Origin of the sequence: Anaeromassilibacillus senegalensis (genome assembly GCF_001261775.1) — a bacterium.
Lineage (GTDB): Bacteria > Bacillota > Clostridia > Oscillospirales > Acutalibacteraceae > Anaeromassilibacillus > Anaeromassilibacillus senegalensis.
This window is the reverse complement of sequence record NZ_LN868538.1, coordinates 803,551-861,221: the sequence shown is the minus strand read 5'-3', so window position 1 is coordinate 861,221 and position 57,671 is coordinate 803,551. Positions and strand designations below refer to the sequence as shown.

General features: G+C 54.3%; 41 protein-coding genes, 1 tRNA gene and 1 pseudogene (2 of these 43 only partly in view). 23 read left to right on the top strand and 20 right to left on the bottom strand.

Annotated features, from left to right (window positions below; translation table 11 throughout):
• On the top strand, window positions 1-484 hold the end of the coding sequence (locus BN2106_RS14095) for a family 43 glycosylhydrolase (protein WP_050699196.1). It extends 3,818 nt beyond the left edge of the window; 484 of the gene's 4,302 nt are visible here — the last part of the coding sequence; the start codon falls outside the window, past its left edge; it ends in the stop codon at window positions 482-484.
• A gap of 332 nt (window positions 485-816) precedes the next feature.
• Here the strand turns inward: BN2106_RS14095 and BN2106_RS14090 are convergent, their stop codons facing one another.
• The gene (locus BN2106_RS14090) at window positions 817-1,047 is read right to left on the bottom strand and encodes a DUF6514 family protein (protein ID WP_050699195.1); all 231 of its coding nucleotides are present in this window, start codon (window positions 1,045-1,047) and stop codon (window positions 817-819) included.
• Window positions 1,048-1,323: 276 nt separating this feature from the next.
• Here BN2106_RS14090 and BN2106_RS14085 point away from each other — a divergent pair, with 276 nt between their 5' ends.
• The 9 genes from BN2106_RS14085 (at window position 1,324) to BN2106_RS14045 (ending at window position 22,262) form a co-directional block, all read left to right on the top strand.
• Window positions 1,324-8,568, top strand: a complete 7,245-nt coding sequence (locus tag BN2106_RS14085) for a glycoside hydrolase family 2 TIM barrel-domain containing protein (protein ID WP_050699194.1) — start codon at window positions 1,324-1,326, stop codon at window positions 8,566-8,568.
• A 250-nt stretch (window positions 8,569-8,818) separates the two neighbouring features.
• Entirely contained in the window at window positions 8,819-9,595 is a 777-nt protein-coding gene (locus tag BN2106_RS14080) for a hypothetical protein (RefSeq protein ID WP_050699193.1), read from the top strand.
• Complete coding sequence (locus BN2106_RS14075; RefSeq protein ID WP_050699192.1) at window positions 9,574-11,277, top strand: vWA domain-containing protein; 1,704 nt, start codon at window positions 9,574-9,576, stop codon at window positions 11,275-11,277. Before BN2106_RS14080 ends, BN2106_RS14075 begins: the two co-directional genes overlap by 22 nt.
• 678 nt (window positions 11,278-11,955) lie before the next feature.
• On the top strand, window positions 11,956-12,747 hold the full coding sequence (locus BN2106_RS14070) for a class I SAM-dependent methyltransferase (RefSeq protein WP_050699191.1): 792 nt from the start codon (window positions 11,956-11,958) through the stop codon (window positions 12,745-12,747).
• A 258-nt stretch (window positions 12,748-13,005) separates the two neighbouring features.
• Entirely contained in the window at window positions 13,006-13,986 is a 981-nt protein-coding gene (locus BN2106_RS14065) for a DUF4397 domain-containing protein (RefSeq protein WP_242846336.1), read from the top strand.
• Between the two features lie 236 nt (window positions 13,987-14,222).
• Window positions 14,223-14,408 (top strand): hypothetical protein, encoded by a 186-nt coding sequence (locus tag BN2106_RS14060; protein ID WP_050699189.1) that lies wholly within the window; start codon window positions 14,223-14,225, stop codon window positions 14,406-14,408.
• A complete protein-coding gene (locus BN2106_RS14055; protein WP_050699188.1) occupies window positions 14,386-19,728 on the top strand; it encodes an NPCBM/NEW2 domain-containing protein in 5,343 nt (1,780 codons plus the stop codon). Before BN2106_RS14060 ends, BN2106_RS14055 begins: the two co-directional genes overlap by 23 nt.
• 626 nt (window positions 19,729-20,354) lie before the next feature.
• Entirely contained in the window at window positions 20,355-20,909 is a 555-nt protein-coding gene (locus BN2106_RS14050) for a cysteine hydrolase family protein (protein WP_050699187.1), read from the top strand.
• 90 nt (window positions 20,910-20,999) lie between these two features.
• Window positions 21,000-22,262: a cation:proton antiporter gene (locus tag BN2106_RS14045; RefSeq protein ID WP_050699186.1), complete on the top strand. Its 1,263-nt coding sequence runs from the start codon at window positions 21,000-21,002 to the stop codon at window positions 22,260-22,262.
• A 509-nt stretch (window positions 22,263-22,771) separates the two neighbouring features.
• Here the strand turns inward: BN2106_RS14045 and BN2106_RS14040 are convergent.
• Window positions 22,772-23,158, bottom strand: a complete 387-nt coding sequence (locus tag BN2106_RS14040) for a hypothetical protein (protein ID WP_050699185.1) — start codon at window positions 23,156-23,158, stop codon at window positions 22,772-22,774.
• A 69-nt stretch (window positions 23,159-23,227) separates the two neighbouring features.
• Between BN2106_RS14040 and BN2106_RS14035 the strand changes: the two genes are divergently transcribed.
• From BN2106_RS14035 to BN2106_RS14015, 4 genes are all read left to right on the top strand, one after another.
• Window positions 23,228-24,598 (top strand): NCS2 family permease, encoded by a 1,371-nt coding sequence (locus tag BN2106_RS14035; RefSeq protein ID WP_050699184.1) that lies wholly within the window; start codon window positions 23,228-23,230, stop codon window positions 24,596-24,598.
• Window positions 24,599-25,206: 608 nt separating this feature from the next.
• Window positions 25,207-25,578 (top strand): iron chaperone, encoded by a 372-nt coding sequence (locus BN2106_RS14025; protein ID WP_050699182.1) that lies wholly within the window; start codon window positions 25,207-25,209, stop codon window positions 25,576-25,578.
• A 281-nt stretch (window positions 25,579-25,859) separates the two neighbouring features.
• Window positions 25,860-26,633: a formate/nitrite transporter family protein gene (locus BN2106_RS14020; RefSeq protein WP_050699181.1), complete on the top strand. Its 774-nt coding sequence runs from the start codon at window positions 25,860-25,862 to the stop codon at window positions 26,631-26,633.
• Window positions 26,634-26,782: 149 nt separating this feature from the next.
• Entirely contained in the window at window positions 26,783-27,037 is a 255-nt protein-coding gene (locus BN2106_RS14015) for a TfoX/Sxy family DNA transformation protein (protein ID WP_242846335.1), read from the top strand.
• Window positions 27,038-27,052: 15 nt separating this feature from the next.
• Here BN2106_RS14015 and BN2106_RS14010 read toward each other — a convergent pair whose 3' ends face one another.
• From BN2106_RS14010 to BN2106_RS14000, 3 genes are all read right to left on the bottom strand, one after another.
• On the bottom strand, window positions 27,053-28,249 hold the full coding sequence (locus BN2106_RS14010; RefSeq protein WP_050699179.1) for a S8 family peptidase: 1,197 nt from the start codon (window positions 28,247-28,249) through the stop codon (window positions 27,053-27,055).
• Between the two features lie 170 nt (window positions 28,250-28,419).
• Window positions 28,420-29,589 carry an iron-containing alcohol dehydrogenase gene (locus tag BN2106_RS14005; RefSeq protein ID WP_050699178.1) on the bottom strand — a complete coding sequence of 390 codons (1,170 nt, stop codon included), beginning with the start codon at window positions 29,587-29,589 and terminating at the stop codon, window positions 28,420-28,422.
• Window positions 29,590-29,668: 79 nt separating this feature from the next.
• Window positions 29,669-30,250 (bottom strand): VanZ family protein, encoded by a 582-nt coding sequence (locus BN2106_RS14000; protein WP_050699177.1) that lies wholly within the window; start codon window positions 30,248-30,250, stop codon window positions 29,669-29,671.
• Between the two features lie 175 nt (window positions 30,251-30,425).
• Between BN2106_RS14000 and BN2106_RS13995 the strand changes: the two genes are divergently transcribed.
• A complete protein-coding gene (locus BN2106_RS13995; protein WP_050699176.1) occupies window positions 30,426-30,860 on the top strand; it encodes a GtrA family protein in 435 nt (144 codons plus the stop codon).
• A gap of 41 nt (window positions 30,861-30,901) precedes the next feature.
• Complete coding sequence (locus BN2106_RS13990) at window positions 30,902-32,284, top strand: glycine--tRNA ligase (protein ID WP_050699175.1); 1,383 nt, start codon at window positions 30,902-30,904, stop codon at window positions 32,282-32,284.
• A gap of 365 nt (window positions 32,285-32,649) precedes the next feature.
• Here the strand turns inward: BN2106_RS13990 and BN2106_RS13985 are convergent, their stop codons facing one another.
• From BN2106_RS13985 to BN2106_RS13975, 3 genes are all read right to left on the bottom strand, one after another.
• A complete protein-coding gene (locus BN2106_RS13985) occupies window positions 32,650-33,750 on the bottom strand; it encodes a DUF3298 and DUF4163 domain-containing protein (RefSeq protein ID WP_050699174.1) in 1,101 nt (366 codons plus the stop codon).
• Between the two features lie 111 nt (window positions 33,751-33,861).
• On the bottom strand, window positions 33,862-34,584 hold the full coding sequence (gene ymfI, locus BN2106_RS13980) for an elongation factor P 5-aminopentanone reductase (protein ID WP_050699173.1): 723 nt from the start codon (window positions 34,582-34,584) through the stop codon (window positions 33,862-33,864).
• A 13-nt stretch (window positions 34,585-34,597) separates the two neighbouring features.
• Window positions 34,598-35,320, bottom strand: coding sequence for a 16S rRNA (uracil(1498)-N(3))-methyltransferase (locus BN2106_RS13975; protein WP_050699172.1), 723 nt, complete (start codon window positions 35,318-35,320; stop codon window positions 34,598-34,600).
• 538 nt (window positions 35,321-35,858) lie between these two features.
• Here BN2106_RS13975 and BN2106_RS13970 point away from each other — a divergent pair.
• Window positions 35,859-35,934 (top strand) — tRNA-Pro (locus tag BN2106_RS13970).
• A 147-nt stretch (window positions 35,935-36,081) separates the two neighbouring features.
• Here BN2106_RS13970 and BN2106_RS13965 read toward each other — a convergent pair.
• Entirely contained in the window at window positions 36,082-36,522 is a 441-nt protein-coding gene (locus BN2106_RS13965; protein WP_154666543.1) for a hypothetical protein, read from the bottom strand.
• A 544-nt stretch (window positions 36,523-37,066) separates the two neighbouring features.
• Here BN2106_RS13965 and BN2106_RS13960 point away from each other — a divergent pair.
• Window positions 37,067-37,735 (top strand): hypothetical protein, encoded by a 669-nt coding sequence (locus tag BN2106_RS13960; protein WP_050699170.1) that lies wholly within the window; start codon window positions 37,067-37,069, stop codon window positions 37,733-37,735.
• A 135-nt stretch (window positions 37,736-37,870) separates the two neighbouring features.
• Here BN2106_RS13960 and BN2106_RS13955 read toward each other — a convergent pair.
• Both BN2106_RS13955 and BN2106_RS13950 read right to left on the bottom strand, forming a co-directional pair.
• Window positions 37,871-39,226, bottom strand: a pseudogene (locus tag BN2106_RS13955) (tyrosine-type recombinase/integrase); the annotation flags it as partial.
• On the bottom strand, window positions 39,190-40,392 hold the full coding sequence (locus BN2106_RS13950) for a tyrosine-type recombinase/integrase (RefSeq protein ID WP_050699169.1): 1,203 nt from the start codon (window positions 40,390-40,392) through the stop codon (window positions 39,190-39,192). The pseudogene BN2106_RS13955 and the gene BN2106_RS13950, both read right to left, overlap by 37 nt.
• 205 nt (window positions 40,393-40,597) lie before the next feature.
• Here BN2106_RS13950 and BN2106_RS13945 point away from each other — a divergent pair, with 205 nt between their 5' ends.
• Window positions 40,598-41,350 (top strand): metallophosphoesterase, encoded by a 753-nt coding sequence (locus BN2106_RS13945; RefSeq protein WP_050699168.1) that lies wholly within the window; start codon window positions 40,598-40,600, stop codon window positions 41,348-41,350.
• Window positions 41,351-41,368: 18 nt separating this feature from the next.
• On the opposite strand, the gene mobP3 is transcribed toward BN2106_RS13945, so the two are convergent.
• The 4 genes from mobP3 to BN2106_RS13925 all read right to left on the bottom strand — a co-directional run bounded on the left by mobP3 (window position 41,369) and on the right by BN2106_RS13925 (window position 44,659).
• Window positions 41,369-43,330 (bottom strand): MobP3 family relaxase, encoded by a 1,962-nt coding sequence (mobP3, locus tag BN2106_RS13940; protein ID WP_050699167.1) that lies wholly within the window; start codon window positions 43,328-43,330, stop codon window positions 41,369-41,371.
• On the bottom strand, window positions 43,330-43,731 hold the full coding sequence (locus BN2106_RS13935) for a hypothetical protein (RefSeq protein WP_050699166.1): 402 nt from the start codon (window positions 43,729-43,731) through the stop codon (window positions 43,330-43,332). Before BN2106_RS13935 ends, mobP3 begins: the two co-directional genes overlap by 1 nt.
• A gap of 176 nt (window positions 43,732-43,907) precedes the next feature.
• Window positions 43,908-44,453, bottom strand: a complete 546-nt coding sequence (locus tag BN2106_RS13930; protein ID WP_050699165.1) for a helix-turn-helix domain-containing protein — start codon at window positions 44,451-44,453, stop codon at window positions 43,908-43,910.
• A complete protein-coding gene (locus BN2106_RS13925; protein ID WP_050699164.1) occupies window positions 44,450-44,659 on the bottom strand; it encodes a helix-turn-helix domain-containing protein in 210 nt (69 codons plus the stop codon). Before BN2106_RS13925 ends, BN2106_RS13930 begins: the two co-directional genes overlap by 4 nt.
• Before the next feature lie 115 nt (window positions 44,660-44,774).
• Here BN2106_RS13925 and BN2106_RS16845 point away from each other — a divergent pair, with 115 nt between their 5' ends.
• Genes BN2106_RS16845 through BN2106_RS13905 form a run of 4 tightly spaced genes read left to right on the top strand, consistent with a single transcriptional unit; the run spans window position 44,775 to window position 48,676 of the window.
• The gene (locus tag BN2106_RS16845) at window positions 44,775-46,481 is read left to right on the top strand and encodes a hypothetical protein (protein WP_050699163.1); all 1,707 of its coding nucleotides are present in this window, start codon (window positions 44,775-44,777) and stop codon (window positions 46,479-46,481) included.
• Window positions 46,482-46,492: 11 nt separating this feature from the next.
• A complete protein-coding gene (locus BN2106_RS16840; protein WP_050699162.1) occupies window positions 46,493-47,839 on the top strand; it encodes a hypothetical protein in 1,347 nt (448 codons plus the stop codon).
• Window positions 47,829-48,485, top strand: coding sequence for a hypothetical protein (locus BN2106_RS13910; RefSeq protein ID WP_050699161.1), 657 nt, complete (start codon window positions 47,829-47,831; stop codon window positions 48,483-48,485). Before BN2106_RS16840 ends, BN2106_RS13910 begins: the two co-directional genes overlap by 11 nt.
• The gene (locus BN2106_RS13905; RefSeq protein ID WP_050699160.1) at window positions 48,470-48,676 is read left to right on the top strand and encodes a hypothetical protein; all 207 of its coding nucleotides are present in this window, start codon (window positions 48,470-48,472) and stop codon (window positions 48,674-48,676) included. The genes BN2106_RS13910 and BN2106_RS13905 overlap by 16 nt, the downstream gene beginning before the upstream one ends.
• A gap of 297 nt (window positions 48,677-48,973) precedes the next feature.
• On the opposite strand, the gene BN2106_RS13900 is transcribed toward BN2106_RS13905, so the two are convergent.
• The 5 genes from BN2106_RS13900 to BN2106_RS13880 form a co-directional block, all read right to left on the bottom strand.
• Window positions 48,974-50,896: a hypothetical protein gene (locus BN2106_RS13900; protein ID WP_050699159.1), complete on the bottom strand. Its 1,923-nt coding sequence runs from the start codon at window positions 50,894-50,896 to the stop codon at window positions 48,974-48,976.
• Window positions 50,897-51,005: 109 nt separating this feature from the next.
• The gene (locus BN2106_RS13895; RefSeq protein ID WP_207641729.1) at window positions 51,006-51,830 is read right to left on the bottom strand and encodes a hypothetical protein; all 825 of its coding nucleotides are present in this window, start codon (window positions 51,828-51,830) and stop codon (window positions 51,006-51,008) included.
• A complete protein-coding gene (locus BN2106_RS13890; protein ID WP_050699157.1) occupies window positions 51,758-52,969 on the bottom strand; it encodes a M61 metallopeptidase family protein in 1,212 nt (403 codons plus the stop codon). Before BN2106_RS13890 ends, BN2106_RS13895 begins: the two co-directional genes overlap by 73 nt.
• Window positions 52,970-52,984: 15 nt before the next feature.
• Window positions 52,985-53,818 (bottom strand): hypothetical protein, encoded by an 834-nt coding sequence (locus BN2106_RS13885; RefSeq protein WP_050699156.1) that lies wholly within the window; start codon window positions 53,816-53,818, stop codon window positions 52,985-52,987.
• Window positions 53,811-57,671 carry the 3' portion of an ATP-binding protein gene (locus tag BN2106_RS13880; protein WP_050699155.1) on the bottom strand. The gene runs 1,737 nt beyond the window's last position, so only the last 3,861 of its 5,598 coding nucleotides appear in the window; its start codon lies off the right edge, out of view; its stop codon occupies window positions 53,811-53,813. Before BN2106_RS13880 ends, BN2106_RS13885 begins: the two co-directional genes overlap by 8 nt.

Genomic DNA, 57,671 nt, shown 5'->3' with positions numbered 1-57,671 from the left:
CGATCCGCAGGCGACCGAAGCGATGGTCAAAGCGGCGGAGAGCACTCTCAGCCAGGCCGTTGAAGGGCTGGTAGAGAAAAACAATGATAACGACAATCACAACAATGGCAATACCGGCGGAAGCAAGGGCGGCTCCTCCAGCAGGACCCCGGTTTCCAATGATACCTACGGTACAGCCGGCATCGCAGCGGTCGGCGCGAGCGTCGCACAGGCGGCCTCCGTCGTATCCGATACCACCGTGGACTTTGTCCTCAGAAGAGGACAGGCATACTGCTTTAAGATGAGTGTCGTCAACGGCAACGGACAGGCTCCGGCCTTTACCGTCGGCAACGGCGGCGTGCTCAAGACGCAGTTTGTCGCACAGATTGGCAGCGATTATTTCTACAGAGTCTGGGCAGTCGGCGCACCGGGCGTGAGCACGGGCGTTTACACCACACTGCCTGGCGCAGCCCCTGTAAAGCACTGTACGGTAACTGTTGGCTGATTGCCGGCACGGAAAATCGCATCTTTTTAAAACCGCAGAAAACGATTTGCGGGATTCGCCGGCGGTACGGCCCGACCGGCGGCCCGCGCTATCAACGGTCCGTTCAGATGGATCAAACCCTTCTTTCCTTCCTAATCTTTATATGTTTATAAGCTACACCGGCGGACGTGTGCAGGCACGTCCGCCCCAATCCCCGGAAAGCTGCCGCAAGGCGGCGACCTCCTCACCGGGGAGCAAGAGATAATGCAGCAGCAACAAAAAGCCGGTCCCCGTTTGCGCGGGGACCGGCTTTTTGCCGTGTGCAAAAAAATGCTGCTTTGCCAAGGCCCCGATCAGGGGCTGTCCTGCGCAAGAAAGTCCTCCACAACATCCCGAAGGTGCAGGGGGGACAGTTCCAGCCGATTGCACTGTTCCGCCAGCCGTTCCACGGAGGATCCGGAGAGCGAGAGGTCCGCAATTTGAAGGACCGGTGCGCCGTCCCGATAGCAGCAGAGACAATAGCTTTCATACGGGGCCGCGTTTTCAGGGTTGAATTGGTGTTTTTCCGTCCGGTACTGTACCATAAAAATGCTCCTTTCGATTATATTTCCTTCATTTATTATGTAGAAACAGAAAAGATAAGTGTCGTTATTATAAAAATATGCAAGGCGATAAGAAAATATGTCATAAATGTGAAAGTAAAACACGCGCTTTATCGCTTTATTCAATTAATGTACTATATTACATACAAAAATATGAAATTTAAGTTATATTTTCGTAAAAGATGCATGCAAAATATGAAATGTGATATTATGATAAAGCTTTCAAAGCAATATTTTTAAATAGGGAGGAAAAGAGAAGTGAAGTTTGCAGCGAAGAAACCACGAACACGGCTGCTTGCAGCATGCCTGGCATTGACGATGCTGACGGGTACGTTCAGCGGAACCGTCTTTGCCATGGATGAGCCGCAGGGCCAGAGTCCCGTGTGGAGCGAAACGGCTCCGCAACTGTACGATTCGCAGGGGGGCCTGCTAACCCCCAAAGGACCGGACAGCAAGCCGGAAGACAAAAAATTTACCCACTACGAGTACACTGGTAAGAACTACACCGATCTGAACGGTGAACAGGTGCGTGCGAGTGACGTTTTTGAGGTCAACCGCGAAGCACCCCACACCACAGCCACCACCGCCTACGATTCGGAGGAGAAGGCGGTCCTTGGCGCAGTCAACTTTGAGAAAGAAAAATCCGATTATGTACAGCTGCTTTCATCCGACGACTGGGAGCTGACCGTCAAGCGCAACGATATGGAGGGCGCAAAGTTCCTGGACGGCAAATTCTATGAGAGCGGCTACGTGCAGGACCCGGCCGACGGCTGGAAAACCGTTAAGGTCCCGCAGAGCTGGACCACCTACGAGGGAGTGGACTGGGATACGCCGCTTTACGGCGACACCGTCATGCCCTGGCAGCTCAAGTACGACGCGAATGTAAAGGTGCCGGAAATTCCGGTCAATTACAGCCCGGTCGGCTTCTACCGCAAGACGTTTACCGTGGACGAATCCCTCTACGGGAACGACAACCGCATTTTTATCAACTTCCAGGGCGTTGAAACCGCATATTATGTGTGGGTCAATGGCAAGGAAGTCGGCTACAGCGAGGACAGCTTCCGTCCGCACGAATTCGATATCACCGAGTATCTGAATCCTGCGGGCGAGGAAAACACGCTGGCTGTGGAGGTCCACAAGTTTGCGGACGCGACCTGGATGGAAAAACAGGATATGATCCGCGACGGCGGCATTTTCCGCGACGTTTATCTGTTTGCGGCTCCGCTGGTACATATCAACGATTACCAGCTGGAAACCGATCTGGACGACAACTTCCAGAACGCCACGCTGAAGCTGAATGCAAACGTCAAGAACTTCAGCGCGCAGGCCGTGGACAACTACGCCGTGGAAGTCAAGCTTTTTGATGCGGAACAGCAGCCGGTTCCGGCAGATATGTTCACGACGAAGACCTTCGACGTGGGCGAGATCGCTTCCGGCGCGCAGTCCAGCAACGACCATGCATGGGCCGTCAACAACCCGCACCTGTGGTCCGCGGAGGATCCGTACCTTTATACGCTGGTGCTGAACCTCTATGACAAGAACACCATGACCTATGTGGAGAGCATTTCCCAGCAGCTCGGCTTCCGGGAGATTTCCTTCACCCGCACGCAGCTCGACGATTCCTACCACAACATTACGGAGGAATACGAGCCGATGACGGTCAACGGCAAGCCGTTCCTGGTAAAGGGCGTCAACCGCTGCGAATCCGACCCGTTCTACGGCAAATATGTGCCGCGCGACGTGGCGGAAGAGGACGTCAAGCTGATGAAGCAGTATAACATCAACTCCGTGCGTACCTCTCACTACGGCGACGACGAGTATTTCTATTACCTCTGCGACAAGTACGGCCTGTATATGATGGCAGAGGCGAACATTGAGGCGCATTCCCTGATCAACCAGATCAACACCATGGCGAATTATTTCACTAAGGTTGCGCTGGAAGACCGGACGGCGACCTCCTTCCACACGCTGAAGAACCAGACGTCCGTGATCATGTGGTCCATCGCCAATGAGACCGGCTACCCGACGCTGGAGGATTCCGGCAGCCGCCCGGCCATGAGCGAGGGCGACTACTTCTTCCCGAAGCTGGTAAAATACTACCGCGACCACGACGCAACCCGCCCGGTCCACAGCGAAGGCATGCGCTACCAGGGCGGCGTCGATATGGACAGCCGCATGTATCCCACGCTCGCCAGAGTGCAGGAAGCGGCGGACGCGGCAACGAAGATGCCGTACATCATCTGCGAGTACGACCATGCGATGGGCAACGGCGTCGGCAACCTGAAGGAATACTGGGACATCATCCGCAGCAAGCCCCATATGCTGGGCGGCTATATCTGGGACTGGGTGGACACTGTCCGCGCCCTGGATATTGAGGACTGCGCGCGCCAGTACAATGTGACGGAGCTCAGCAACCTGGGCGTCACCATGCAGGTGCAGGGCGACGACAAGCAGCAGCCCGCGGACCCGGCACAGGCCGTTGTGGATAAGTCCTTCGGCGGATTCCTCGTATTCCCCAAGGATAAGAACGCGATTTACGACCAGTATCTCTCCGGCGAGAACATCAACTTCACACTGGAAACCGTCGTGAAGCCGCAGGCCGATATTGCGGACAATATCCTGATCGCGAAGGGCGACTATCAGCTCGCGCTCAAGACCTCCTCCGACGGCAAGCAGCTGGAATTCTCCCTCTGTGCAAATACCAACGGCAGCTACAGCTGGCCCGCCATCTTCTGGGACCTCCCGGACAACTGGGCAGACAACTGGCACCAGGTCGCCGCAACCTATGACGGCAAAGTCATGAAGCTCTATGTGGACGGCGAAGAAGTCGGCAGCCACGAGGGCTCCTACCTGGTTCCCAACTGGGAAGGCATCGACGCGCTGGGCGTCGGCTATGACTACAAGAACCCCGAGCACACCCTCAAAGGCCAGATGACGCTGGCGCGCATCTACGGCAGAGCGCTGACGAAGGAAGAGATTGTCGCGCAGCGCAGCGCGAACCCGCCGATCGGCCCGAAGAGCGATGAAGTGCTGGTCTGGGTGGATTATTCCCAGCCGTTTACATCGGACGTGCCCGGCGATTACGATTATTACACCGAAGACTTCGCACACAACCGCTTGTACAACAACGGCGAGATGGCCGGCAAATTCTATGCGTACGGCGGCGACTGGGGCGACTATCCCACCGATTACGACTTCTGCGCGAACGGCCTTGTGTCCGCGGACCGCGACCCGCAGCCGGAGCTGTATGAAGTCAAGTACCAGTACCAGGATTTCTGGATTACGGCCAGCGAAGAGCAGGTCAAAAACCGCCAGTTCTCCTTCTATAACGAGACCAGCTTCACCAATCTGGACGCTTACGACGTCACCTGGAAGCTGATGGAGGACGGTGTGGAAATCCAGAGCGGCAAGCTCAACGAGAGCCTTGCCCCGCGCGAGACGAAGACCTTTACCGTGCCGTACCAGTTTCCGGCGGAACTGAAAACCGGTGCGGAATACTACGTCAACTTTACAATCACCCTCAAAGACGGTACGCTTTGGGCGGATGCAGGACACGAAATTGCGCATGAGCAGTTCCAGATTCCGGCGGACGCACCCGCAGCGGCGCCTGTGATTTCCGATCAGGAAGTCGTCATCGACCAGGACAGCGATGCGGACGTCATCCAAGTCACCGGCGAGGACTTCAGCTTTGAGCTGGACAAAACGACCGGCGCGATGCAGAATTACGTTTACAAGGGCAGCCTGCTGATCGAAAAAGGCCCGGTGCCGGACTTCTGGCGTGCAAGAAACAGCAACGACGTCGGCAGCCTGGACGGCGACTGGCAGAAGGCAAACAAGAATATCACTGTGGCGGAGAACGGCGTCAGCGTTTCCCAGAAGCGCGACGGACGCAAGGTCATCACCACAAACCTGATTCTGAACGACGCGAAGGGCGCGAAAGAAACCGTGGTCTATACCATCGACGGCTCCGGTGTTGTAACCGTTACCCTTTCCCTCGATGCGAGAGGCACCGGACTGGGTTCCATCATGAAGGTGGGCTCCACGATGACACTGCCCGCGGGCTTCAATGACATCCGCTGGTACGGCGACGGCCCGTCCGAATCCTACACGGACCGCAGAAGCTATGCGAAGGTCGGCCTGTATGACTACACCGTTGACGAGAGCTTCTATCCGTTTGTCGATCCGCAGACCTCCGGCAACTACAGCGGCGTCAAGTGGATGGCGCTGACCGGCGCGGAGCAGGAGAACGGCGTTCTGGTCGCTTCCTATGAGGACGTGGAGGCAAGCGCACTGCGCTTCACCATGGACGAGCTGGACGAGGCCCGCCATCCGTTTGAGCTGCCCGATCCGGACGGAAGAACTTATTTCCATGTAGACCTGATCTCCCGCGGCATCGGCAACGCGAGCTGCGGCCCGGACAACCTGCCGCAGTACACCATCCCGAACGACAAGGAGTATTCCTATCAGTATTCCATCATCCCGTTTGCCAAGGGCGCGGACCTGATGGAGCTGAGCAAACCGTGGAGACTGCCGGACAATGAAGAGATCGACCGGCAGGCGGCCAAGGTGGTTGAAGACGCAATCGCGGACATTTATGTCTATTCTTACAACCAGCTTGCAGAGCTGAGAGAGATTGAAAAGCAATATAACGCACTGACCGAGTCCCAGAAGGAACTGGTCGCCAATTACGACGTGCTGGTCAAGGCGCTGGCGGACGTCCGCGCCATGAAGGGCACCGTGACGGTTGTCAAGGACCTGAGCAGCAACCAGATGGACCCGGAAATTCCCACCAGCGGGCAGATCCGTCCGGAAGGAACCTTCGGCACCGTGCTCAAGGGCAATATGCCGGTTCCGAATACAAAGGGCTCCGAGGGCGGCGACCTCTTCAACGAGGTCTTTAAGGGCAAGAACCCCTTCACTGTAGAGGCGTGGTTCAAGCCGCTGGAGTCCAACATGGGCAACAAATACAACGTGATCGTCGGCAAGGGCGACAACTGCTTCGGCCTGCGCGCGACGCTTCAGGGCGATAAGACCTACTATGAGCTGTATATGCAGGCGACAAACGGCAACTGGTACTCCGTGGAGGATACGCTCAGCGACAAGGTTCTCACGGCGAACGAGTGGCACCAGATCGCGGGCATCTACACGGGCGATACCATGAAGATTTACCTGGATGGGGAAGTCATCCTGGAGGACAGAGACAGAAGCACGGGCGGACTGAAGTCCAACGACGTCAACTTCTGGATCGGCTATGACCCGGTCGGCGGATTTGTTGGCAAGAATGAATACGCCATCGTCCGCGTGTACAACCGTGCGCTGACCGGCGAAGAGCTGGCGGGACAGGGCCTGTACGACCAGGGCAAAGCATCCGCACCGGCTGTTGCGCCGAACAATGAGAACGTCATGCTTTGGCTGAACTTTGCAAACCTGGAGCAGAAGGCGGTTTCCAAGACGCTGGCCCTCACGCCGGAAAAAGCGGAGATCCCCGCCGGCGGCAGCAAAACCTTCTCCATTGTCAAAGCGGCGCCTTCCGCTGCGGAAAACGAAGCGGCGAAGGTAGAGGACCTGCAAAAGCTTCTGGCACAGGCGCAGGCGCTCAACGCGGCGGACTTCACCGATTCCAGTGCGGCGATCCTGAGCGCGGCAATCAACGTCGCGACCATCGTTGCGGGCACGCAGGATGTACCGGACAGCGTGGTGCAGGCAGCTTACGACATGCTGGCTGCGGCCATCGAAGGCCTCGTATGGCAGAATGCCTATGAGGTGACCTCCGCGGAGTGGTCTGTCACGGACGAGTGGGGCGACGCCGTGGAAGGTGCATCCGTTGCTCCGGATGCGGAAAACCCGGGCAAGGCGGCCGTTTCGCTGAAGACCAGCGTCCCGGCGGGAACCGAGCTCTATGTGAAGGCTTCCAACGTCAACGGCGACGAGAGCCTGACCGCGGAGAGCGTTGTGACCGTCACAGAGGCGATCCTCGCGGAACACGACCTGCGCGTGGAGTACGGCCCGAAGATTGCGCTGACAGTGGACGGCGTATCCCAAGAGGTGGCTGACAAGACCGGCGTTTACACCCAGGAAGACATTATGGCGGACGATACCGTCAGCCTGACCTTTACCCATATGGACGACGAGAGAGAGTTCGTCAAAGCGACACTGACCGTCAACGGTGTGGAGCAGGAAGCGGCCTTTAAGGACGGCGACCGCACGGTTGCGTACTACGACCTGGCCATGCCGAATGAGGACACGACGGTGGCATTCTCCTATGTTGTGGTCTGGAAGACTCTGCTGCGCGACGCGATTGCAAGCGCGGAAGAGGCCATGGAGACCCAAGCGTATGCGGACATGATCCCGGACGCAAAAGAACAGTTCGACGCGGCGTATGAAGCGGCCGTGGAGATGGAAGCGGATGTGACCGCCCTGCAGGCGGACGTAGACGCCGCGACAATCGCAATGTCGAATGCAATGAACCTCCTGTCCTTTGCCAAGGGCGACAAAACCAAGCTGGAACTGCTCTTCAAGTCCTATGAAGCCTTGAGAGAAGAAGATTTCACCGCGGCAAGCTGGGCGAAGTATGAAGAAGTCCTGGCGGCAGCACAGGAGGTCTACGAGGACGAAAACGCGTTGGTCAAAGAAGTCGACGACGCGGCAGCAGCCCTGACGGCGGCGGTTGAGGCGCTGGAGCGCCCGGCGGATAAAGACGAGCTCGCCGCACAGCTTGCACTGGCGGAAAGCTATGACCTGTCCCTGTATACCCCGGACAGTCAGGTTGGTTTCAAAGACCTGATCGCAGAGGCGAAGGCGCTTCTGGCAAAGGAAGAGCCGGCGCAGAGCGAGCTGAACGCAATGGTTGGCCGTCTGGTCGACGCGATCATGAAGCTGCGGCTGATTCCGGATAAGAGCTATCTGGAAGATATGATCAACGATACCAAGGACATCCAGCCGGACGGCTATACCAAGGAGAGCTATGAAGCGCTCCGCGACGCGTACGACTACGCGCTGGGCGTTTACAATGATCCGAACGCGACCGAAGAGCAGGTGAAAGACGCCGCCGACAAGCTGGCTTTGCGAAAGGCCGGTCTTGAGGCAGAAACACCGTCCGGAAACAACAGTAAGCCTTCCGGCGGCAACTCTTCTGGAAACCGGAGACCGTCCGGCGGCAAGACTGCCGGGACCGGCACAGCGACCGCCGTTACCAATCCGGTTGTTTCCGCGGCACAGGGCGTGATGGGCCAGAAATCCGTCCGCTCCGATACAACGATGAATTTCACCCTGAAGAAAGGCAGCGCCTACTGCTTCAAGATGACGGTTGTCAACGGCAGCAGCGCGGCTCCGAACTTCACCGTGGGCAACGGCAGTGTGCTGAAGACCCAGTTTGTGGCGAAGATCGGCAACGACTACTATTACAGAGTCTGGGCCGTCGGCGCACCGGGCCAGAGCACCGGCGTGTATACCCAAATGCCCAATGAAGGACCGCAGCAGCACTGTATGGTAACCATCGGCTGATTAAGGCATGCTTTAATCAAGGAAAGTGTCAACCAAATGGAACCGGTACGGGTCATTTGACCCGTACCGGTTCTCTTTTTTGGGATGCATATTGCCGTAATGGAATAGAATGGTAGCAGCCCACTCCGTCAGAGAAAAATATTCACCCGGTGAGACGCGTCGCTTTCTGTCATTGTAATTTCCGTAGAGATGAGATATAATAAATTATAACAAAAATACCAAATTCCACCGGGAAGAAGGGGGAATCCATGTGAAAAAAATAGTCGCGTTGGTTGGGGCCAACCTTGCGGCGGCGCTGGCACTGATCTACCTGCTGTCCCCCGGCCTGTTCGACGTATTCAGCCAGCCGCCGGTCTGGATGCTTTTGGGGCTGGTAGTCGGGTTCAGCCTGACGATCGGAGCGCTTTGGCTGGACTATAAGCTGCTGTTTGCCAAACAGGAGATACACCCGGTTGCGCTCAAAACCGATGTACAGAACCGCCCGGAGGAATATACGCAGTTGCTCCGGCAATGCCTGAACAAACCGTTTTTCCGGAAAGATCTGGAGGCGGGCATTGACCAGATCGCGCGGTTTGAAAAAAAGCAGAAAACCATTCAACTGCTGCTGAAAACCGGAAGCAAGATCAACGCGGACAAATGCCTGACCATTTTAACCCGCGTATCCGATGTGTTCTATGAGAACGTGCGCGCGCTTGCGACGCGCGCCATCGTCTTTGATGAGGATGAATACGCGCTGTTCCGCGCCGGGAAGCTGGAGCTTGCAACGGAGCAGGCCCGGCGGCAGAAGGAGGACTTCTATACGTCGGTGGCGCAATACACGGATGAGATTACCAACCAGAACGAGGAGATCATTCTCCGGATCGACCAGCTGAGCCTGGAGCTGACCCGCGCGAATACGGCGAACAAGTGGGATACGGACTCCATCCTGGCAATGCAGCATCTGGATGAATATATCCGCAGTACGGAACTGACACAGAATCTGGAACGAGAGGTAGGGGAGGAAGTATGTTCGAAAATAAGAAGGTAAAGAACGGCGTAATCTTTGGCGCCATTGTGGTGGTGCTTGCCATCGTGGTCACGGTGGGTGTTTCCGTCACCAAGAACCTGGGCAAGACGAACAGCGCCATTTCCGCGGATGAAGCGAAGTCCTCCATTGCGAAAATGCTGGGCCACATCCAGGTGGAGGACCTGCCGCTGCGCTCGGAGGCGCTAAATGTCAATGAGTCCCTCTCCACCGCGGAGGAGCTGCCGGACATCGATACGGTGTACCCCATCGGTGTGCAGGGCAGCGGCCAGATTGATATTGAAGTCTTTACGTCGCCGGAAAAGGGCGGCCCAGGAATGGACCGCTGGCTGCTCGACGTGGCGGAAGCCTTTAACAAGGCGAACCATACCACATCGTCGGGCGCAACGGCGTCCGTAACGGTCCGGTCTGTCGACTCCGGCACGGCAGTTGAGTACATCTCCTCCGGGAAATACGTGCCGGATGCGTTTACGCCCTCCAGTACGCTGTGGGGCGCGATGCTGGAGACCGGCGGCGTCAGCGTGCAGCTAAAATCCGACCGTCTGGCCGGCAATGTGGCCGGGGTCCTGCTGACGGAGGAAATGGAAAGCCATCTGATCGAACAATACGGCAGTGCGGATTTCAGCACCGTTGTGCAGGCAACCGCCGACGGTGAGATGATGATGGGCTACACCAATCCTTATGCCAGTTCCACCGGCCTGAACTTCCTGCTGAATACCCTCTACACCGGCGACCCGGAAAACCCGTTGAGCAGTAAGGCGGTCGGCCAGTTCAACAAATTTCAGGCGAACGTGCCGCTGGTGGCGTTTACTACCATGCAGATGCGCACCGCGGCGGAAAGCAACGTGCTCGATGGGCTGATTCTGGAATACCAGTCCTATATCAACGACAGCACACTGGCGCGCGAATACAAATTTATTCCCTTTGGCGTGCGGCATGACAATCCCATGTACGCGGTGGGGAACCTCTCCGCGGAAAAAGAAGAGGTCCTGGACCAATTCATCGCGGAATGCGGTTCCCAGCAGTCGCAGGAACTGGCAACCAAGTACGGCTTTAACAGCAATGAGGAGTATCAATCGGCACTGCCGCAGCCCGGCGGGCAGACAATCACGCAGGCGCAGTCCATCTGGAAGGAAAACAAGGACGGCGATATGCCAATTGTCGCACTGTTTATCGTGGATATCTCCGGCAGCATGTCCGGCGAGCCGATCAACAACCTGCGCACGGCATTGCTCAATTCCATGCAGTATATCAACGACGACAACTACATCGGCCTGATTTCTTTCAGTTCCGACGTATACCGCGACCTGCCGATTGAGAAATTCAACCTCAAGCAGAAGACCTGCTTCAAGGGCGCGGTCAACAACCTGACGGTCGGCGGGCAGACCGCCATGTACGACGCCCTGACCGTGGGCATGGACATGGTGGAAAAGAAGCTCGACGAGGTGGGCAACGCCAAGCCGATGATCTTTGTCCTGACGGACGGCGAGAGCAATAACGGCTACCGTTACCGCGACGTCGGCGGCATCGTCGCCGGGCTGAAAATCCCCGTCTATACCATCAGCTACAACTACTCCAACGAACAACTGGACGAACTGGCGGCGATCAACGAAGCAGCCAGTATCTCCGGCACCAGCGAGGATATTGTCTACAAGCTGCGCAATCTTTTCAACGCACAGATTTAACACAGGGGAACGGCTGTCTCACAATGCGGGTTTTGCGCAAAAGAATAGCAGGATAAAAGAAGCATGTGTACGTTGCAAAACAGTCCCTGTTTTGATTGTAAAGTAGAGCGAAATGTGTTTTTCCGCTTTTCTAAAAAGCGGCGGTTTCCAAAGGCAGGGGACGTGCAACGTCTTTCGCGGACCTCCGGTCGGACGCGGACTTCCAGTCGGGACGCGCTTCCGGCGAGGAACATTTTTACCTTGCAAATCATGCTTAAAATAGGTCTTTCTACGTTTCTAAAACCGGCGGGAACCATTTTTACCTTGCAGACAATTCTTAAAATATATTCTTCTACGTTTCTAAAAAGCGGCGATGGTCGTTTAGAGCGTCGAGCGAGGCTTTAGCCTCAAGCGAGCGTCCCGACCGGAGGTCAAGAGCGAGTGGGAACGAGTGATATTGCCGTTTATGAGGCAGGGTGCCGTCTCTGGGGCTTTTCCTGCTTCCCCAGCGAAAGCTGGGGAAGCAGACCCGTTGCAAAATAGCTTTTTATGAAAAATCACCCTTGAATCTGGTTGTGAAAATCCATTTTTAAAGATATTTTCTTAATTCGATTTACGATCACAATTTCATTTTGCAACGGGTCTTCGTCAAATGCAGCTGGTTACGAGACACCCCCTCTTTAATACAGGAGGAAAAGAATGAAAAACGAAAAAATTGATTCCGGCCGGGCATTCGACTGGGGAAAAGCTTCCGCCGATTACGCGCGTTACCGGGATATCTATCCGGCGGAATTTTATCAGAAAATCCTGGATTTGGGCCTGTGCACAGAGGGGCAGGCCGTCCTTGACCTGGGAACCGGGACGGGCGTGCTGCCGCGCAACCTGTACCGGTACGGCGCAAAATTTACAGGGACGGACATTGCTCCGGAGCAGATTGAGCAGGCAAAGCGCCTTGCCGCGGAGCAGGATATGGACATTGCGTTTTTTGCCGCACCGGCGGAGGCGGTGGATTTTCCGGACCATACCTTTGACGTTGTGACCGCCTGCCAGTGCTTCTTCTATTTTGACCACGCGGTCCTGTTGCCCAAGCTGGCAAAGATGCTGAAGCCGGGCGGCAGGCTGGCGGTGCTCTATATGGCATGGCTGCCGGAGGAGGACCCCATTGCAGGGGCCAGCGAATCGCTGGTATTGCAGTACAGCCCACAGTGGTCCGGTAAAGGGGAGACCCGCCACCCGATCGCAATCCCGCCCATCGCAGAGAACTGGTTTACCGTGCAGGATTCCGTTGTATATGATCTGCGGGTGCCTTTTACGCGGGAAAGCTGGAACGGACGGATGAAAGCCTGCCGCGGCGTGGGGGCGTCCCTGCCGGAGGAGCAGGTGCGCGCGTTTGAGCGCGAGCATTTGGCGCTGCTGGAAAAAATTGCGCCGGAGCAGTTTGAGGTGCTGCATTATGCCGCGATGACGGTATTACAGGTAAAAGAATCTTAAAAACGCATGCCTGGATTCATTTGGGAAAGACCGGATGCGGCTGTGTGATTATGCACGTTTTGCATAGAAAGTGAATCAGAAAAGGGTGAATCCCCCCGCCGAAGGCGGGGGGATTCGTCGATTTAACCGGCTTTTGTGTATCCTGTCAAAGATGAACCAGCTTCGCCTGGTTCCCTTTTCATGCCCGGGCGGCGCATATTCTTATCACAAGAAAATACGGCGTTTCATATATTGAAACAAAAGAGAAAGGAGATGAACATGATGGCTTCATCTGATGATAGAGTCAGCAGAGGGTTTGCGACAACGCCCCTGCCCAACCCGGGCGAAGGCGGTCCGGTCGCCGGAGGCGGCGGCACCCCGGTCATTCCTCTGCCCAATCCGGGCGAGGGCGGCCCGATTATTCCTGAAAACAATATCCCGGTGATCCCGCTGCCCAACCCGGGCGAAGGGGGCTCCGTAGGAGGCTCCGGAAGCAATCTGCCAATGATCCCTCTGCCCAATCCGGGCGAGGGTGGCCCTGTCTATCCGGGCCGTCCCGGACAAACAATCCCGATCCTGCCGCTTCCCAATCCGCCGTGTTTCTTCTGCAATACGGATTCCCGGTTCGGCAAGGTGCGTTTTTTGAACGCGGCATTCGGCTATCAGCCGTTCCGTGTGTTTATCAACCGCCGTTTTATCGTTAACGGACTGGGCTTTGCCAGCTTGACCCCTTATGGAAGGGTTTCCGACGGGTTCCAGACGGTAACGGTGACCGGTACGAACGGATATGTGTACATTCAGAAATCCATGCCGTTCCGTGCGGGCGATACCGTGACCATCGCGATTATCAATACCGCCAGCGGCCTTGACCTGATGCAGATTTCCGACGAGCCCTGCACCCGTCCGCGGAATATGTCCTGCTTCCGCGCCTGCAATCTGGCGTATTACAGCAACCCGATCGACGTAATTCTGGAGGACGGCCGCGTGGTGTACAGCGATGTGCGCTACAAAGAGGTCACAACCTTCAAGCGTATCCGCCCCGGCGAGTATATGTTCTATCTGGCGGAAACGAATCTGCGCCCCATGCCGCGCTATCAGGATATCGAGACGGTGGGCTCCGGCGTAACGGACTTCGACCTGCCGGAGGCGCTGGTATCCGTCTATGTAGACGTCAAACCGAACAACATGTATACCCTCTTCATCCTCAGCCGTGGGAACACCCCGGATGCGATCCAGACAATGGTGGTCGAAGACAGCTGAGCCGGTTTTTAAAAGAATTTCCGATCCCTCCTTCTTTTCCTTTGGAGCCCGCCGGTTGGCGGGCTCCATTCTTTTACATAATTCATTTATAAATTGTATATGATTTTTTATCTGAAATTCTACGAGATAGTAGATTTTAATTGGTTGACATGCTACTGTATAGGTGAAAACCGGAGAAGGGGGGACAGGGGAGAAAAATCCATTGGCATAAAGTTGTATTGAACAGGAGGATAAGGATGAAAAAGCGATTACTATCGTTGCTGCTCTCCATGGCGCTGGTAGGGACAAGCCTCGGGCTGACCCCGGCGGCGGGCGCGGCGGAAACGGCGGGCGGGGCGCGGGCTGACCCCGGCGGCGGGCGCGGCGGAAACGGCGGGCGGGGCGCCTGCCGATGCCCTTGTGACGGAAGCACCGGCGGCTGATTTACAGATCAGCTTCTGGATGAACGAGGGCGTACCCTATTACAATGTGGTTCTGGACGGAACCGCGCTGTTGGAGGATGCGCCCCTGGGACTGGAAACCACGGTGGGCAGCTTCCAAAGCGATTTGTCGGTTGTTTCCAAGGAGACCTCCAGCGGGGACTCCACCTGGAATACCGTGGTGGGCGACAAGGCGGTGATCGAGGACCGCTATAACCAGACGGCGGTGACGCTCTCCAACGCGGAGGGAAAGACGGTCACCGTGGAGCTGCGCGCCTACGATACCGGCGCGGCGCTCCGCTATATCCTGCCGGAGCAGGAGACGGACTACCGCATCACGGGCGAATACACGCAGTTTGCGTTCCCGGCCGGCGCGGTGGCGCAGATTCATGAGGACCGCAACCAGACGGTCCCGCAAACCGTCCCGGTCGAGAGCTTCGCGGGCAAGCACTATTGCCGCCCGATGACGGTCGAATATGAACACGGTGCGGTGGTCTCCATCTGTGAGGCGAATCTGGATGACTACGCTGTGATGTACATGACAAAGAGCGCGGACCGCACCCTGCGCGCCATGTACGACGGAGGAAGCGTCGGTGTGGCTGCCAATGTACAGAAGAGCAGCCCGTGGCGCGTGTTTGTCGTTGCGGAAGAGCTGGCCAGCCTGCCGGGAAACGAAGACATCATCCTCAACCTGAACGAACCGGCGGACGAGGACATGTACAAATTCTCCGAGTGGGTCAAACCCGGCCGCAACCTGATGCTGGGCGCGGGCAGCGAGACGACGGAGAGCCTGAAGAGCTGGATCGATACCGCCAAGGCGGAGAATTTTGAATATGTGCTGCTGGATTACGGCTGGTACGGCCCGGAGCTGGACGACCGCTGCGATCCCCGCCTTGACCCGTCCAAGCTGGAGCCGGAGAAAGGCGATTCCGAGGAGCTGGTGGCGGTCAAGGAGACGATGAAACAGTTCATCACCGCGGATAGCTATTTCGACGCGGGCGAGGGGTTCCCGCCGTACGGACTGATCACCGGCGAGCCGGTTCCCGGCTGGCCCACCGGCGGCAAGTTCGCGCCGAAGCTGAACATGCGGGAGATCTGTGCATACGCCAATTCGCAGGGCGTCGGCATGATCCTGTATGTCAACAACCGCCATATGTTTGACAAATACGGGCGCTATACGGTGGACGAGCTCTTTGCGCGCTTTGAGGATTGGGGCGCGGCGGGTGTAAAGCCCGGCTTCATGAATGAGGGCGAACAGGCGTATGAGAAGCGGAACGAGGAAATGATTCAGGCGGCGGCGCGCCACCACCTGGTCATGACCATCCACGACGAATACGTCACCTCCGGCATCGAGCGGACCTATCCGAACATGCTCTCCACCGAGGGGATCCTGGGCGACGAAGGCATCAAGGGCGACCAGATCGCGCAGGATATTTCCACCCTGTTTACCCGCGCGATTCAGGGCCCGACCGACCATACCTTCTGCTATCCGGGCAAGGCGACAAAGGGGTATGCGCTTGCGTCGTCCCTGCTGTTCCGCTCCTACATGCACTCGCTGTACTGGTACGGCAATCCGTCCAGCGTCGGCGGCCTGCCGGAGAATGAAAAGCAATTCTGGAAGGACCTGCCCAGCAATTGGGACGATTTGAAGGTGCTGGAAGCGGGCATGTCCGAATACGCGACCTTCGCGCGCAAGACGCGCGGCTTGGACGAGTGGTTTGTAGGGAGCATCTCGGCGATCGACCGGGAAGCGCGGATCCCGCTTTCCTTCCTCACGCCGGGCCAGACCTACGTGGCGGAACTCTACGCCGACGCGGTGGGCCTGACCGGAACGTCCTCCAATAAAAACAGCAGCCCGCTGGAGTGCGTCAGCTACCGCATCGACAGCACGGAGACGATGTACCGCCCGATGGCGTACGGCACCGGCTATGCGGTCCGTCTGCGCCCGGCGACGGCGGACGACGCGGAACTGCCTGTTTACAAGGGCGGTCTGGAGCGCCTACGCAACACATTGAAAAGCATCGAAGGGCTGAAGGAATCCGATTATACCGCGGCGACCTGGCAGAAGCTGGCGGATGCGATCGCCGCCGCCAACGCCCTGCTGGAAGAGGGCAATCCTACGGATGCGCAGGTACAGGCAGCTGTGGAGGCACTGCTTCAGGCGGAGGACGGCCTGCGGTCCGTCAACGTACTGTCCGAGCAGCTCAACCAGGCGAAATGCCTGCCGGAAGGCCACTATACCCCGGAGAGCTGGGCGCCGCTGGCCGAGGCGGTTGCAACCGCGAAAGAGCTGCTTGCCAGCTTGGAAGAAGTGACGCAGGCGCAGCTCGACGAGGCGGCGGAGCTTGTGAAGAATGCGCTGGCGGGTCTGGTAAAGCGCCCGGTGGAGCTGGCGTCAACCGTCTACCTGAGTGACTTGGATTACGAGCCGAACTCCAGCAGCTCCTGGGGACCGATCCAGAAGGACCGTTCCCATGAGAATCCGAAGCTGGAGCTGATCGTCAACGGTGCGCGCACCGTCTTCCCCAAGGGATTGGGCGTGCACGCCAACGCGGACGTCTATTACAATCTGGAAGGCACGGATTATGAGATATTTGAGGCCTATGTGGGCGTCGACGCGCTCAAAGACAATATGGGCGACGTCATCTTCCGCGTGTACTCCGACGATGTGCTGATCTATGAGAGCCAGCCGTCCGGGACGGGCGCGCGCGAGGCGCAGAAGATTTCCGTTCCGGTTGCGAATACCAAGATCCTGCATTTGCAGGCGGATACAAACGGTCCGGACAACGGCGACCACGCCGACTGGGCGGACGCAAAACTCCTGACCATGAAGGAGATCGACCCGGCAAGCACCATCACCGGCATCGCCGTCGACGGAAAGGTCCTGCAGGAGTTCGATCCGGGCGTATATGTTTACCAGTATCCCATCCAGGCGGGCGATCCCGTCCCGGAAGTGACCGTGCAGAGCGACAACGACGCGGTTTCCTATCAGGTTTACCGCGCGGCGAGTGTGCCCGGCATCACGATGATTCCAGTGACGCGTCCGGATGGCTCTGAGGTCGTCTATCAGGTTCGTTTCAGTACGACGTCGCCGGTTTATGTGAGCGATCTGGACTGGACCAGCATGGACAATCAGGGTGGTTACGGCCATGCCGTCAAGGACAGCGGCGTGGAAGGTTTGGGAATGCAGGTCACCGGCCCGGATGGTGAAGCGCTGGCTCTGCCGGAGGTCAACGGCAAGCGCAAGGGCATCGGCATGCATGCCTACTGCATGATCACGTACGACATTGCAGGCAAGGGATACGGCCGGTTTGAAAGCTGGGTCGGCGCAAGCCATCTCAAAGAGTATTTCAACTCCATGATCTTTAAAGTATATTGCGATCAGGAGGAGGAACCGCGCTTTACCAGCGCCGCCATGACCTACGGCATGCCTGCCGAGTTTGTCAGTGTGGACCTGACCGGCGTGCGCACCCTGAAGCTGATGCTGGACCCGAACGGCTCCATCAACGGTGACCACGGCAACTGGGCGGACGCCAAATTCCTCTGCTATGACGAGGTTCAAACGGAGTTCGCGATTGACGCGGAAGTGACCGGCGGCACAGCAGATGTTTCTGTTGCAGAAACGGGTACAGCCGGCGAGCGCATGATAGTTTCTGTTGCGAATGTGGAGGCGGGCAAGATTCTTGAATCCATCACCGTGACGGATACAGCCGGAAATGCAATTGATACAAAGGAAATTACGGCAGGCGGGGAATACAGCTTCCTGATGCCGGCAAACGACGCAACGGTGCAGGTGGCGCTGCGGGATGCAAAATCCTATCTGTTAAACGTGCAGTACGGTTCAAATGCGGTGCTTTCCGCGGAGGGGACCGGGGACGTTATTCTCGACGGCAACGGCCTGTATGCGGCAAAAGCACTGGAGAACGGGGAAATCACGCTGACCTTCACCCCGGCGAACGGCCCGTTTGCAAGCGCAAAGCTGAACGGTGAAAACATCCCGTTTGAAACGGACGGCTGCACCTATACTTTCACCATGCCGGATGAAAACACCGTCCTGCGTTTTGCGTTTACCTATGTAAATAAGGATATTCTCGAAACCCTGCTGGAAAAGGCAAATGAAGTGACCGACGAGCAGCTTGCCGGTCTGGTCGAGTCCGTAAGCAAACGCTTCATCGCGGCGCGCAACAATGCGAAGGCCGTCTATGAAGACGACAGTGCCACCCAGGAAGAAGTAAATGAAGCCTGGAAGGAACTGCTCGACGCAATGCATTACCTCTCCTTCGAGGCGGGCACCAAGGAACAGCTGGAATATTGGCTCGACTACGCCGCCATGCTCGACCTGAACAACTTCACCCCGAAGAGCCTGGAAGGCTACGCGGAAGCACTCGCCTACGCGGAAGAAATCTACAACGACGAGGGCGAAACGCTGAAGGCGGAAGTTGAGAAGGCGGCCAACAACCTGCACGACGCGATCATGCGCCTGGAATTCAAGGCGGATACCGAGACGCTGGCGCTGTTTGTAAAGCAGGCACAGGAAATCGATTTAGATGAATATCTGGACGGCCCGGAGAAGGACGCCTTTGAGGAAGTCCTTCCGCAGGCGGAAGCCCTTCTGGCAGACGGCAACGCGACCCAGAAGCAGGTCGATGCAATGACAGACAAATTGTTTGACGCACTGGCTGGCCTGCGTGTCACGCCGGACAGAGAAGCGCTGAAAGACCTGCTGGAGGAATCCGAAGCGCTCGACCCGGCGGACTACACCGAGGCAAGCTACGCGATCCTCCGCGCGGCATTGAATCTCGCATGGGATACCTGCAACGACGAGAATGCCACCCCGAAGGACATCGCCGTGCGGTATGCGACCGTGGAGAAGGCCCGCGCGGGACTGGCGCTGGCAGACAAGCCGGAGGAGCCGGAGAAACCCGACAACAAGCCGAGCCATAAACCGTCCAACAGCGGCGGCAAGAAGCCGGTTGGCAACACCTCCGGTACAGGAACGGCAGTTGCTGTGCCCAACCCGTTAATCAACGCGGTACAGAACGTGATGGGCCAGAAGTCCGTCCGTTCCGATACCACAGTGGCCTTCACCCTGAAGAGGGGCAATGCCTACTGCTTCAAGATGACGGTTGTCAACGGCAGCAGCGCGGCCCCGAACTTCACCGTGGGCAACGGCAGTGTGCTGAAGACCCAGTTTGTGGCGAAGATCGGCAATGACTACTATTACAGAGTCTGGGCGACTGGCACACCGGGCCAGAGCACCGGCGTGTATACCACAATGGTGGGTGAAGCACCGCAACAGCACTGTGTGGTAACCATCGGCTGAGGAATACAATAATCAACTCAACTGCCGCGGTCCATTTGGGCTGCGGCAGATTGCTTTTGTTTCAATCTGTTTTTACTCTCACGCTGCAGCCGGGAGCGGAACGTTCGACGGTGAAAAAACATGGTAGCGTTGTGATGGGGGCTGTTGCAGAATACAAACTGCAACGGCCCCGATAGTCCACCCGGTCGCACAAAAGGTCTATAAATGACCATATCACTCGTTCCCACTCGCACTTGACCTCCGGTCGGGACGCTCGCTAGAGGCTAAAGCCTCGCTCGACGCTCTAAACGACCATCGCCGCTTTTTAGAAACGTAGAAGAATATATTTTAAGAATTGCCTGCATGGTAAAAATGGTTTTCGCTGCTTTTAGAAACGTAGAAAGACCTATTTTAAGCATGATTTGCAAGGTGAAAATGTTCCTCGCCGGAGGCGCGTCCCGACCGGAGGTCCGCGAAAGACGTTGCACGTCCGCTGCCTTTGGAAACCGCCACCTTTTAAAAAGGTGGGGAAACGCATTTTGCCCTGCGCTACAATTAAAACAAAGGCGGTTTTGCCACTTGTCCTTTTTGTGATGGAGGCTGCACTTTTTTTATGTTATAATAAACAGACAAAGGGGGCGATTTGCATGGGAAAAACGGCATTGCTGGTAGTCGATGTCCAGACGGCGCTGCTGGACGGTCACCCATACCGGGAACAGGAAACGCTGAAAAATTGGCAGGACTTGTTGGCTGCCTGCCGGAAAAAGGGCGTGGAAGTGCTCTATGTCCGGCACGACGGCGGCGCAGGCGACGAGTTGGAGCGGGACACGCCCGGCTGGGAAATTGCCGGAGCAGTGGCCCCTTCGCCAGACGAGAGGATTTTTGACAAGCGGTTTAACAGCGCGTTCCGTCAAACCGGTCTGCGGGCGTATCTGGAAGAGCGCGGAATTTCGAAGCTGATCCTGGTGGGGATGCAGACGGAATACTGCATCGACGCGACCTGCAAGGCGGCGTTTGAATACGGGTACAAGCTGACAATCCCGGAAGACGCCGTCACCACGTTTGACAACGGGGATTTTTCCGCAAAGGACCTGTGTGCGTTCTATACCCGGCGCATCTGGAACAACCGGTTTGCCACGGTGGTTCCCACAAAAGGATGGCTGGAAGAGATGGAAAAACAAACGGACGCAGGGAAGCGCTGATCCTCTCAAAATTGAGGTCCTCTGCCTTATAAAAAGCCTGTTCCGCCGGACAGCCTCACCCGTATCGTTTGAGAGAAAGGGTGTGAGCATATGACTTTTTTAGATCGGATGGCAAATACCTCTGCCGAGGTGATCCTGAGCCTGTCGATCATGCTGTTTGCCGGGTTCCTGGTAACGAGGATCACCAAGAAATTACGGCTGCCGAATGTAACGGGATACATTCTGGCGGGCGTATTAATCGGACCGTATGTACTGCATTTAATTCCCGATTCCATGATATCCGGAATGGAATTTGTGACGGATATCGCCTTAGCCTATATCGCGTTCGGCGTGGGCAAATATTTCCGGATTTCGGAGCTGCGGAAAAGCGGCGGGCGTGTGATCCTGATCACCCTGTTTGAGGCGCTTTTCGGCGCCGCGGCTGTCTCACTGACGATGATCTTTGTCTTCCACCTGTCGGTTCCGTTTTCTCTGCTGCTGGGGGCGATCGGTTCCGCGACGGCCCCGGCCTCCACGATCATGACGATCCGGCAGTACCGCGCGAAGGGCGAGCTGGTCAACACCATTTTGCAGGTGGTGGCGCTGGACGACGCGGTCGCCCTGCTCGCGTTCAGCATCTGCGCGGCGGTGGCGGAGGAGATGGCCTCCGGCGGCACGCGGATGAACTGGGGCGTTTTCCTGCTCCCGCTGGCGCTGAATGCGGCGGTGCTCGTGCTGGGGGCGGGCTGCGGCGTTTTGCTCAGATGGATCATCACGGACCGGCGCTCCCGCGAGCACCGGCTGGTGCTCATCAACGCCGTGATTTTCGCCCTGACCGGCGTGTGCACGATGTTGGACGTGTCCCCGCTGCTGGCCTGTATGCTGATGGGAATGGTCTATGTAAATCTCATCACGGACCGCCAGCTGTTCAAGCAGGTCAACCATTTTACGCCCCCGATTATGCTGCTGTTTTTTGTCCTGTCCGGTATGCGGCTGGAGGTTCCCATGCTGCTGACGGCGGGCGTGATCGGCGTGTGCTACTTTGTGGTGCGGATCGCCGGCAAATACGCCGGCGCCTATCTCGGTGCGTGGGTGACCCGTTCGCCGGACGTAATCCGAAAATACCTGGGCCTGGCGCTGATCCCGCAGGCCGGCGTATCCATCGGATTGGCGGCGCTGGGACAGCGTCTGCTTCCGGCGGATTTGGGTGCGATGCTGTCCACGATCATCCTGTCCTCCGGAATTCTATACGAGATGGTGGGGCCGGCGTGTGCCAAGGGTGCTCTGGTGCTCTCACACTCCATCCGGCCGGAGCATGCCCCGCCGGAAGAACCGCAAAAGAAACAAAAGCCAGGAGGAAAGAAAAAAGGGTAATGTTGGCAAAGGCTGCGGCTCGGTGGACCGCGGCCTTTCGCTTTTGGAAATCTGTTCACATAATATGGATTTATGTTGCGAAAATATGGACTTTTCATTCTAAATGATAACTCTGCCTTGCAATTCATTGTAAAAAGCTTTATGCTATATTCATAGAAAAAAATGAATGATTTGGTTACTTCTGGGGGAATTGCATGCGGAATGGCGCCGCCTGAGAGGCATTTCCCGGTTGCAAAAAACCATTGCCGGATGGAGCTATGATGCAGGCTTGTACTGTGATAAAGCGAACAAATCTGCGGCTGTCCCGATAGCGGGAAGGGCTGCCGCACTTGGAGGAGATACCCGCGAGTCTTTAAAATGCGCGGTTTGCAAAAACCGCAGAGCTTCAGCAGTTCTACGTGTTGGGTAGAACGAAGGAAGGAAGAAGGTCTTTAGCGGCCGGCGGATCTGGAGGTCGGATCGGCAGGAAGGAGAGCAGCCGTCGTGTCGGACGGTTGTTGGCCGCGCCCCTAACCGGCGGCACAGTCTGTGGTGGGCTGTGCCACCGTCCAAGGGTCTTTTAAAATGTGAAAAGGGATGCCGTCTCCATGGCGGCGGCAGCAGGAGGGTCCGATGGTGGTCGGGCCCTCCTGCTGTTTTTGTACCGGACATTTGGAAGGAATTCCCGGACGGCCTGTGGGCAAAGAAACCAAATAATAGTTGATTTCTCTCCCTGAAACCGATATAATATAACTAATCATTCCCTTTTTTGACAAAAGAATATCACCCGGCAAAGCGTTTGGAATTTTGCGGCAGACCAGCGCCTGCGAAACCAGTAAACGGGACCGGTTTTTTCCGCACCGTGTGGTTTTCTTTAGGCGCGCACCGGACAAACGGTTTTGGGTCAAAATTTTCATAAAGTCCCGGAACCTTCTTTGGCGCGCCTGTAGCTGAAAGGGGAAAATACTTGAGGAGTGTGATACCCAATGGCAAACAATTCCACGGCAGCCAGGAAAGACTTCTTCAAATTGAAGGAGAACAAAACGACGGTTCGCACAGAGATTGTGGCGGGCCTGACCACCTTCTTCACCATGGCGTACATCATTTTCGTCAATCCCTCTATTTTGGGCGCGACGGGCATGGACGCTGGCGCGGTTATGTTGGCAACCTGTATTTCCGCGGCGATCGGCACCCTGCTGATTGGACTGTTGTCCAACTATCCTCTGGCGCAGGCCCCCGGCATGGGCCTGAATGCGTTCTTTGCGTTCACCATCTGCGGTACCTATGGCTATTCCTGGCAGGCCGGTTTGGCGGCCGTCTTTATCTCCGGCATCATCTTCATCCTGCTGACCGTCACCGGCGGCAGGGAGGCGATTGTCAATGCGATCCCGCTGCCGATTAAGAAGGCCATCAGCGGCGGCATCGGCCTGTTCATTGCAATTGTGGCGCTGGTCGGCTCCGGTATCGTGGCGAACAGCGATTCCACCCTTGTGACGCTGGGCAATTTCAGCGATCCGAAGGTGCTGCTTGCTGTCATCGGTATCATCATCACGATCGTGCTGGTGGTATGGAATGTCAAGGGTGGCCTGTTTATCAGCATCATCGCCACTACCATTGTGGGCGCGATCATGCAGTTCGCATTTGGCGCGGACGTCGGCATTGCAATGGGTTCCTCTGTGGGCGCTTCCCTTGCGCCGACCTTCGGACAGTTCCTGGGCGGCTTTGGCGAACTGCTGAAATTGGACCAGGGCATCGGCGTGGCGATCTTCTCCCTGATTGCGGTTTTGATTTCCCTGACCATGGTCGACATGTTCGACACCGTCGGCACCCTGTACGGCACCGCCGGCAAGGCGGGCTTCCTGACCAAGGACGGCAAGCTGCCGAACGCGGGCAAGGCGTTGCTGGCGGACTCCATCGCGACCTCCGTGGGCGCGGTGCTCGGCACTTCCACCGTGACCACCTATGTGGAATCCAGCGCGGGCATTTCTGAGGGCGGCAGAACCGGCCTCACCAGCGTGACCACGGCGGCATGTTTCATCCTCGCAATTTTCCTCGCCCCGTTCCTCGGCTTCATCCCCGGTGCGGCGACCTATCCGGTCCTTGTACTGGTCGGCGTGATGATGATGGGCGGCGTGCGTGAGATCGACTGGAACGATATGGAGCTTGCGATTCCGTGCTTCCTGACCATTGCGATGATGCCGTTTGCGTACAGCATTTCCGAGGGTATCGCCTTCGGCTGCATCAGCTACACCGTCATCAAGATGGTGCGCGGCAAGTTCAAGGAAGTGCATCCGGTCATGTACGGCATTTCGATCCTGTTCCTGATCCGGTATATCCTTCCGTACATTCATTTCTGATTACAACGTATGTAACGTTCCCAACTGTGAAACAGGGCGGGCGGCAGTGTGAAACAACACTGCCGCCCGTCCTGTTATTTTGTTTAGCACCGTTCGGTACTGCCGCAAACAACTGCTCCGCATTTCGTATTATAATGCAGAAAAAGGATGGATGGGGTGTACGGTGTATGGGATACCTGGACAATCGATTTCGCAAGAGGGAACGGAAGTCACGGCGAAATTACGCGATCGATGACCGTTTGCTTCAAAGGCTCATTGATTTAACATCGGTTTATGAAGTTTCCGTGAGCGAACTCGTCAATGTGGCTATTACACGTTTGGTTGAGACAGAGAAAGTGTCCCTGTACAAAAGATCGGAACATGAAAATTCTGTTATACGTACCTTTTTCATTTGCGAAAGCAACTTGTCTGGGCTGGAAGTTCTCCGGTCCAAATTCGGTCTAAGTATCTTTATGCTGGTGAATATTGCAATTCGGAACCTTGTAGAAGAAAAAGAATAGCACTTTTAAACAGGCTGATTCGTTTTTGTTGAGCAATGGTTTTGGCATGATTTTGTCCCAGCGGTTTATACTAAGGGAAAAGTTTGTTGTATCAATTGGAGGACAGTCATGGAAACATTTGCGGACTATCTGGCAGGCATGGAAAAGGAAGAACATCGAATGAAACTGAAAGAGGTGCTTTCGTGGATAAAGCGCGGCTTTCCCAATTTGGAAACCCGCATTGCCTGGAACCAGCCGATGTTTACGGATCATGGTACCTTTATCTTAGGGTTCAGCGTGTCAAAGCAGCATTTTGCCATTGCTCCGGAAGCGAAGACCATGGCGGCGTTTTCCGATGAGATCGCTGCGTCCGGATATAGCCAGGGCGCGCAAATTTTCCGGATCAAGTGGACCGATCCGGTCGACCATGCGCTGTTGGAACGCATTATCCGGTACAATATAGAGGATAAAAAAGAGTGTCAGACATTTTGGAGAAAATGATACGGCGAGGGGAATCGGGTCTGTATGGAAAGTCGAAAACAGGCTTGACAAAATTCGACAGCTTATGTTTTAATAATAAAGAGCAATGGCGCTTTACAGTGCTGTTGCTTTTTTGTTTACAGCTCCAGCTTGACTGTATGTGTGCGGGGTAATTTTTGATTCTGTCCGCATCGTCGGCGCCTGAATTGAAAGGCGATGACATACAGCAACCAGGCCCTCCGGGAACGGGGGAATAGATCAGCAGGCAGGGAATGCGCTTCCCCGCCATGGGAGGGGAATTTATGTTCCACGAAGAGATCACGGCGGCGGCGAACGCCGCAAAGGGAAAATACCATCTGCTAAAAACGAATCCAGCGGGCTATTTTCTCGCCTCTGTTTTGGCGGGCGTCTTCATCGGGTTCGGCGTTTTGCTTGCTTTTACCGTGGGCGGGCAGCTCAACGGGAATCCCGCAAATAAGCTGCTCATGGGCTGCACCTTTGGAGTCGCCCTGAGCCTGGTTGTCATTGCGGGTGGGGAGCTTTTTACCGGGAACAACCTGGTGATGGCCGTAGGCGCGGCAAAAAAGACGGTTACCATCGGAAATTGCTGCAAGGTCTGGGCGGCATGCTATATCGGTAATCTGATCGGGTCTGTTTTACTTGCGTTCGTCTTTGTGGGGTGCGGCCTTGCGACGGGCGCGGTGGGAGAGTTTATCTCCAGCGCGGCGGCAGTCAAGATGTCGCTTCCTCCAGCGCAGCTGATCTGCCGGGGGATCCTTTGCAATATGCTGGTTTGTCTCGCGGTCTGGTGCGGATTCCGGTGCAAGTCGGAATCTGGCAAGCTGATCATGGTTTTCTGGTGCCTGCTGGCGTTTATCACCACAGGATTTGAGCACAGCGTCGCCAACATGACGCTGCTGACCATCAGCCTGCTGGCTCCCGCCGGGGGCGCGGCTGTCTCCCTGAGCGGAGAAGTGTACAATCTGCTGCTTGTCACCCTTGGGAACATGATCGGGGGGATTGCATGTGTTGCGCTTCCCTATTTGCGGATTGGGAAGCAGTACCCGGAAAAGTAAGCACAACTCAAAATGGATGGCAAACGTTAAGGCTTCAAAGAGCAACCTGTCTATAAAAGACAGGCCGGCGAACATACAAATTTGCGCGGACAGCGGGCTGTCATTAAAGGTGCAACCCGCTGTCCGTGTGAGATAAAGGATGTGGTTTTGTGGCAAAATGTACCTCTATGCAAAATATAGGAACTGAGATGGAAAAGAAGCTGGAGTCCATCGGGATTTGCTCCGCGGAGGAGCTCATACAAACGGGAAGCAAAGAAGCGTTCGTTCGATTAAAAATGCGATTCTCAAATGTATGTCTGGTTCATTTGTATACGCTTCAGGGAGCGATTGATAATATTGCGTACAATCAGCTGCCTGATGAAATCAAACAGGATTTAAAACATTTCTCTGATACGTTGAAATAGACTTGCTTTCCAAGGTCAGATGCTCGACCGCCGCAGCCGGTTCATCCGTTCAAACATGGCGTTCACATTCAGCATGCCGCCGGTTGATACCTTACCGGCAAGCTGGGGAACCTTGACCGCGCTGGATAAAATCATATCTTTTAAATACAAAGTCGTCAGATTGGGCAGGTAAGATTTTAACAAAGCCGCCGCGCCGGCTACGTGCGGCGCTGCCATGGAGGTTCCGTTCTGTGTGCTGTATTCACGCTGCAGGCCGAGGCTTAGAATATCGGTTCCGGGCGCCGCGAGGTCGACGCTTTCCGCTCCATAATTGGAAAAGCGGGCCAGAGTATTCTCCGGCGTGGTTGCCGCGACGGAAATGATGTTATCGCAGTCATAAGAAGCGGGGTAGACGGGGGTTATATCGTTGTCTTCCGCGGAGTTACCCGCCGATGCAATAAACAGGCCGTTGTATTTTTGAATGGCATCCCTAAGGGCTTTTGAATAGCCGCGTCCGCCCCAGCTGGCATTCAGAATCGGAATGTTGAATCGGTTTGCAAAAGAGATGGCCGCAATGGCGGAGGCGGTGTCAAGGCCAAATTTCATGGAAACGACCTTGACGTGCTGGCAGACGCCCGTAATGCCGATGCAGTTGTTTCCTACAGCCCCGACGGTGCCCGCCACATGCGTCCCGTGTCCGTCAGTGTCAATGGAATTCCGATCGTTGTCGGCAAAGTTCCATCCGTTGGCCAATCGTCCGTTTGGGGAAACCCACATGTTTCTTCGGATATCCGGATGACGGAAATCGATTCCGGTGTCGATCACACCGACGGACACTTTGGAACTTCCCGTTGTAAAATTCCAGGCCAAAGGCGCGTCAATTTTCTGCGTCCCCCAAAGCTGGTTATAGAGCGGATCGTTGGGGACGGCGTGCAGGGTTTCTATATAATCGGGTTCCGCATAGCGGACATGTGGATGACCCGACAGCGTTTCAATGGCATCGAGGACCGCCGAAGGATGTTTGTTCTTCAGGTAAACCAATAAGATGTCTCCTGTGCCGTTTTCCCCGTGACTCTTTTCCGAGTGGAACAGGAGTTCTGCTTTTTCATAGTCGAGCCCATCTAAAATGTGGTGGAGGTCGTATCTGGGGCCGGCGGACGGACCGCCGTTTCGATTTAAGGCGACAATGACTTTTCCCGCCGCGTAAGAGCCGCTGGGTATATCGTCATACAAGGTGAAATCCCCCTTTCTGGTACTTAAGCTATCTTATGAAGGGGATTTTGACTTCGTTACGGGAAGAGGGACAAAATCTTTTTACACAAAAACAGAAGACGTGCGCCGATGCTGTGCCGGCCGCACGTCTTCTGTTTTTGGTAAGCTGCCTGATCAAGATGCAGATTCAATTACCGAAAGGAATCCTCCAGAATCTGCAGCGCGTCCGCGTCGCTCAGTGGAACCGGGTCCACTGCGTACAGGCCGCCCATCGTCTCGCGGGCATTCTTCGCGTATTTTTCCAGTTCCCCGCGTTTCATACCATAGCCGCTCATCTGAATGCTGTCTACGCCGCAGGCGGTTTGCAGTTCCACCAAAGCGGTAACAAAGTCCATCGGGCTGGCGGCGTCCGCCTTGCCCAGCGCCTTCGCCATTTGGATCATGCGGGCGTCGCATTTGCCGGTGTTTGCAAAATAGGTGTAATATGCCTTGCTGATGGCGATGAGCGCCGCCCCGTGCTCAAAATTGGGGTGATAGGCGCTGATTGCGTGTGCCAGGCTGTGCTCGGAAATGCATCCGGAGGTGGATTCCACCATGCCCGCCAGCGTGTTGGCGAGCGCTACGTCGCCGCGCGCTTCCAGGTCGGAGCCGTCCCGCACTGCGTTGGCGAGGCTTTTGCCAATCAGCTCGATCGCTTTCAGCGCGTACATGTCGCTCATCGCAAAGGAGGTGTTGTTCAGGTATCCCTCCGTGCTGTGGAACAGCGCGTCAAAGCCCTGATAGGCAGTCAGCTTCGCGGGAACGGAGACCATCAGCTCCGGGTCCACAATCGACAGGAAGGGGAAAGTTTTGTCGTAGCCGCCGCCGATTTTTTCGTTTGTCTCCGTTTTGGTGGTGACGGTCCACGGGTCGGCCTCCGTGCCGGTGCCCGCGGTGGTTGTGATGGCGACGACCGGCAGCGGGTCATTTGGGACGGGAAGGCCCTTGCCTGTGCCGCCGGAGATATAATCCCAGTAGTCGCCCTCGTTTGCCGCCATGATGGCGATGGCCTTCGCCGCGTCGATAGCACTGCCGCCGCCCAAACCGATCACGAAATCCACGCCGTTCTGTTTGGCCAGCGCGCCGCCCTCCATCACATGGTCTTTGATGGGATTGGGCAGGATTTTATCAAAGAGCAGGTGTTCCACACCTGCACGGTCCAATTGTTCCTCCAGACGGCTGAGATAGCCGAACTTCTTGACGGATGTGCCGTTGGTTGTGACGATGAGTGCCTTTTTGCCGGGCAGCTCCTGCTGATGCAACTCGTTCAGCATCCCGTTTCCAAACAGGATGCGCGTGGGCATGTAATAGCGAAATGTCATAGATAAAGACTCCTTTCCTGCGGCGCACGGTCTGCGCCGCGTCACTGAAAGAAGTATAGACCTTAAAGTGTACTTTAAGTCAAGCGTTTTCCGCGGATTCTTCAAAATTTTTCATTGGTGCGTTTCCCAGCAGCTTTCTCCAAAAGGGCTTGTCCCGCAGAAAGCAGTTTGGCAGAGCAAAGGCGAGGAAGCCCAGGACGCCGCCCAGCAGGTTCATGATCACATCGTCGATGTCCGCGGAACGTCCGGTAAAATACTGGAACGTCTCAATGAAAACGGTAAAGCACAGGCAAAAAGCCGCCGTCGACCAGAGCCGGCGCAGGGATTTGAAGACCATCGGCGCCAGGAAGCCCAGCGGGACGAACATCAGGATATTCAGAAGCAGCTGCTCGACCATCCGCGCCCAGCCCATTTCATAAGTCTCCGTGATCCAAATAAACGGCTGTAAATTGAGAAGATAGTACCCCGGGTTAAAATTGATGCCCCACAGAAATACTGTGGCGAAGAGGACAATGCAGCAGTATACCAGAAAGGCGTAAACCGTCAAGTGGCGCGGCAGGGGAAGCTTGTCCTTTCGGTGTGCCAGGCAGATGGGCAGGTAAATCAGCAGGGACAGAATGCATGCGGTCGGCAGCCCAAACAGCAATATGCCAAAGACCATGGGGAATCCTCCTGTTCTATGTGTTATCTGTATTATATAATCTAGTACAGATAGAATAGCACAATTGGCCGCATCCGTCAAGAGTGCAGCCCGCCGATGGAAAACTTTGCGCTTTTCCTTGCAAGAGGCGCTTTGGAATGCTACACTATAAGAATATGAAAAGGATGGGGTGCAAGTGGAACGGCTCAAAAAGCTTTGGAACTTTCTGACTGCGCCGGAAATGGTGCTGTATATCGTATTCGGCGTGTTGACCACCGCCGTCAATATCCTTTCATTTGGACTGCTGCGGGATGTCCTGCGTTGGGAGCTTCTGACGGCCAATACACTCGCCTGGGTGCTTTCCGTCGCGTTTGCATTCGTCACCAATAAGCTGTTTGTGTTTCAAAGCAAAAGCTTTGCCGCTAAAACGTTTTGGCGGGAACTGGCGTCGTTTGTAGGCGCGCGGCTGCTTTCCCTTGGGGTGGATACCGTGGGTATGTGGCTGCTGGTCATTCTTCTCTCCTGGAACGACTGGCTGGCAAAAGTCATCATGAACGTCATTGTGATTGTGTTAAATTACGTGTTCAGCAAGCTCTTCATTTTCAAAGACCCGCATTCCCCTGCAAAATAAAACGGAGCGCAGCCAGCGCCCCGGACAATGGAGGATTTTACATGTTAGCAACGGAAAAAACCATGGAAAAAATTGTGGCGCTCTGCAAGAACCGCGGCTTTGTCTATGCCGGTTCGGAGATCTACGGCGGCCTGTCCAACAGCTGGGATTACGGCCCTCTGGGCGTCGAGTTCAAAAACAACGTCAAAAATGCTTGGAAAAAGAAATTTGTGCAGGAAAGCCCCTATAACGTAGGGCTTGATTCCGCCATTTTAATGAACCCGCAGGTGTGGGTGGCGTCCGGCCACGTGGGCGGCTTTTCCGACCCGCTGATGGACTGCCGCGACTGCAAAACCCGCCACCGCGCGGATAAATTGATCGAGGACTTCACCGGCGAGTCCGCCGACGGCTGGAGCAACGAGAAGATGATGGACTTCATCAAGGAGCACGAAATTAAGTGCCCCGATTGCGGCGGCTCCAACTTCACGGATATCCGCAAGTTCAACCTGATGTTCAAGACCTTCCAGGGCGTGACCGAGGACGCGAAGAACGAAATTTATCTCCGTCCGGAGACGGCGCAGGGTATCTTTGTCAACTTTGCCAACATTCAGCGTACCACACGCCGCAAAGTACCGTTCGGCGTGGCGCAGGTCGGCAAGAGTTTCCGCAACGAGATCACCCCGGGTAACTTTATTTTCCGCATCCGCGAGTTCGAGCAGATGGAGCTGGAATTCTTCTGCAAGCCAGGCACCGATCTGGAGTGGTTTGAATACTGGCGCTCCTACTGCCGCAACTGGCTGCTTTCCCTTGGCATGACGGAGGAGAACATGCGGCTGCGCGACCACGCAAAGGAGGAGCTTTCCTTCTATTCCAAGGCGACGACGGACATCGAGTACCTGTTCCCGTTCGGCTGGGGCGAGCTCTGGGGCATCGCGGACCGCACGGACTACGACCTCAAGCAACACCAGGAGCACTCCGGCAAGAGTCTGGAGTACTTCGATCAGGAGGCCAACGAGCGCTACATTCCCTATGTGGTGGAGCCGTCTCTCGGCGCGGACCGTGTGGCGCTGGCGTTCCTCTGCGATGCGTACGACGAGGAAGTGGTTGACGCGGAGAAGAACGACGTGCGCGTCGTCATGCGCCTGCATCCGGCGCTGGCGCCGTTTAAGGCCGCCGTGCTGCCGCTCTCCAAGAAGCTGAACGAGAAGGCACAGGAAGTCTACGCCTCCCTGACCAAACATTTTATGGTGGACTATGATGACGCCGGTTCCATCGGCAAACGCTACCGCCGTCAGGATGAAATCGGTACGCCGTTCTGCATCACCTACGACTTTGACAGCGAAACCGACGGCTGCGTCACCGTACGCGACCGCGATACCATGCAGCAGGAGCGCGTGAAGATCAGCGACCTGACCCATTACATCCTGAAAAAGATTCAGTTTTGATTGTAACAGGTGTAGAAAAGAGCCCGGTTTACAATTAGCTGAACGCATAAAAGATCAGCTGAATGAACGAAGAGCGCGTTGCAAAACAGCCTTTGTTTTAATTGTGGCGTAGGACAAAGTGTGGTTTTCCGCTTTTCTAAAAAGCGGCGATGGTCGTTTAGAGCGTCGAGCGAGGCTTTAGCCTCAAGCGAGCGTCCCGACCGGAGGTCAAGAGCGAGTGGGAACGAGTGATATGGTCCTTTACGGACCTTTTATGCTGCCGGGCAAAATTTCGGGGCCGTTGCAGAATTCAAACTGCAACGGCCCCTTCGCGCTTATACGGCCAATATTTTGTGTAAAGCGTGCATTGTGATCAGGCTATTTTGTTATGTCTCTGTGTACATGCGCAGCACTTCATCTTCGCCATAGACGACCAAACACCCGGGTACGTCGTTCTGCACGGCGTCCAGGAAGTCATAGAGGGAGATATACGCGCCGCCGTTGGCGTACGTGACATCATATTCCTTGCCTGCAATCATGCAGGATTCGTTCTTGATGGTTGCTTCCACGTTGCACAGGCGCGCAATTTCCGGCATGGGGAGCAGAACGGTCGCATCCCCGTTTTCGTTAAGCAGCAGTTTGCGGCTTACGCTGGTATCCTTGCCGTTGACGCGCACGCTGGCGCGCTCCGGTGTGTGGCGCAGGAGAACAACGGTTTCTCCCAGTTCGCTCAACGGGATCGGGATGCGGATCAGGCCCGCCGCATACGGCGCAATGTCGTAGGGCTGATAGTAGATCACCAGCTGGTCACCGGAAAGGTAGTAGGAAAAATTGCCGTTTTGCTCCTGAACAGTCTGCATGGCCCCGGCGGTCATGGTTTCGTCCAAGTCGAAGCTGCGAACGGTTTCCTCAATTTTTGCAGTGGCGGTCTGTACCGCAGTGTCGGGATCACGGAACAGGTCGCGAAATTCGTAAAAGACGCCGGTCGCCGGGTCCAGATTGTAGGAGGTGATCCAATGCATGCCATGTGCCCCGCCGGTGTAGTCTTCGTTGAGCATGCAGACGGAGAGCAGGCCGTTTTCCTGATAATCAAAGACGCTCCGGTAAAAGAACGGACTTTCCGGAGGCTCCGCGTAGTCCTCCAAAATTCCCGCGATTTCCTCCAGATCATCGGTTTGCTGCTGCCGGATTCTGTCGTTCAGTTCCTCCGCACCGGCAAAGTCTGCAAAAACCGGCGTAACCATTTCACGCTGGATATGATCCGCGGTCTGGCTGACCACAGTCACCTCAGGCGCCTTCATTGAGGAGGTTTCCTCCTGCTTCGGCGGCTGGGAAGAAACGATGATATCCGGTTCGCTGGAGGCAATCCCGGAAGATGGGGGATCGGATGAGGCGTCTTCCTCAGGGCTTGTACAACCGGAACCAAACAGGCAGATTCCTGCTGCCAGAAGCAGGGCAAGCCCGCGTTTGCAATTTGTTTGTTTCAATGTGCTTCCTCCGCTCTGACAATATTTTTATGAATGTATTATACGAAACGTAGCTTGAAAAGGCAACCACCGTTACACAAATGTAAACCCTGGTCAACAGTTTGTTAACAATTAGAGGATCATGCCGCCGTTGACGCCCAATACCTGACCGGTGATAAAGGAGGCCCGGTCAGACGCGAGAAAGCGGACCGCGTCCGCCACCTGTTCCGCGGTGCCGATGGTTTCCAGCGGCGTTTCCTCCCGGAGCGCTTCCATGGTTTCCGTATCAAGCAGGGCATTCATCTCCGTGGCGATGACGCCGGGCGCAATACAGTTGACGCGAATCTGCGACGGGCCGAGTTCCTTTGCCAGTGCTTTGGTCAGCCCGATCACCGCCGCTTTTGCCGCGGAATAATGCACTTCGCAGGAAGCGCCGACTTGTCCCCACATGGAGCTGATGTTGACGATTGCACCGCGCTTTTCATGAATCATGTAGGGCAGCGCCGCCTGACAGCAGAGGAACACGCCTTTCACATCCACCGCGAACATGCGGTCCCAGTCCGCATCCGTCAAATCGGTAAACAGCTTTTGCTGCGCGATGCCCGCGTTGTTGACCAGCACGTCTACACTGCCCACACGGGCAAACATTGCCTCTACCTGTGCGCGGTCGGCAACGTCCGCCTGTATGGCAAGGTGTTCCAGCCCATTGATGCGTTGGAGCGTTTCGCAAAGCGCCTCCGCCTTGTCGCGGCTGGATTGGTAGTTGACCGCCACACGGAATCCATCCTGTGCCAGTCCCCGCGCACATGCTGCGCCAATGCCGCGCGCACCGCCGGTGATCAAAGCCGTTCGCATATCCAATCCCTCCTCACATGTTGCCGCTGGCCAGCATAATCGCGGCCAACGCCGCGATGGGGGCGGTTTCCGTACGCAAAATGCGCGGGCCAAGAGTAGCTACCTGTGCACCGTGCGCCTTTGCAAATGTGACTTCTTCCTCCGCGAAACCACCCTCGGGGCCGATGAAAAGAGAAACAGAACGATCTTGCGGCTGAACCAGAGAGACGATGCTTTCCCCGCCGCCCTCATAGAAAAAGAGCAGGACGCCCTCCTGAGCGGCGTCCAAAACCGCGTCCTGGAATTCCATTGGTGCCGCCACCTGCGGGATCACGCCGCGCCCGCTCTGCTTGGCGGCTTCCTCCGCGATCTTTTGCCAGCGTTCGCCTTTTTTCCTGGCGGCCTTTGCGTCGGGCCGGGAGATGCAGCGCGCGGTCATCATGGGAACAATCCGGCTGACGCCGAGTTCCACTGCCTTTTGCACGACGGTATCCATCTTGTCCGCCTTGGGAAAGGCCTGATACAGCGTGGCGCGCACAGAGGGTTCGCTGACGCTGCGGCAGAAGTTCAAAATCCGCACCGTGACGCTCTCGCCGTCGATATGGTCGATTTCACAATGATAGTCTGTCCCGATGCTGTCGCATAAAATCAGATTTTCTCCGGGATGCATCCGCAGGGATTTGGCGATATGTTTTCCGTCCGCGCCGGTTAAAACGGCGGTTTCCTCCGGAACGTAGTCGATAAAAAATCTGGGCATGCGGCAACATCCTTTCCCTTTGTAATGAACTTTATGATACTATATTTATGTACGTTGCAAACGGTGTTGAAATGACCAATTGCTGCTCATAGGTGTGCCTTCACACGCTCTCGGTTGTTGAAGGCTTCATTTCTGGCCATGGCGTGAGGTTATTATAGCATGATGGCTGTAAAAAATACAGATGCAGGAAGTTGTTTCCAAGCGGGATATTGACTTTTATCAGCATATTGCATATAATAAAAAGGCTATTCATCAATGGAGCGAAAGAAGTTGCTTTGACAGCTTCCAAAGCCCGCAAAAATAATTATACTTGGGATAACAAGAATAGAAATACAACGGGGTGTAGCGCAGTTGGTAGCGCGCCTGCTTTGGGAGTGGCGGGACGTTATCCGGGGCGAGTGAGGGCGCAAGGCCGGAAGCCGTTGAGACACGGGCGTTTGCGGGGTTTGACCGCTGATTGAAAAGCACCTCAAAATTGCCTCTGACCACAGCTTTGACCACAGACAGCAAAATTTTCGGAAACCGAAAAAGTAAATATCCGGGTGTAGCGGAGCTGGTACCGCGCTTGGTTTGGGACCAAGAGATCGCACGTTCGAATCGTGTCACTCGGACCAAAGTGGAAAGACCGTCGACATATGTTGACGGTCTTTTGCTATGCCTCTGTTTATGCGGGTTTAAATGTCCCAAAATGAGGCAAAGTCCTATAATTACACTTACAAAATAAAATGACAGGATATAAACAATCGTATCTTGTTTATATTTTATAACTCTGTTCTGGAGTAAGGCTGCTCAGGGAGAAGCGCGTTAAGATCGTTGTTCAAATGCATCATTTCAAGAAAAACATCAGACAAAAGTAAAATTAACATGTGCTTTCCATCCTTTGTTTCGTATTGCAGAGCAATTCCGTCTTTGGGGAGCAATTTGCTTTCTGAGTTCTGACGCCGGTTTTGTTCCGCCACCAAGATTGACTGCATGTCCATCCAATCCGCATTAAAGCATCGTGATCCCAGTGCGAGGAAAGAAGTGCACAGGTCTGGGTAAATACTTATAGAGAGGTAATCCATATCTAAGATGTAGGACTGCGTGTTAAAAAATAACTCTAACTTTCTCTCAGGCCGGTAAATCACTAAATCAACTTTTTCATATACTGGTGCACCAAAATAGAGGGCGGTCAGGTTTTTGTAGTCGCCATGCTTTGTCAACTTTTTTTTCCCGCGTAAAAAGGAGAACATGTAATCACTTCTTCCTCTATTTTTCTCTCACATCAAAAGTGCTTCCGGCTTCTCTTTAACATTAAGTATAGCAGTTGCAGATTAACCTGTCGAGACGTGATGTAAATTAGGTAATGTCAGCTTAAACAGTTTTATTAGACTGTTAGGTATTTACTATGTGACAGCAATTTTAGAGGTTTTTTTCTTTGTTTATTGCGGCGCAGCTTTTAACCCGAAAACATAACTTGACTTTTCTTCCCGCCAGAGTTTACATACACTTGCGGGGTTTCCCCGACAATCAAAAACGTCATGGCAGACTGGCGTATTGCGAGTACACCAGCCCTGCACCAAGGTGAATCGGCCACCCGGCACAACCGTAAAACGGCGCCACGACAAAATTAGTATACCGCTTTTGTCGCGGCGGCACAAGTATCAAACTTTGCGCGTGCATGGGTTCCGGGGCGTGATGCCCCCCGCCTTTGCATACGCTTTTGACGATAAGGGAAATTCCCGACTCTTTCTGAAAGGTCGGGATATGATGAACATTTTTGAGACACACCAGGGGTTCTCCGGGCGCTTCGCCCCGGACTCCACGGGCGGGACGCTCCAGTCCCTGCTCACGCTGGCGGGAGACATCCGCTTGAAGCTGGGCAGGCAGGCGTACCTGCTGGACAGCTACCTCTCTCTTTACCTGGAGGGCGCTAATGCGATGCTGGCTTACGAGGCGGGGAGCGACGGCTTTGAGCGGGGCGGCGAGCTGCGGAGCCTGTGCTTTGACGTGCTGGACCGGGACGGCACGGAGAAAGATCACCCCTTCTACGACACCGCGCTGAATGCGCTGATCGGCCGGGTGGATATCATGCGCTGTCAGGAGCGTCAGACGAGGATGAACCTGCTGTATGCTTCCCTTGCTGACGAGTTTCTCCCTTTTGCGGTAAAGCACTTCCTGCGGGAGGCGGAGAGCAGGATTGGCGACAACTGTGACGTCCCCAAGCTGGCGGATTTATATCGGCGCATCTCTGATATAGCCGGGGAGCCGCTGATGGAGACGCTCAACCTGCGGCTGAAGCAACGGTTTCTTATTGCTCCGCTGGTCCCTGTCTTTGAGCAGGGGGCCACAAACGACCTACTCTATTGCCTGCTCCACCGTGACAGCGAAACCAACAAGCAAATATTCCAGCTTTTAATGGAAGAGCAATCGTAACTTTTGATACAAACACGAGGCGATGATGTGAAATATCATCGCCTCGTGTTTCTCTTATTTCCCTTCTGCCGCTTTTTTCTTAGCCTCAGCTATCTCCATCTTCATCTGCACAATCAGAGCCTTCAGCTTTTCCTAGCACTCCTCATGCGTCTTGGCGTAGACGTTCCGGGCGTGCTTCTTGCCGTCGGGCCACATTGGTGAATACCTTCCCTCAAACAGGTGGTCGTTGATCTCGCTGACGCAGCCGGTGCCGGGCTTGCGTTTACGTCCCACATAGGGCTTGAAATCGGTCATTCTCGGTGTTTCCGGCTGGGTTGAGGATGACTCCACTCCCTCCTCCATTGCCTCCGCCTTGCCGATGCCACGGTCGATATTAACGGCGGCGGTGTGCCGCATATCGTCGGTTATATGGGTATAGATGTCCAGCGTGGTAGCCGCTGACACATGGCTCAACATGGCTGATAGAGTCTTCACGTCCATGCCGTTCTGCAGTGACAGGGTGGCAAATGTATGGCGCAAATCGTGGAAGCGGACATGCTTGCACCCGGCGTGTTCCAAGATGAGCTGGAGCCGCTTGCGCACCGCGCAGGGGGTCATGGGGCAGTCCTCTTTCACCGGGGAAGGAAACATCCAGCGGGAGTCCACCGTCTCCCGGTACTCCTTCAGCACCGCTACCACTGCGGGCGGAAGAGTCAGCTTGCAGATGGAGGTCTTGGTTTTCGGCGTGCTGAGCTGTAGCTCACCCTTTACATCGTAGATCTGCTTGTTCACATTTAGGACGCCAGTCTTAAAGTCCAGGTCATCCCACTGGAGGGCCATCAGCTCACCTCGGCGCAGGCCGGTGGCGAGGTCCAGGAGAAACAACTTATAGTACCCCTCCGCCTTGGCCTGGATGAGGAACCGCTGGAGCTCCTCCCGATCCAGCACCTGCATCTCCCGCGCTTTCTTGGGCGGCAGCTTACAGCCGATGGCGGGGTTGGTGCGGATGAGGCCGTCCTGCACCGCCTTTTCCAGCGCGGTGCGGCAGACTGCGTGGCACCTTCGCACCATCCGGTCGGACAGCCCCTCGCCGTATTGATCCGTGAAGCGCAGTCGTCCGGTCTTTTTGAGCCGTGCGTAGAACTGCCGTAGGTCGTTCTGCGTCAGCTTGTTCAGCGGTATTTTACCGATCTCAGGCACAATGTGCAGATGGATGCGACTCTCGTAATTTGCCTGAGTGGTGGGGCGGAGCTTCGGCTTGGAGTGGTTTTCAAACCAATATTCCAGCCAGTCCCCGAAAGGCATCTCGGGCCGCAGCTTTTCCGACTTCACCCCACCGCAGGCTTCCTTGAGTGCCTGGAGCTTTTCCATGCACTCGCTTTTTGTTTTGGCAAGGACATTTTTAGTCTTGGGGTACCCGTTGTCATCGTAGCCGATGACGACCCGCCCCTCCCAGCGCCCGTCCTTGCGCAGTCTTACGGTTCCGTCCCCGCTCTTTCGCTTTCTTGCCACGGTTTCAACTCCTTTCCGAAGAGGTTTTCCATGAAGCCGCCCACGATGCCGCTGGCGGTCTTCTGCATATCCGGTGTCACATGGGTGTAGGTGTCCAGCGTAAAGCTGGCGTTGGTGTGGCCCAAAATACCTGAGAGCGTCTTGGCGTCCACGCCGCTGGCCAGGGCGTGGGTCGCAAACGTGTGGCGCAGATCGTGGAACCGGATGCTGGGCAGGCCCGCCCTCTTTAATAAAGTTTTCAAGTGGTTGTAAGCTGCGCCGGGGGATACGGGCAACTCTGGCATAACAGGGTTGGGGAAAATCCACTGGCTGACGGACTTCTCCCTGCGCCGCCGCAGAAGTTCCGCCGTGCTCTGAGGCAGGACGATGGTGCGCATGCCAGTTCCCGTCTTGGTGTCGCCCAGGGAGAACACCCCCAACTTATTGCTGTGGAGGGTGCGGCACACCTTCAGCGTACTGTTTCTCTCGTCGAAGTCCTGCCACATGAGACCGCAGATTTCGCCCCGCCGCAGACCGGTGGTAAGTTCCGTATAGAAAAAATCGTGCCAGATTTCATCCCCCTCGATGACGGCGAGGAAAGCGTCCAGCTCCCGGTCGTTCAGCACCTGCTTCGTGCCGCCGCTCTGCTTGGGCACGGTGGTCCCCTCCGTGGGGTTCTTGGCAATGATATGCGCCTGCACTGCGTCCTGCATCGCCAGATGGAGCATGGAGTGGATGCCGCGAACGGTGGAGTCGGCAAGCTGGGTACCCTTTTCGGGGTGTTCGATCACGCGCCCCTCTTTTTTCAACCGGCGGTACATCCGCTGAACGTCCTGCGTGGTAATCAGGGACACCTGCTTGCCGCCCAACTGGGGCTTAATATATTGTTCGATCAGGGTTCGGTAGCCCCGCAGGGTGCCGGGGCGAACCGTCTCTGCCTTGTACTCGCTGAGCCAGCGGTTCAGCCACTCGCCCAGCGTCATGCGGCTGTCCTCGGTCAGGTCCACGTCGTGGTAGTCCTCGATATTGCGGTGGAGCTTGTCCATCAGCTCCTTTTGCGTCTTGGCATAGACATGGCGGAAGATGGGGTCGCCGTTTTGCTTGTGTCCAATGACGATGCGGCCCTCCCAGCGACCATCCTCCCGCTTTCGCACCATGCCGTCGCCAGACGGTCTTCTTTTTGCCATAGTTTTCACCTCGTTTCGGGATTCCGCAACACAACACATACCACAATCAGCCTTGGAAAGCTATCAAATTCGTGACTATATTTCTGCTATTTGTGTTTATGGTTTCGGTGTCTGCATGACAACGCCATTGAGAGAACATTCCTTGCAATATCAGCGTTTTCAAGCTATACTTGACATATCGGCCAACACAGGGAGGCGTGCTCAAATGGAGCAAGTACAAAACATCGTGTACCTGACCGGCGACACCCATGGGCGCTTTGACCGGGTCATAGGCTTTTTCGTATCCAAAGCGGTCACCACTGAGAACACTTTCATCATCCTGGGTGATGCCGGGCTGAACTATTTCGGTGACGGACGGGACACGCTGAATAAGCAAGTCCTTTTCGAATTGTCAATCACCTTCTTCTGCATTCACGGAAACCACGAGATGCGCCCCGGCCCCGAGCTCGGTTATGAGCTGCGGCGCTACCACGGCGGGCAGGTCTGGGCCCAGCCTGAGTTTCCCAATATCATGTTCGCCGTTGATGGCGAGGTCTTTGATTTCTGCGGTCACGCCTGTCTTGTCATCGGCGGCGCATACAGTGTGGACAAGTATTACAGGCTCGCCAGAGGCTGGCATTGGTGGGCGGATGAACAGCCGTCGCCGGAGATTAAGGCCAAGGTGGAGCGCGTTCTGTCCAAGCGCGGTTGGCAAGTCGATATCGTTCTCTCCCATACCTGCCCGCTGCGCTACGAGCCGGTCGAGGCGTTTCTTCCCATGGTCGACCAGTCCACAGTGGACAAATCCACCGAGCAGTGGCTCGATGAAATTGAGCGCCATCTGCACTATGAGCGGTGGTACTGCGGCCACTACCACATCGAAAAGGAAATTGACAAGCTCCGCTTTTTGTTCAACGACTATGCGCTGCTCCCGCACACATTGTCTGTGACGGAAGCGGATGCCCGCGCCTCCCGCTGACGGGAGGCGCCTTTCTTTTTACATGGACACGGCGGGACCCTGGTATTCCTCGTGGTCGTCTGCCTTGTGGCCCAGGGCGATTTTCTTCTCCCTCTCCCTCTGGCGGAGCTTATGGTCGGTGTGGCGGATGCCCACTGGACTGGACTTGGGCAGGGAGTTGTCCTGAAAAATACTGCCGATCTGCCGCAGCAGACGGGTTGCCGCCAATAGCGCTGAGGGCGGGCGGAACTGGTCCAGCCGGTCGAGAAAGAATTGAGCGTACTCGTTGCCCTGGGCGGCGGATTGTTTCAACCATTGCTTCGCCAGCGCCTTGTCCTGCGGTACCTCCCGTCCCAGCAGGTAGAGTTTGCCCAGCGTGTACTGAGCAAACTGGTTGCTCCGCTGTGCCGCATCGTTCAAATATTCCAGCGCCTTTGGCACATCCCTTGGGACGATTTTCCCCCGCAAATACTCCTTGCCCAGTCGGTATCCAGCGTAAGAGTTGCCGTTTTGCCGTGCCTGCTCCAGCCAGCGAAGACCCGCCGGGATGTTCCGCGCCAGCGGATCATCGGTGAGCAGCAGCTTGCCCAAGGCGTACCGGGCCACATTTAATCCCTGCTCCGCCGACCGCTGAAACCAGTCCCGCGCCTTTTCCGCATCGGGAATCACCACCGTACCATCCCGGTAGAGCTTGCCCAGCAGGTGCTGGGCATAGGGGTTGCCCGCCTGGGCGGCTGTGGTCATCTGCTCCACGGCGTAGTCCCGTTCGTCCAAGGGCAGGTCGGTGTCGTAAATCATATCCCGGTAGCGGCAGTAGAACGCTACATTGTAGCGGGTGCTCTCCGGCTCGTCCACAGACGAAAGAGCTTCGTCCTCAAAGGTGATTTCCCCGATACGGATAGACTCGGCCACCCGAATGACCGCATTCTTGATGGCGCGGAACTCCTTCTGCTCGGACAATTTCAGTCGCTTGCGCTCGCTGACACCGTAGTAGCTGTCCACCTGTCCCTGGAGCGTCAGCCATTTTTCATAACACTGTGCAACCGCAGGAATGCGCTCCATCTGGTCCACGATTTGGTCGGTGATGTTTTTCAGGGGCTTCGGTAGATAACCGTAGCTTTTCTTGCCCCGCACCGTTTCCAGCCTTTGTGCCAGCTGAAGAGCCAGCGTTTCCGCCTCGGGATGGTCGCAGAAACCTGCCTGCATAGTGCGCACCAGTGCCAGCATTTCCCGCCGCGCCTGCCGCACCAGCTCGTCCCGGCTGGCGGACTTCTGCTCGTAAACATGGAGCAGCTCCTGCTTGAAGATGTCGTTCATGAGTACGGATTTGATTTGGCGGATGCCCTCACGGGAGAGATATGTCTGCCCCGGTTTCGCCGACCACGCCATCATGTGGACGTGGGGGTGGCCGCCCTCGTCGTGGAAGGCGGCGTACCAGCGGAAGTCCTTCGGCGGAATCTTCATCACCGACGCGATGTCATTTCTGTGTACTCGGAGGAGGTTGCGCCACGCCTGGGCACTGTCATAGCTCAGACGGGCGGCGTCCTCCCGGTGCAGGGAAATGATGTGTGTCCAGACGTTTCCGGTATAGGAATTAAGTTCCGCCATTGCTTTTTCAAGATCGATGCTGTCCGCATCTCCGAACAGGCCGTGGGAACTGAGCCGCTCCGCGCGGGGATGGGTGGCGATGTACTTCATGTAGCCAGCCATCTGACTGACCGCCGACCAGTTTTCCTCCAGTGCCATGGTAATAAGCGCGGAGGCATTGGCTTTCGTTTTGTGTTCGGAGTAGTCGCTGTACTCATCCAGCTCCTTCACGGCAGGAAAATCCTTCATCAGTTTTGCGATAAGCTGCTCCTGCCTCCGCGTGGGAGGACGATCATCATTCAGCTTCTGCACATGCTCACGGGTGCCGATGTAGCACAGATAGCCCCCGGCACCGGCGGCGTTACCGCTGCCGGTGCACTTGATGTAGGAACTTTTGACGATCAGCTTTGCCATCACTCGGCGCCCTCACGGCGCATCCTCTGCTCCAGAGAAACGCGCCCGTTGGTCTGCCTTACGTTTTTCACGCTCTCCGCACGCAGGCGGCGCAGAGACTCCTCGTCGATTTCAAAGGCACCGGACAGGAGTCCGCACACCATGTCCAGCTCCACCGAGTATTTGAACAGCAGGCTCGCCATGCGGTCCTCCAGCATCCCCAGCCGGCCGTCTATGGCTGTGATGATCTCCTTTGGCAGAAGGGATTGGGTCCCCTGTATCTCCTGATAGTCCGAATAAAACCGAATCGCGTTTTCGATATACTCCCGCCGGCTTCGGCTGCCGTCCATGGTATAATAGCGTTCCAGCCGTTCCCGCAGCTCCGGCTCCAGCCGGACCGGAAATTTTTCTCTTTCGCTCATTTTTCCTCCGTTTCTCCGCAAGACCCATGCGGAAAGGTTGTCCGCAGGGGGATTCTCTGAATTTCAGACCTCTTGCGGCACATATTTTCCGTTTCAAGACCCCGACTCGAAGCCCCTGAAACTGCCCACACTGCGGGCAGTTGTGACCGGGCTGGCGCGCTTGCGACGCCTGCCCTTTATCCTGCTTTCTCTTTCGTCCTCCGTTCCTCGCCTAAAAGGGCTTCGAATTCGCCATCAACGCCCTGGGCGGGGCAGCTCCCCTCCCTCTGCTCCAAAGCCCCACACAGCGGATCACAGTGGCCGACAGGGGCAAGGTTTGCCAGCTCGTCCGCAGCGTGTCGGCGCTGTGCAGTCAAATCAGCCCGCGCCATCTGCCGCTCGTAGAATAAATCCAGCGCTTCCTGAATGAGGCGAATGGTATAGAGCAGACTGCCGTTGCGCTTCTGGCCGGATTGGGTGCGGACGCTGGTAGGCTCGGTGGAGATTAGTGCCTTCTCCTCGAGCGCCATCACATATTTCCGCACCGTGTTCCGGCTCATGCCCACCGCCTTGCAGATGGTTTTGTAGCTGGGCCAGCACTGAAAGGTTTTCCGGTTCTCCAGATAGAGCAGATAGGAGTAGACCGAAATCTCACCTGAGTTGAGGCCAAGTACAAAAATTTCATTGGGCAGTGGGAAGTAATTTTTGATGGGATCGCGCTTTAAATACTGCCTGTGCTTCAAATGGCACCTCCCGTATTCTGCTCCACCCATGCGATAAACTTCTCCTTGGGAACGACAATGCGGCTGCCGATCCGCAGCGCCGGGAACCCTTTTTCGTGCATGAGCTCATACCCGCTGGAGGGCGACACCCCCAACGCCTTTGCCACGGTCTCTGCATTGAGAAACAGCGGCAGTTCGTCGTAGTGCTTGTACGCGGATGTTTTCATGGTTTGCTTCCTCCTTGCAATATCAAAATAAAAGCCCCCACAGAATTTGTGGGAGCAGTATTCATTTTGCAAATTTCACTCTCTGTGTTAGAATAAACCCACAGGGGGTGAGGCAATGACCAAGTACCGGATCTACGAGCTGTCCGCCCGGGCAGTGATCAGTTATGGGGCCCAGGAGGACGGCGCATACAGCTTCGTCCTGGACCGCGCCGCCACGGAGAAATGCAAACGCCCAGCGGCGCTTCATGAGCAGGACAGCAACGCGCTGTTCTTCCAGATCATGTGCGTACTCCGGGGCGACCATTTCGCGGAATCGGAAGTCGAGCGCCTCATCCCCGACCTTGCCGACCAGATCTTTTACATGAACTTCTCCGGCATCTTCGACCGCAGCGGGGCGCGCGGACGGCAGCAGCTCCGCCAGGAAAAGGCGAAGACGTTGTTTCGCCCGGAGGGGGTGTGCCTGGACTTTGGCTCCGGGCCCCGCCGATATCTGGCCTTCGAGCGCTCTGGCAGCATGAGCCGTCAGGCCAAGCTGTCCTTCCTCCGCGCGGATATTTACGACGTGGTGCGCCGCCGCATCATGATGGACATGACCATCGGCGACTGCCAGCTCAGCAAGCTCTATGCCTACAACGGCCTCATGCTCTCCAGCGGCGTTCGGGTGGAGGGCGTGGATATCGACAGGCCCCACCGGGTCATCGTCATCGACAACCCGGAGCATATCCGCCGTCAGGTCCGCGTCATCACCGTGGAGGACGACGGTGCCACCGGCAGCACCCGAAAATACCGCCGGGTGGAAAAGCGGACGGACATCCCCGTCACCTGCTTTGACGGCGAGGGCCTGATCTCCAAGGAGTACGCCAAGGTGGTGGACCGGGCCTTTTGCGGCGCAGCTGTCCACACCTCGTTTCAAATTCGGCTGCCCTACGTCAAGGGGATGCTGCACCAGGTGGATTTCAAAGACTTCCTCCACTGCTGCGGCACGGAGACCGTCACGGACATCTGGGGCGAGCAACATCGGGTGGAGGACGTGGACGTCATCCTCACCAAGAGTATGTTCAAGGGCTGCGGCTGGCTGCGGGACAGCGGCATGACCTGGGCGGACTACTGGGCCGTCTTCCGACGTTACCGCCACGCCCTGTACATCACCAACGTCAGCAAGGAAAAGCCCCAGACCCACACCGACTTGAACTACCAGTTTTTGAACACCGCCTCCATCCGGGCGGACGAGTTCCGCCCCCGGGACCTGCCCGACGGCTGGACCCACAGCCCGGAGGAGGACGAGCGCTCCTGGCTCACCAAGGAGACGGAGCTGGCCTATTACAACTTCCGGGCCAACGAGACCTTTCGCCGCAGCTACTTCTTGCAGGCGCTGGAGCGGCGGAGCCTGTTCTCCCGGCGCAGGAGCCGGGACCAGCTGCTGGCCGCGCTGCTGAAAAAGAATCACCGCCTGCTGGCCGAGCCGGTCTATCGGGACGTGCTGGACGGGAAGGCCAAGCAGATTTTGAAGGACTATTCCCTGGGCCGGCTCATCGTGGCCGGGGACAACCGGTATCTCTCCGGCGACCTGCTGGACTTTATGGCCCGCCTGCTGCCGCCCACGCCGCCCCAGGACCGCAGGCAGCGGACGTTTTACCTCAGCGCCATGACCGACGATCTTCCGGAGGGCTCCTTCTATGCGCCGGGGGCGGCTTACGACCACGGGGACAGCTGTACCCTGCTGCGCAATCCCCACATCGCGCGGAATGAGGAATTGCAGCTCTCCCTCTTCGACCCCAGAGAGGAAAAGAAGCAGATGCGCCGCCACTATCTGGCCACCTGACGGACGTGGTCATGGTGGATTTCAGCGGGCTGGCGGCGGAGCGGCTGGGCGGCGCGGACTATGATGGAGACATGATTAAGACCGTGGCCGACCCGATCCTTAACGCCTGCGTCCGCAGGAACTATGACCTGTACCGCTTTGAAAAGCACAAGTCCCTCACCAATCAGGAGAACATCCCGCTGCTGATGATTCCGGCAGCGGAGCCACTGATCCGCGACGCCAACGACTGGGAGGCCCGGTTTGAGACCGTGCGCAGCACCTTCTCCTCCCGGGTGGGACAGATTTGCAACGCCGCCCTGGACCGCAGCATTGTCGCCTACAACGAAAACTCCGACGCGGAGGAGCGGCAACGCTACCAGGAAGAGACGGAGTTGCGGGCCATCCTGACGGGGCTGGAGATCGACTCCGCCAAGAGCGGTGTCCGCCCGGACCTGGACGAGTACCTGATATACCGCAAGGTGCAGCGGACGCCCTTTCTACAGTACAAGAACCTGATGGAACAGGCGGAGACCCGCCGTGCCTGGTATGAGCCCACCCACCGCCAGCGGCTCAAGGCCTTTTTCGAGAAGACGGATTGGGCGCAGGTGGCCGCCAACGTGGAGCGGCTGCCCTACCTGGCCCGCCAGTTGGAGTGGCATACCCCGGCCGCCAAAGCAAAGCCCGCCGCGGACAGCGAGCTGTTCATCTTCGCTCAGCGTCCCGATTGGAAGGAGCAGCTGGACCGGGACATCTTGGCCCGGATCGACGCCCTGCTCCGGGACTATGCCGCCTGCCTCTCCCGCATCCAGGCCTGCCGCGCGCCCATCCGCGCCAAGCGGCGGAAGAACGACATCGAGCGCATCCTCTTTTCCAGAGGGCAGGAGGATGCCTGGGACACCGACGAGCTGTACGCCCAGCTGGAGGCCCTGCCACCGGAGCGGGTGGCGGCGAGCTTGGAGGCCCTGCGTCAGGAGGGCTGGCAGTTCCTGAGTCCAGATGAGCGGGAGCGGTTCCTCCTGACCTGGCTTCCGGAGCTGGAGCCTCTCTTTGATCTGTTTTCCGACTTCCGCTGCGGCGGCTATCGCATCCTGGGCGACCTGCTCTGCGACATTCATGAGGAGAACACTGCTCAGGAGCGTAAGCAGCTGGTGCGCCCCGGCGACTCCCCGGCCTATGCCGCCATGATGGAGGACTGCCAGCGGGAGCCCCGGCGCTATTGGGAGGTGGCGGCCAGCCGGTGCCGGGCGCTGCTGGAGGAGATCGTGAAGCCGGTGAATGACGTCCGCTATGTGGAGGCGCTGGGCAGGCGCAACCTGTTATGGGAGCTGCTGCTGGACGCCCTGGAGCCCAACGTGTTGGAGGTGCCCTATGTTGAATGAGTGGCAGGAGTTTTTGGACTATACCGGCCCGGTCGCCTACCGCGCCGCCGGCAAGCAGGATGCCACCTGGCTGGGCCGCTTCACCTTTGAGGCCCTGCGGGACTTCAGCGGCCTCTCTCGCATCCTGACCATCCTGGCCCGGGGGTTCCTGTTCCACGACGGAAACGGTGCGGTGCTGCCCGGTGAACCGCGGGTGCGCATCGAGACGGCCCGCCGGGGCCTGTGCGCCTGGTGCAGCGTCCCAGGGCAGAGAAAGAAGGATTGGCAGTACCAGACGGACTTCGCCCCGCTCCATGAGGAGTTCCCGGAGCTGGTGGACGAAGCGGTATGGGGCTGGTTCTGCCGCCACTTCCACGGGGCCATGGCCTTCGCCGCAGAGCACCCCAATCTGGTGCGGAAAAGTTACGCGGATGCGGCAAAGACTCTGGACCGGAAATTTGACACCCAGTGGCGGGACAAGGTTCGCCAGTTTCAGACGCCAGCCTTTGCCCCCAGCACCGACGGGGCCTGGACCCTCCGCTTTGACGATGTGCTGGCCGATGCCCTGGAGCTGGGTCCGCTACGCCAAATGGAGGTGGAGCTTCCGGGAGAATTGACGGGGGCCTCCGCCCGGAGAAACTGCCCACTCAGGTGCTCCACACGCTGATTGCCTACTATGCGGCCAATCGCCCGGAGGACAGCGATTGGGTGGTCCTCCCCGTGACCAACTTCGATTGCTTCTTCGGCGACACCAACTTTGGCCGGAAATACCTGCATCTCCTGCCGCCCGAGATCATCCAGTGCACCAACTCCCACGGCGTCAGCCGCTACCGGGTGCAGGAGGAGTATTTGCCGTAAAGAGCGAAAAGAAGAGGACCGGCCTCGGCCGGTCCTCTTCTTTGTTTATAGCGGCGCAGGATTTGAGTGTGCTGCTTCGGCTTATTTGCGTCCTCAGCCAGCGTCCGTGTGAACTATCCGGAAAATCCGGACAGTTCACATGACCTTGCGGTCGGCCTGACAACTGCTTCAGCCTGAACGATTCAAGATTTCTAAATAGTTCAAATTTCAGTACGCCATCCGATAATCTTTTGCCTGCAAAATAATTAAGCAGACTTCAATCTTCAATAGTTGTTCCCATACCTCTGTAAATAAAATCTACCGTTTTGCAAGTAGGGCCTTAAACTTCTCTTTTTCGCTAACAGTCAAGGAATCGTACGCTGCTATCAAACCTTCAACCCTGCTGTTGTGAAGCCGTGCTTCTACAAGTCCACGAACACGGCGGACACGCTCCAGCGCAGACTTCTGAAAAAATGGCGGTATGAGTTCTGTTTTGTCAAGCCAGTTCTGGCACTCGTGAGCCGTCATTTCAGCATAGCTACGTTCTGCCTCGTCAATAAATCTTTTCAGCCAATCATCTTGCTGTTTTTTGAGTTCTGCTAAAAGCGTTTCAGCACCAAGCCTTATTGCCTTCCAACAACATCCATTTGTTTCTGCAGTGATTAAGTTCACAGACTCTGTCAACGCATCCACATCACGTGGAAGGCTTTCAATTGCAACAAGTGCATTAATAATTGTTTCCTGCATCTTCAAAATTTCATTTTGAAGGGTTTCATCAAGCTGCAGCTGAAGATAGTTCTCAAGCTTTAAGTTAAGTTGCTTCAGCGCAACAGTTGTCTCTGCATAATGTACCGCATCCATAGTCTGTGTGAAGTCTTCTAAAATTGCTTCTTTTTTTCGCTGGATATCTTTAATAGCATGTTCAGCTCGCTCAAGTAGCGGTTCGGAAATGTTCGCGGGTAGTTCATTTGTCTCTTCGAAAAAAGAAATCCATGCCCCAAGCCTTTGAATCATATCTTCGCAATCCTGATATTTGGTTGTATTCACACTTTGCGTAAGATCTTTTTCAAAATCCACAAGTGAACTCTCGTATTTCTGCTTTGCAAGCAGGTTCGTTTCTACGTCCCTAATTCTATGTTCTGTGGCTTCGGCATATGCGTCGCAACAATTAGCTCTCAAGATAGATGCAGCTTGGCCATATCGCATTTTAAATTGCGAGAGCTCTGTGATCTTACAGCTCACTTTTTCAAGTGTGGAAATATAATTACGTGACAGAATTTGCTGAACATCATTTTGCAACTGTTTAACTGCCGCCTTATACTTTTCGTTATACTGGTAATTCAACCCATTCTCTATTGTATCTGTGATTTCTGGCATCATGTCAAATACTTTTACAAAAGATAAAATGGAAAAATTCTGCAATTGGGCATCAATGTGCACTCGTACTTTAAGATACCTCTCACAAATCATTTTGGAAAGGCGAATCCCATTATCCAAATAAATATTTGCTTGCGCTATTTTATATTTGTTAGATTCAGACTCTCCCTCTTGCTCAATCAACCGCATTAGTTTTTCTTCTAACTGAAGGCACACATCAACATCTGTGTTTTTCATTATCTCTTCACAAAGTGCTGAAATGACATCTACTCCGGCATTGGCATTCTTCTTAATGGCAACCTTACGCAGCTCGGGTATTTTGAGTTTGCCCTTGTCGCTGCTCCAATGAGCTGGTAGTAACCGATCTGTTCCATAATAATAGTGATAGCGACTTTCATAAAAGGCTGTAAAATAAGAAACAAGCAAAGAAATTGAATTCTCATTCATGCCATAGGGTGGCTGAGCAAACTTATAGAACAGCTGATATACGGTATACCTTTCGCCGTCGTCCAGGGTTTGAACAACATCGTCAATTATTTCAGAAATTAGGGGATTTTCAGGTGCTACGAGTTGGCACTGACTATCAAACACCTTCCATGCATACGCAGATGCTATTGATAACACAGAATTGACGCGGTTTTTGTCTTTTGGCGAAAGCGAATTATAAACCTGTATATTCATTAAAGTGCGGTTATACAGGTAGCAGCACACAGTCGTAAGCGTTGTCTTTGCCTGAGCCTTTGACTTATTCTCAAATCCATCAAAAGCAAATGGGACCGCCTTTGTATACAGTTGCTCAAGCCTTTGGGAACAAAGTGCATTGATACGAACTGCGTAGTTAACAGGTCCATCTTCGCTAATCATAACTCGCTTAGATAGACAGTTTGTAATTTTGCGGCAAATTTTGTTGTTTTGCGATCTCTGCTGATCAGCTATGTGTTTGCCAAACTTCTCCTTATCACGTGCCGAGAACTTAAGTAGTGTTTTTTTTGACTGTTAGGGCTGTAAGGACTTCGCTTTCATGATCGTCCAGAAACAGTATAATTATAGGGTAGTTTTTAAGAGAAAGCGTTCGATATAATTGGCTAAGCCTCAAAATCTCAGTCGCAATATTTTCGGAGCAATATGCATACAACAAGACGCCCCTTGGATTTTCTCCGTCACAGTTCTCAACAGAAGATCTAATCGCCCTTGTTAAGTAACCTTCGCTGATGTCGCGACTATCTATTAAATACTTGTTAAAGGCCCATTCTGTAGAAGAAATATGGTGATCTTGAGCAAAGGATGTTTCTACTGGCGCGCCCAGCATAAGAAGTTTACCGACGGCTTCATCTATATCAGCAATAGTCGACTTTACGCCCATTCTATATCTGACAAATATCCGCTTAAATTCATTGTAGCCATTTGCCTCTGCAATAAGATCATATGTCTTAGTATGTTCATCGAAAGACACAACACCGTGCATTTCATCGAGAGACCTCAGCGCGTGTTTTATCTCATCATCTTGAAGGTTTGAGCAATGCCGGATTGCAAGGAGTGCATCGTCTTTATCATAAAACGCCATCCGCCCTATATTAATAACTAACACGGCTTTAAGGACGGTTTTCTCCAAATCCGATAATTTGTCGCCGATCTTCACAAGGATATCACGATACAACATACAATACTGGCTCGTAACAAGGCCCTTTTCTTCGGAATTTAGCATTTCAAAAAAGATACCAGAGTCTACAATCTGCCAGGGGTAAACATACGGCAAAAAGGTCCCATCAATTTCAATTTGGGATACAGTCTCAAACATCTCTTCTGCAATCCCCCAATAACTTTGCTAAAGTCAGGATCCGACTTTTTTAGAATATTGGCGAGAATGGTTTCAAAATTTGAGGACAAAAACAAATTTTCACTTGCCGTACGGTATCGTTCTAAATATCGTGTAATGTTGGATGTCTTCTCAATCCGAGCAAGATATGCCTCCAGTTCACTCTGAATGAATCCCACAAAAATGATTTTTCCGTTTGCGGATTGTGCTGCTTCAAATATTTGTTGGAGCGCAGCTTCGCCAGCAATTGTTGGGTTTGCTGCTGTATACTCGATATAGCGTCCAAACTCATCAAAAAGCAGCAGAATCTTATTAAAGGGTTTGCCCTTGCCGCAAAGCTCATCCTGAATCGCCAAGAGTACGTCACCGGCTGAAAGGCCACGATCCCATGCAATACTGTCTGCATTCACTAAGGAATAGACCTCATTGATTATATTAAGAACTTGACTGTCTGTTTCAACATGTAAAACTAAGTGGTTTTTTAGTGAGGCACCACTAAGAGATAGCCCCGTCTTGTAAGATGCCTGCTCAAATTGATTCTGATAAATTTCAAAAGTCCGATCTACAAAATACCGGGCAATATCATACGACTTGGTTAAACGCTTTAGAAACTCGTCACTTATTCCATGCTGCGCAAGGGATAGCCGTGCGCAACGAAGAACCTCAGCATCCAAATTAAAATTGTTCATACCATTCAGAACAATTACAAGGTTTTTCTTTGTATTGGTCTGGCGGATATATGTCCCAATTTCCGTATCTGCGGCTAAGATATTATCAACTACAACATCTGCGACTAACGATATGCCCGCAAACATCGCACCAAGGCTTACAGCCAAATGCGACTTACCAGTGCCATATCCAGCAATGGTCATGACAAAACTATTGCCAGGATGATCAGCGTACAACTTATCTGTTATATTTCTTGTAAAGGAGGCAGTATCCATCAGCCTGTATTCTCCTGGCTTGACGTCTTCGCTGGATACGCCGTAGTATTTAGGTCCATGAAAAACATAACTTGCTGATATGGTCTTCACCTTCTCAGCATCATAAAACCATTCAGTTTGAACTGCTCCATTAAAGAAATTCTCTTTGCTGAAGCTTACCAAATCGTTAACCTTCATACTGCCTCCATCAGCCTATAACAGGCGGCTATACAGATGCGGAATCATGTTGTCCGCATTTGTCGTTCGGATAATTGTAGCAGGGTATAACTGTTTATTGATTGTCAATAGTCCCTCATCACTCAAAGAATCGATTACATAATTACATTCATCTTCATTAAAACCAAATGTTTTTCCAAAGCCAAGTGTTTCTTTCAATTCTAAGCTGGTAATTTCTCTTTTCTCTGGAAAAAGGCGCTCCCAACTATCAAAAAGGGCATAAGCGTAAACAAATGTCAGTTCCAGCTTTTCGGGCTGCTCGTGGAACATAATGGTGTCATTCCAATCTAAGAACCCAAGCCGCTCAAAGCACCCCTCAGAATAGCTTCCTTTTACAACAGAGAAGACCTTTTTTTGCATATTTGCTGGAGTCGCATCGCACCAAGTCTTTGCCAGATCAAAAAGTCGTTCTTGGCTGAGTTCTTCCCCAAAACTAGGATGTACCTCGTGAATTAAGAATACCCACTGAGGAGCGCCAGACACTTTTCTCGTCATGCAGTAATGACATATCCACCCGGTAAGGTCTTCGTGCAGGTAAGCATCCTGCACGAAGACCTCCTTACCAAGTGAAGTTAGTTTCAGGGAGTATAAACCTTTTTCGTGGGTATAATCGATTAGCCCCATAAAGGCTGCGTATTTAATATGCGGGACGACTTTCCCACTGCTTTTGCCGGTTGGAATGCCGCTGATCTCACTGATTTCTGACTTGCTGCCCGTGAAACACTCAGACGCTAACTGCAGTAGTTTGGCAATATAAATCATTTCCGGTTTAAATGTGTCATGAAACTCTAAAACAGAAGTACTAATCATGGCTAAGTCTCTCCTGTAGGCTTGTAACTTTGACAATTCGTGGCTCATACTTAGCCCACTTACCATTTCTAATCATATTCCCGCAGGTAACACATTCCCCCTTCTTCAATGCCTTAAGCCTGGGGGCCCATTCTTTAGCCCCCTGGGTATCAATGTCGATATTCTTTGCAACAGTCATGACCCCCTCGTCCGGTGGACAGAAGTAGAGCTTTTGTCCGGCTTGCTGGAGCCGTTGAATTTCATCATCGGAAAGTTGCGACTTCATAAACTGCGTCGCATACCAAGCAGAGATGCCAAATTTTCGTCCTTCCGTGAGAAATTTTGCACTTGGCGATTCTGCAGCATGGCTCAAGTTCTGTGCTTCATCCAAAACTATTACGAAAGGATGATCTTCATTGCCGTTTTTTACACAATAGTTCCAGATATCCCACAACAAGAGTTCCGTTAGCAATAGCTGGGTAGGCCGATCAAATCCGTCAAGTTGCATGATATACACCATGCCCTCACTATCTCTGATCGAACTCCAGCTGAAGTCTTCGTCCTCTGCAAAGGGCGCAAGGTCAAGGAACGGTTGAATCTTACTTAGAACAGTTTCTGCCTGCTTTGCATTCACATCATTTAATTCATCTTCCAAACAAGAAAATGACATGGCTTCTTTATGGTGCTGCAGACCATTCCTTATTGCTTTATAGAGAGCACTCTTTTGCTGACCACCAAAACCATATACGGTAGTAAACACATTTGCCATTCTTGTTGCGACTGATGTGTCACCCTCGGGCACTTCCCGGCCACCAACCTTTATGATTTGCTTAGCAAACGGGTTGACAGGGATTTTGTCAATATAGATAACCCTCTGCTGAATTTTTTCACCAAGCTCATCCACAAAAGCAGGTTCCAGCTTGTCTGGCGTAAATCCACTTGTATAGTCGAATACAACGCCGGAAATCCCGGAATGCACCATTTCCAACAGGAGCGTCTGGATACAGTAGGTTTTTCCGCATCCAGAATTGCCGTTAATCAGCAGATGTCTATTATTGAGACTCTTATTTCCAAACTCCCAATAAAATTTTTCCTTTGTTCGCAGGTCTTCGCCAATCAAAAAGCGTGCTTCTGCCAGTGCCGGTTTCTCATCAGCAGGAAGCTGAGGCATTACAGCTATTTCACCCTTTCCTGGAATCTCATCTGCGATATTCTGTTGCTTATCTTCTACGTCACTCAGATTTTCGGGCAACAATGCGCATGAATACGCTTCTTTATGCGCATTAATAGCGGCCTCAAACGACCTGGATATAAGCAGCTTTTCTGCAACAGCAGCAAAGCTGTGTCCGAACTTCGTCAGATGGAACGATGCAAGCTCACGGTTTTCCAGCACACCATTCTTTCTGAAAAATGTAATGACTGCATCAAGGGTAGTTTCCCACTTATAATGGCCATTATCATAGGTGATGCTCTGATCTTCAGGCTTAATGGAAAAATGCGAGGCAAACCACGCAAGAGAGCTTTGGCGGGTGTGGTCTTGTCCGTCCGCCAAATAATGCAAAAACGGCAGATAAACTTCTGTAGCACGCGGAATGCTTTCTCCTGTTGGAATAGGAGCCGATGGGTCTGCTGCTTCTTCCTCATCGTCATCGACAAGATTGTCTTGGCCTTCCGAGCTCGCAATATCATTATGAATAAATGTTGCTGTACGCTCTTCCGGCGGAAGCAACATCTTCTGAATATACATCTGGCCACAGTAATGGCATATCATTTCATTGAGAGCAACGCCATGCTCGGACAATTCGTCCGGTAACGAAGAATCAATATTTTCCTCGACCGGACTATCAGCGTTAGAATCCAGCCAAAAGGCAAAGATATCTCCGGTCCACTCGACTTGATATTTTCCGCTGAGGATCCCATAAATCTTATTGCGAATTACATTATACTCCACCGAAGTGTTGTCAAGGTTTAGAGGGGAGAAAATGATTGCGCGGTAGAGTTGGTTGCGCCAGTAACGATGCATAATACTGGTGTTGCTGGGGTCCCAATTCAAGCTCATGGTACGCAACCCCTTTTCTAATTGTGCCTCTGCTTTTTCGATATGGCTTCCGTTTCTAAATCCCATTTTGCATTCGATAATCTTTATCTTGATGCTAAGATCTTCAGATGGATCTAAATTCCCTGACGTCTTTGGAATTTCAATGAGCACAAAATCAGGCCGTTTATTATCCTTACTGAGTTCATCATCATCGGCAAACCAATGCTTATGAGAGTCCAAGCTGACAAGCACCCTGACTGCATAATTATCATTAGCCTCAGTTAGTCCCAACATCTGCATAGTGAGAATGTAGGCCAGGAAGCTATGAATCTCGTAATCATAAGGGTTCAAGGCTTTCAAAATTCGGCTACCATCCATAAACTGAGACAGGTTATCAACACAATATTCTGCGGCCATCTGCAGTCGATCTTCATCCCAGTTGGTGAATTTCTCTTGGATTCGCTTTTGTAGCATTTGCTTTATATCGCCAAGAATATCTTTCCTGGCAGATACGGTCACATTTAATTCGCCATAGCTACCTTCACCAGTTGTAAAGCCAATAATCCTGCTCTTTGTAGTTTCCAGCATTTTGCGGTCAATAGCAGGATCAATACATACTACCCACTTGCAAGTATCGTGGGCAATCTCAATAATGTGATTTTGAATTTCCCTGAGTTCGAGTGTTCGGAATGTACGATATACACCTGACAGACTGTTGGGGTGAGAAACGATATAGTTTGCTTGCGTATGCTCTTTGGCGGCCAGGAATTGAAACTGAGAAATGCTTACTTTTCTCGATTTTCCATGCGTTGCGGAAATTGTGTCTGGTGTAAAAGTCATAGGGAATTTAGCGTGATCTTTGTCAATGATTTCGTCTCCGCTTCGGTCAAACCAAATATTTGCGCCTTGCAGAATATCATAATTAAAACAGAGATCGTAATATCTCAACAAGTCTTCCAGGACATCAGCATCAGATTTGTCTCTGATTGTGATGTTTCGCAAGTATGTATTTACCTTGATATTGCGCTCATCATCAAAATAGCTATCCAGCCATTTTTTAAGATAGGTTGCAGAGTTCCTCTTGTTATTAAGGCAAATAATCCTGAGGTTAATGGTTGCCAGCGTATCATTAGTTTCTAACTGCTTTGCAATGGAATGAATAGCAGCCACAATATGCTGCATATCAGTCGGTGCAATAAATGCAATATTAAGCCCGTCAACACGAGCTGGAAATGTGCGGATATAATCCATTACATTTCGCACAACAATATCGGACACCGGTGTAGTATGAAGCATTGCCGATGCGTCTTCGTCATCAGTTACTATGGCGTTACCAAAGGCTTTTCCAGAAATTAATTCATTAGATATGTCGGCGTCAAAGTACACCCCATAATACTCCCACATACTTTTACAAGTGAGATTTGTGGTCTGCCCTTTAACGATAAAATCCGCACCTTGTGTTATGGACGAAAGCTGCCCCAAACTTTCGAGCTTGCTGACGACCGTATTCTGAAGAACGTTTCCCTCCATTTTGGAGGAAGCAAGTTCTGCAAATCCATCACGGAGAAACAGCTGCTGTGCATCAATTTTCTCCAGCATAACAGGATGATATGCCGGAAACAGAACTTCACCCACATTACACGTTTCAATCACATTGACGTTGGATGCAATCATGAAACAGTTAAGGAGAAGAGCGATTTTCTCTTTTTGCACATCAGTAAACCCATTATAATTTGTTTGGATGTACTGCATCAATTCGGTGTACGTTGCTACCACTTTTCTCAGTAAATCCAGGGCAGCATAAAATCCGTGGTCTATCAGTTGAATCGAAAAATC

Bases quoted from the DNA above. Each gene is read 5' to 3' on its own strand.
- BN2106_RS14090 (WP_050699195.1), bottom strand. From the start codon at position 1,047: ATGGTACAGTACCGGACGGAAAAACACCAATTCAACCCTGAAAACGCG.
- BN2106_RS14075 (WP_050699192.1), top strand. From the start codon at position 9,574: ATGTTCGAAAATAAGAAGGTAAAGAACGGCGTAATCTTTGGCGCCATT.
- BN2106_RS14070 (WP_050699191.1), top strand. From the start codon at position 11,956: ATGAAAAACGAAAAAATTGATTCCGGCCGGGCATTCGACTGGGGAAAA.
- BN2106_RS14065 (WP_242846336.1), top strand. From the start codon at position 13,006: ATGATGGCTTCATCTGATGATAGAGTCAGCAGAGGGTTTGCGACAACG.
- BN2106_RS14060 (WP_050699189.1), top strand. From the start codon at position 14,223: ATGAAAAAGCGATTACTATCGTTGCTGCTCTCCATGGCGCTGGTAGGG.
- BN2106_RS14050 (WP_050699187.1), top strand. From the start codon at position 20,355: ATGGGAAAAACGGCATTGCTGGTAGTCGATGTCCAGACGGCGCTGCTG.
- BN2106_RS14045 (WP_050699186.1), top strand. From the start codon at position 21,000: ATGACTTTTTTAGATCGGATGGCAAATACCTCTGCCGAGGTGATCCTG.
- BN2106_RS14040 (WP_050699185.1), bottom strand. From the start codon at position 23,158: ATGAAAATTTTGACCCAAAACCGTTTGTCCGGTGCGCGCCTAAAGAAA.
- BN2106_RS14035 (WP_050699184.1), top strand. From the start codon at position 23,228: ATGGCAAACAATTCCACGGCAGCCAGGAAAGACTTCTTCAAATTGAAG.
- BN2106_RS14025 (WP_050699182.1), top strand. From the start codon at position 25,207: ATGGAAACATTTGCGGACTATCTGGCAGGCATGGAAAAGGAAGAACAT.
- BN2106_RS14020 (WP_050699181.1), top strand. From the start codon at position 25,860: ATGTTCCACGAAGAGATCACGGCGGCGGCGAACGCCGCAAAGGGAAAA.
- BN2106_RS14005 (WP_050699178.1), bottom strand. From the start codon at position 29,589: ATGACATTTCGCTATTACATGCCCACGCGCATCCTGTTTGGAAACGGG.
- BN2106_RS14000 (WP_050699177.1), bottom strand. From the start codon at position 30,250: ATGGTCTTTGGCATATTGCTGTTTGGGCTGCCGACCGCATGCATTCTG.
- BN2106_RS13990 (WP_050699175.1), top strand. From the start codon at position 30,902: ATGTTAGCAACGGAAAAAACCATGGAAAAAATTGTGGCGCTCTGCAAG.
- ymfI (WP_050699173.1), bottom strand. From the start codon at position 34,584: ATGCGAACGGCTTTGATCACCGGCGGTGCGCGCGGCATTGGCGCAGCA.
- BN2106_RS13975 (WP_050699172.1), bottom strand. From the start codon at position 35,320: ATGCCCAGATTTTTTATCGACTACGTTCCGGAGGAAACCGCCGTTTTA.
- BN2106_RS13960 (WP_050699170.1), top strand. From the start codon at position 37,067: ATGATGAACATTTTTGAGACACACCAGGGGTTCTCCGGGCGCTTCGCC.
- BN2106_RS13950 (WP_050699169.1), bottom strand. From the start codon at position 40,392: ATGGCAAAAAGAAGACCGTCTGGCGACGGCATGGTGCGAAAGCGGGAG.
- BN2106_RS13945 (WP_050699168.1), top strand. From the start codon at position 40,598: ATGGAGCAAGTACAAAACATCGTGTACCTGACCGGCGACACCCATGGG.
- mobP3 (WP_050699167.1), bottom strand. From the start codon at position 43,330: ATGGCAAAGCTGATCGTCAAAAGTTCCTACATCAAGTGCACCGGCAGC.
- BN2106_RS13935 (WP_050699166.1), bottom strand. From the start codon at position 43,731: ATGAGCGAAAGAGAAAAATTTCCGGTCCGGCTGGAGCCGGAGCTGCGG.
- BN2106_RS13925 (WP_050699164.1), bottom strand. From the start codon at position 44,659: ATGAAAACATCCGCGTACAAGCACTACGACGAACTGCCGCTGTTTCTC.
- BN2106_RS16845 (WP_050699163.1), top strand. From the start codon at position 44,775: ATGACCAAGTACCGGATCTACGAGCTGTCCGCCCGGGCAGTGATCAGT.
- BN2106_RS16840 (WP_050699162.1), top strand. From the start codon at position 46,493: ATGGTGGATTTCAGCGGGCTGGCGGCGGAGCGGCTGGGCGGCGCGGAC.
- BN2106_RS13910 (WP_050699161.1), top strand. From the start codon at position 47,829: ATGTTGAATGAGTGGCAGGAGTTTTTGGACTATACCGGCCCGGTCGCC.
- BN2106_RS13900 (WP_050699159.1), bottom strand. From the start codon at position 50,896: ATGATTAGCGAAGATGGACCTGTTAACTACGCAGTTCGTATCAATGCA.
- BN2106_RS13895 (WP_207641729.1), bottom strand. From the start codon at position 51,830: ATGTTTGAGACTGTATCCCAAATTGAAATTGATGGGACCTTTTTGCCG.
- BN2106_RS13890 (WP_050699157.1), bottom strand. From the start codon at position 52,969: ATGAAGGTTAACGATTTGGTAAGCTTCAGCAAAGAGAATTTCTTTAAT.
- BN2106_RS13885 (WP_050699156.1), bottom strand. From the start codon at position 53,818: ATGATTAGTACTTCTGTTTTAGAGTTTCATGACACATTTAAACCGGAA.